This window comes from Vibrio sp. HS-50-1 (assembly GCF_024747315.1).
In the GTDB taxonomy this organism is placed as follows: domain Bacteria; phylum Pseudomonadota; class Gammaproteobacteria; order Enterobacterales; family Vibrionaceae; genus Vibrio; species Vibrio diabolicus.
This window is the reverse complement of the sequence record NZ_JAMPZF010000004.1, coordinates 172,001-229,671: the sequence shown is the minus strand read 5'-3', so window position 1 is coordinate 229,671 and position 57,671 is coordinate 172,001. Positions and strand designations below refer to the sequence as shown.

The 57,671-nt window shown below is 45.8% G+C and carries 38 protein-coding genes (1 of these 38 cut by a window edge); 19 read left to right on the top strand and 19 right to left on the bottom strand.

The features are described 5' to 3' along the window. A protein-coding gene (locus NDJ01_RS04195; protein ID WP_258586295.1) for a pitrilysin family protein crosses the window boundary here: on the top strand, window positions 1-2,026 show its 3' portion. Its footprint begins 725 nt before the window's first position; 2,026 of the gene's 2,751 nt are visible here — the last part of the coding sequence; its start codon lies beyond the left edge, outside the window; its stop codon occupies window positions 2,024-2,026. 88 nt (window positions 2,027-2,114) lie between these two features. Here NDJ01_RS04195 and NDJ01_RS04190 read toward each other — a convergent pair whose 3' ends face one another. Together NDJ01_RS04190 and NDJ01_RS04185 are read right to left on the bottom strand one after the other, a co-directional pair. Then, window positions 2,115-2,567, bottom strand: coding sequence for a polymer-forming cytoskeletal protein (locus tag NDJ01_RS04190; protein ID WP_074190324.1), 453 nt, complete (start codon window positions 2,565-2,567; stop codon window positions 2,115-2,117). Beyond that, the gene (locus NDJ01_RS04185; protein WP_005395595.1) at window positions 2,471-3,424 is read right to left on the bottom strand and encodes a M23 family metallopeptidase; all 954 of its coding nucleotides are present in this window, start codon (window positions 3,422-3,424) and stop codon (window positions 2,471-2,473) included. The genes NDJ01_RS04190 and NDJ01_RS04185 overlap by 97 nt, the downstream gene beginning before the upstream one ends. A gap of 428 nt (window positions 3,425-3,852) precedes the next feature. Here NDJ01_RS04185 and NDJ01_RS04180 point away from each other — a divergent pair, with 428 nt between their 5' ends. Next, complete coding sequence (locus NDJ01_RS04180; protein WP_258586294.1) at window positions 3,853-5,607, top strand: hypothetical protein; 1,755 nt, start codon at window positions 3,853-3,855, stop codon at window positions 5,605-5,607. Window positions 5,608-5,697: 90 nt separating this feature from the next. Here the strand turns inward: NDJ01_RS04180 and NDJ01_RS04175 are convergent, their stop codons facing one another. After that, window positions 5,698-7,944, bottom strand: coding sequence for a CehA/McbA family metallohydrolase (locus NDJ01_RS04175; RefSeq protein WP_258586293.1), 2,247 nt, complete (start codon window positions 7,942-7,944; stop codon window positions 5,698-5,700). Between the two features lie 506 nt (window positions 7,945-8,450). Here NDJ01_RS04175 and NDJ01_RS04170 point away from each other — a divergent pair. Beyond that, complete coding sequence (locus NDJ01_RS04170) at window positions 8,451-8,660, top strand: DUF3955 domain-containing protein (RefSeq protein WP_006740828.1); 210 nt, start codon at window positions 8,451-8,453, stop codon at window positions 8,658-8,660. A gap of 16 nt (window positions 8,661-8,676) precedes the next feature. Here NDJ01_RS04170 and NDJ01_RS04165 read toward each other — a convergent pair whose 3' ends face one another. From NDJ01_RS04165 to NDJ01_RS04135, 7 genes are all read right to left on the bottom strand, one after another. Next, a complete protein-coding gene (locus tag NDJ01_RS04165; protein ID WP_256953183.1) occupies window positions 8,677-9,321 on the bottom strand; it encodes an START domain-containing protein in 645 nt (214 codons plus the stop codon). Between the two features lie 79 nt (window positions 9,322-9,400). Then, window positions 9,401-10,585, bottom strand: a complete 1,185-nt coding sequence (locus NDJ01_RS04160) for a multidrug effflux MFS transporter (protein ID WP_005395605.1) — start codon at window positions 10,583-10,585, stop codon at window positions 9,401-9,403. After that, on the bottom strand, window positions 10,582-11,226 hold the full coding sequence (locus tag NDJ01_RS04155) for a recombinase family protein (RefSeq protein ID WP_258586292.1): 645 nt from the start codon (window positions 11,224-11,226) through the stop codon (window positions 10,582-10,584). Before NDJ01_RS04155 ends, NDJ01_RS04160 begins: the two co-directional genes overlap by 4 nt. A gap of 147 nt (window positions 11,227-11,373) precedes the next feature. Beyond that, complete coding sequence (locus NDJ01_RS04150; RefSeq protein WP_074190328.1) at window positions 11,374-12,381, bottom strand: LacI family DNA-binding transcriptional regulator; 1,008 nt, start codon at window positions 12,379-12,381, stop codon at window positions 11,374-11,376. Window positions 12,382-12,638: 257 nt separating this feature from the next. After that, complete coding sequence (locus NDJ01_RS04145; RefSeq protein WP_258586391.1) at window positions 12,639-13,724, bottom strand: porin; 1,086 nt, start codon at window positions 13,722-13,724, stop codon at window positions 12,639-12,641. 177 nt (window positions 13,725-13,901) lie between these two features. Continuing rightward, window positions 13,902-14,918, bottom strand: coding sequence for a nuclear transport factor 2 family protein (locus NDJ01_RS04140; protein ID WP_005374772.1), 1,017 nt, complete (start codon window positions 14,916-14,918; stop codon window positions 13,902-13,904). A gap of 101 nt (window positions 14,919-15,019) precedes the next feature. Next, entirely contained in the window at window positions 15,020-16,315 is a 1,296-nt protein-coding gene (locus tag NDJ01_RS04135; RefSeq protein ID WP_258586291.1) for an MFS transporter, read from the bottom strand. A 339-nt stretch (window positions 16,316-16,654) separates the two neighbouring features. On the opposite strand from NDJ01_RS04135, the gene NDJ01_RS04130 reads away from it, so the two are divergent. Further along, window positions 16,655-18,196: a sodium:solute symporter gene (locus NDJ01_RS04130; RefSeq protein WP_258586290.1), complete on the top strand. Its 1,542-nt coding sequence runs from the start codon at window positions 16,655-16,657 to the stop codon at window positions 18,194-18,196. 11 nt (window positions 18,197-18,207) lie between these two features. Further along, window positions 18,208-19,578, top strand: a complete 1,371-nt coding sequence (locus NDJ01_RS04125; RefSeq protein ID WP_258586289.1) for an L-serine ammonia-lyase — start codon at window positions 18,208-18,210, stop codon at window positions 19,576-19,578. Window positions 19,579-19,656: 78 nt separating this feature from the next. Here NDJ01_RS04125 and glgX read toward each other — a convergent pair whose 3' ends face one another. After that, on the bottom strand, window positions 19,657-21,648 hold the full coding sequence (gene glgX, locus NDJ01_RS04120) for a glycogen debranching protein GlgX (protein ID WP_258586288.1): 1,992 nt from the start codon (window positions 21,646-21,648) through the stop codon (window positions 19,657-19,659). Between the two features lie 446 nt (window positions 21,649-22,094). On the opposite strand from glgX, the gene NDJ01_RS04115 reads away from it, so the two are divergent. The 5 genes from NDJ01_RS04115 (at window position 22,095) to NDJ01_RS04095 (ending at window position 28,781) form a co-directional block, all read left to right on the top strand. Then, on the top strand, window positions 22,095-23,366 hold the full coding sequence (locus tag NDJ01_RS04115; protein ID WP_006740823.1) for a maltoporin: 1,272 nt from the start codon (window positions 22,095-22,097) through the stop codon (window positions 23,364-23,366). Between the two features lie 100 nt (window positions 23,367-23,466). After that, the gene (locus tag NDJ01_RS04110) at window positions 23,467-24,276 is read left to right on the top strand and encodes a MalM family protein (protein ID WP_005398230.1); all 810 of its coding nucleotides are present in this window, start codon (window positions 23,467-23,469) and stop codon (window positions 24,274-24,276) included. Between the two features lie 316 nt (window positions 24,277-24,592). Further along, the gene (locus NDJ01_RS04105; RefSeq protein ID WP_006740821.1) at window positions 24,593-25,099 is read left to right on the top strand and encodes a hypothetical protein; all 507 of its coding nucleotides are present in this window, start codon (window positions 24,593-24,595) and stop codon (window positions 25,097-25,099) included. Between the two features lie 120 nt (window positions 25,100-25,219). Next, on the top strand, window positions 25,220-26,833 hold the full coding sequence (locus tag NDJ01_RS04100; protein WP_258586287.1) for an alpha-amylase family glycosyl hydrolase: 1,614 nt from the start codon (window positions 25,220-25,222) through the stop codon (window positions 26,831-26,833). Between the two features lie 331 nt (window positions 26,834-27,164). Beyond that, window positions 27,165-28,781, top strand: coding sequence for an endonuclease (locus tag NDJ01_RS04095; protein ID WP_258586286.1), 1,617 nt, complete (start codon window positions 27,165-27,167; stop codon window positions 28,779-28,781). A 105-nt stretch (window positions 28,782-28,886) separates the two neighbouring features. On the opposite strand, the gene pulA is transcribed toward NDJ01_RS04095, so the two are convergent. Beyond that, window positions 28,887-32,876: a pullulanase-type alpha-1,6-glucosidase gene (gene pulA, locus NDJ01_RS04090; RefSeq protein WP_258586285.1), complete on the bottom strand. Its 3,990-nt coding sequence runs from the start codon at window positions 32,874-32,876 to the stop codon at window positions 28,887-28,889. 546 nt (window positions 32,877-33,422) lie between these two features. Between pulA and NDJ01_RS04085 the strand changes: the two genes are divergently transcribed. The 6 genes from NDJ01_RS04085 (at window position 33,423) to pdxY (ending at window position 40,874) form a co-directional block, all read left to right on the top strand. Next, window positions 33,423-34,619, top strand: coding sequence for a tetratricopeptide repeat protein (locus NDJ01_RS04085; RefSeq protein WP_046875696.1), 1,197 nt, complete (start codon window positions 33,423-33,425; stop codon window positions 34,617-34,619). A gap of 540 nt (window positions 34,620-35,159) precedes the next feature. Then, complete coding sequence (locus NDJ01_RS04080; RefSeq protein ID WP_031780583.1) at window positions 35,160-35,606, top strand: helix-turn-helix transcriptional regulator; 447 nt, start codon at window positions 35,160-35,162, stop codon at window positions 35,604-35,606. A gap of 408 nt (window positions 35,607-36,014) precedes the next feature. Continuing rightward, complete coding sequence (gene speF / locus NDJ01_RS04075; RefSeq protein ID WP_258586284.1) at window positions 36,015-38,195, top strand: ornithine decarboxylase SpeF; 2,181 nt, start codon at window positions 36,015-36,017, stop codon at window positions 38,193-38,195. 61 nt (window positions 38,196-38,256) lie between these two features. Further along, window positions 38,257-39,567 (top strand): putrescine-ornithine antiporter, encoded by a 1,311-nt coding sequence (gene potE, locus NDJ01_RS04070; RefSeq protein WP_005396773.1) that lies wholly within the window; start codon window positions 38,257-38,259, stop codon window positions 39,565-39,567. Window positions 39,568-39,714: 147 nt separating this feature from the next. Beyond that, window positions 39,715-39,903, top strand: coding sequence for an AbrB/MazE/SpoVT family DNA-binding domain-containing protein (locus NDJ01_RS04065; protein WP_005396772.1), 189 nt, complete (start codon window positions 39,715-39,717; stop codon window positions 39,901-39,903). Window positions 39,904-40,004: 101 nt separating this feature from the next. Continuing rightward, on the top strand, window positions 40,005-40,874 hold the full coding sequence (gene pdxY / locus NDJ01_RS04060) for a pyridoxal kinase PdxY (protein ID WP_139060926.1): 870 nt from the start codon (window positions 40,005-40,007) through the stop codon (window positions 40,872-40,874). 72 nt (window positions 40,875-40,946) lie between these two features. On the opposite strand, the gene sstT is transcribed toward pdxY, so the two are convergent. The 7 genes from sstT to malT form a co-directional block, all read right to left on the bottom strand. Next, window positions 40,947-42,164 (bottom strand): serine/threonine transporter SstT, encoded by a 1,218-nt coding sequence (gene sstT, locus NDJ01_RS04055; protein WP_005396770.1) that lies wholly within the window; start codon window positions 42,162-42,164, stop codon window positions 40,947-40,949. A 357-nt stretch (window positions 42,165-42,521) separates the two neighbouring features. Then, entirely contained in the window at window positions 42,522-43,598 is a 1,077-nt protein-coding gene (gene rsgA / locus NDJ01_RS04050) for a ribosome small subunit-dependent GTPase A (RefSeq protein ID WP_253644133.1), read from the bottom strand. Between the two features lie 275 nt (window positions 43,599-43,873). Continuing rightward, on the bottom strand, window positions 43,874-44,182 hold the full coding sequence (locus NDJ01_RS04045) for a PTS transporter subunit EIIB (RefSeq protein ID WP_046875700.1): 309 nt from the start codon (window positions 44,180-44,182) through the stop codon (window positions 43,874-43,876). Next, entirely contained in the window at window positions 44,172-44,786 is a 615-nt protein-coding gene (locus tag NDJ01_RS04040; protein WP_006740812.1) for an SCO family protein, read from the bottom strand. The genes NDJ01_RS04045 and NDJ01_RS04040 overlap by 11 nt, the downstream gene beginning before the upstream one ends. Before the next feature lie 9 nt (window positions 44,787-44,795). Then, the gene (locus tag NDJ01_RS04035) at window positions 44,796-45,221 is read right to left on the bottom strand and encodes a hypothetical protein (protein ID WP_257889568.1); all 426 of its coding nucleotides are present in this window, start codon (window positions 45,219-45,221) and stop codon (window positions 44,796-44,798) included. A gap of 251 nt (window positions 45,222-45,472) precedes the next feature. Then, window positions 45,473-46,390, bottom strand: a complete 918-nt coding sequence (locus NDJ01_RS04030; RefSeq protein WP_041853110.1) for a DUF368 domain-containing protein — start codon at window positions 46,388-46,390, stop codon at window positions 45,473-45,475. 580 nt (window positions 46,391-46,970) lie between these two features. Then, window positions 46,971-49,679 (bottom strand): HTH-type transcriptional regulator MalT, encoded by a 2,709-nt coding sequence (malT, locus tag NDJ01_RS04025; protein ID WP_109169259.1) that lies wholly within the window; start codon window positions 49,677-49,679, stop codon window positions 46,971-46,973. A gap of 735 nt (window positions 49,680-50,414) precedes the next feature. Here malT and NDJ01_RS04020 point away from each other — a divergent pair. The 3 genes from NDJ01_RS04020 (at window position 50,415) to glgB (ending at window position 57,644) form a co-directional block, all read left to right on the top strand. Next, window positions 50,415-52,868 (top strand): glycogen/starch/alpha-glucan phosphorylase, encoded by a 2,454-nt coding sequence (locus NDJ01_RS04020; protein ID WP_005396762.1) that lies wholly within the window; start codon window positions 50,415-50,417, stop codon window positions 52,866-52,868. A gap of 117 nt (window positions 52,869-52,985) precedes the next feature. Next, window positions 52,986-55,166, top strand: coding sequence for a 4-alpha-glucanotransferase (gene malQ, locus NDJ01_RS04015; protein WP_005396760.1), 2,181 nt, complete (start codon window positions 52,986-52,988; stop codon window positions 55,164-55,166). Between the two features lie 282 nt (window positions 55,167-55,448). After that, window positions 55,449-57,644, top strand: a complete 2,196-nt coding sequence (gene glgB, locus NDJ01_RS04010) for a 1,4-alpha-glucan branching protein GlgB (RefSeq protein ID WP_258586283.1) — start codon at window positions 55,449-55,451, stop codon at window positions 57,642-57,644. The last annotated feature ends 27 nt before the right edge of the window (window positions 57,645-57,671 follow it).

Here is a 57,671-nt window from a genome sequence, read left to right as displayed (position 1 = left end):
CACCTCGGATACCGTAATAGAGAAGCGCCGCGATATTCGAGTGAACAACCAAAACCGAATCTTGCCAAGTAACACGATGGAATCACCAAGCCTTCATTTAGTGATTGAGCGTGGTCTAAGTGGCAGCACTACGATTGAACAACAGCATCAAGTGTGGCGTGATGAAGTCGCAACACAGCTAATTCAACAACGTCTGATTCGTGTACTTAATGATGCCGCTGAACCTTTTCAGTATGCTTATGCCCAGCCTTACTATTCCAACTACCAGCGCATGATGTCGGCAGGTATTTCGTTTGGGCCTGAGCGTCGTGAACAAATGCATCAAACTTTCATCAGCACGTTGGCGTCACTGAGAGATTATGGTGCGACTCAATCTGAGTTAGAGAGCATCATGTCAAATTGGCAAGGTGAGCTCGCAAATATTGATTCAGACTGGGACCAACGTAAGCCAAACAGTTATGCAGAAGCGCGCGTTTTCCAAATTGACCAAGGCAGTGTGAGTCAATCAAAAGAGAGTTACGCCCAGAGTTTGTCTGAATTCATCAACAACGAGAACCTAGAGAGCATTAACACGCAATTGAATGCCTTGTTGTCTGAGCAACCAATCTTTGTGATTGGGTTAGGGAAAAGTGAAACGTCAGCTCAGTTCAATGATGTATTTACCGATCTATACAGTGCCTACCTCCAAACTGGCGAAAAACCGTTAGAGATGTATGACAAAGTGGATGGATTCTTACAGCCTACTCAAGAAGGTACCATCACCAGCATGCGTCAGGAAGCGGGTGGCTTTCAAGTTTATACGTTATCAAACGGTGTCGAAGTGTGGTTCCAAAAAGATGCCAAAGCGGGTGGTCGAGCTTATATTTACTATGCGAGCCAAGGTGGTAAAGCCGCCGTTGATCCAGCGTTATATGCTGCGTATGAAATCGCTGCAACGACGGCGATACGCAGTGGGTTAGGGGCATTTTCTGGTTCAGAGTTAGACAGTTACTTACGCAAAAATAACATTGCGCTTAGCGCGATTCTCGATGCGACCAGTCACGGTTCACAAATTACCGCGCCAACAACGCATTTAACTTACGCGTTGAATGGGTTGTACAACCTAGCGACGGAGATCAAAGTTGACGAGCGCCAGATGGCGGCAGCAAAGCAAGAGTTTAAACAGCAGAGTGGCGCTTTTTTTGAATCGCCGATGGGAAAACTGATTCAGAAAGCAAACGGTAATTCTTATTTGCCGGGTAGTCGTCATCGTATAGTGTCCAGTGACGATGTGGAGCAAGTGACTTCTGAGCAAATATTGGCGGTGCATGAGCAACTTTTCAAAACCAATGATGGTTTTAAGATGGTCATTGTGGCAAATGTCGAGCCGGAAGAAATTACGCCACTCTTGCGTAAGTATGTGGCCTCTATCGAGATGAAACCGGGTCGTTCGATTGATTACCATGTTGCGTTCAACACCGACGTGCCGGCGCGAACAGTCGTTGCGGATGGTCATGAACCTTCATCGTTGTACGTAATGCGTTTGACTAACACGAACGATTACCAACGTACGGCAAGGGATACGGTTATCGAAGATATTTTGCAACGTATCAGTAATGCGCGTGTCTTGGATATTGTGCGAGAAGAGTCTAGTCTCGATTACAGCCCAAATATTTACACCGTGACGCAAGATCGCGAACCAATCTCTGATTGGCTCTTGGAATCTCAAGTTGAGCCCGAAGACGTGGCAGTTTTAGATAGCAAGTTAGGCAAAATGTTTGATGACTTGGCTTCGAACATCACGCAAAAAGAGGTGGATACGGCAGCGAAGCAATTGGCGGTAGCGATGCAAGGATTAGATGATAACCCTGCTCAGCGCGCATGGTCGTATACTCGCTACTTGGTGCATGATTACGGCGTCGATGTGTTACTTGACGTTGAAAACGCGGCTAAGAGTGTGACATTAGAAGAAGTGAAAGCGCATGCGAGAGCGGCTTTTGGTCCACAAGCAAAGCGCTCGGTGATGATTTTAAACCCGGCCGAATAATCACTGTAGCTTCTGACGAAGCTCGTGTCTCTAGTAATAAAAAAGACGGCGTGAAAGCCGTCTTTTTTATGCACTTTAACCAAAGAGTTTACGCTGATTTACGCGCAGGTCGCTTTTCATTGTTGGTATTGTTTTCTTTCGTGCTGGCGTTCTCTTGAGTCTTCCCTTTCAGTGTCACCACTTCTTTTTCAGGTAATTCGGCCGCTTCACCAAAGAATTTACCACCAGGTTCGATGCTGAGGTTATTACTCCAGATCCTCCCACTTACACGTCCCTTGGCAAGTACTTGAATGTGTTCTGCGTGACAGTTACCATCCATCATGCCATTGATGATCAGTTGCTTAGCGTAGATCTCACCGTTTACTCGGCCGCTTTCTGCAACGACGAGAGTGCCTTCTACATTAATTTGACCATCGACGATGCCATCAATCTGGACATCGTTTTCTACTTTGAGTTCTCCGCTAACAGCACAGCCTTTGGCGATGAGAGTTGAAGCTGCTGAGCTACTCGTTGTTCCACGGTTTTGATTAAAGATTCCCATCGTATTCTTCGCTCCTTAGTAAAAATGTCTTCGAAATCATTGAGGCTCCAATCGACAAATGGCTTCGGATTCAGTGCTCGCCCAACAAAACGCACCTCGTAGTGAAGGTGAGGGCCAGAAGAGAGCCCACTGTTGCCGGAAATTGCAATCAGTTGCCCTTTTTTGACGAACTGACCGCTTTTTACTTTGAACTTTTTCAAGTGCGAATAAGAACTCGAAAAACCGAAAGAATGTTGCAGCCTGAGGAAGTTACCAGAGCCTTTATTGCTGCGGCGGGTGACTTCCACAACCCCATCTGCTGGGGCATAAACCTTAGTACCGGTATTCACGGCAAAATCGAGCCCGCGATGCATCTTAGCGACTTTTGTCACCGGATGAATGCGCTTACCGAAGCGAGAAGAGAGCCGCGCTTTACCGACCGGAGACCCGCTTGGTATTTGGTTTAACAACACCATGCGAACGTTCGACGTAATCGCCGCCGCATCAAGTCGGGCATCCAAATTATCCGTGGTAGTATGTTCTCCAACTCCAAGGACTTTCTCTAACTCTCCCAAACGCTCCGAAACAAGTTGTACTCGTTCTTCTCGCTCTGAGAGATCACTTTCCAGCTCGGATTTTAATGCTTTCAGTGTGCTGAGCTCTTCACCCATAGTGCGCGAATGTTCTGTCAATTCAGCTTGTTTTAACGCGGCATTATCGACGCGAGTGTACAAGTGATGAATTAAGATCGCGGTTGCGGCCAGAGCAATGACAAAAAAGCATAAAAACGTTTTTAGATTGCGTTGCATCCTTTTACTGAAGTACCAATGTCTGGAGCCATTGATGGTTGATATAGAGATCGTCAACTGGTCTTTCATCGTCTTCTACTGCTCGTATCTGGTATACGTCTCGTCACTGAGTTAATGGGAATGTAAGGAAAACGAACGGGGACCGCTAGAGGCAAATTGGAAAGAAGTGTCAGGCCGTGAGGCGTTTTCAGATATTAGATAAAAGACTCAATAAAGATTTAATATCCTAGCGCTTTTGGTCGTAGTTACTCCAAATCGCTTTATTGAACTGAAGATTTTGATTTGTAAGGTGGTTATCCGAGAAATTAGATTGTGAATATTGCCAATAGCATCCTCACGCAATTCAACTTACTTCACGGTTTACCTTATAAATGTTGGATAATTTATCAAACCGACATTCATTATATCGATAACTTGTTTATGATAGCGGTCGATATAAAAGTGCTATTCAAAGGCTTTAAACCTAAGCGTGATATTTCGCTTAGGAACACATAACTATGACAACGGAGTTGGTCGTGAAAAAACTACTATTGGCTACAGCAGTGGTCGCAGCTGCAGGGGGCGCTGGCTACCTGTACCAAAACAATACTACCCCGAGTGATTCAGTATCACTACTTTCGCAAGTTCCTGCGGATTCGCTTATGGTGACGTATCAGACGGAACCTTTTAATCATTATAAATACATGAATGCATTTGGCACGGCTAACCAAGGCTCGATTGCTGAACTTTTTGCCGATGAACCACTTTCTCCACAGCAACAGTTTGCCGTTAACTTGTTTGATGGATATCTGGAGAGCGCTGCATCGTCAGAAACGTTAAAAGCCTACTTAGGTACCGGAGAAAACATTAACCCTGTGTTGTACACAATCGGTATGGTACCAGTGTACAAATTGAAGATTGAAGACCCTGCCGCGTTATGGAAAACATTGGATCACGAAGAGCAGATGAGCGGTGCTAAGCACGAGCTGGTTAAACTTGGTGAAGTGGAGTTTCGTCGTTACGAGATGACAGATTCGGTTGACCCGCAAGATGGCATTGGCTTGGTTGTTGCCGTGGTTGACAACGTACTTACGTTAACGGTTGATATTCCGCAACTGGGTGTTCAAAACCCGCTTAAAATGGCATTGGGACTTGAGTCACCAAGTCAAAACATTGCGGAGAGTGGACGCCTAGCGGCGTTGCAGGCTAAATACGGCGAAAACAATAACTCTTTCGGTTACTTTGATCACCGTGAATTGGTTAAAGGTTTGACGACGAAAGATGGCAATATCTTTGCGCGTCAAGTCAGCATGCTGGATGCCATTGATCCTGAGCCGACTATTCAGGAGATGCGCTCACCAGCTTGTCATACTGAACTTACTCAAGTTGCAGAAAACTGGCCTCAATCCGTCGCATTTGCGGAATACAAGCTGAAAGGCGAGCAGGCATTCATTAAAGGTGCTTTTGTTGTTGAATCGAAAAATAAAGTGATTCTAGATGCGCTTAAGTCGATTCGTGGCGTTTTGGCAGAATCGAACAATGATAAGAGCTTCTTTAGCATGGCGCTTGGTTTAGACATTAATACGCTAGCGCCATCGATTGGTCAGATTTGGAGCGACTTGACTCAGCCTCAGTACCAATGTTCTTTATTGACACAAATGCAGCAAGAGATGGGTGGCCAAAACCCAGCCGCAGCTGTGAGCATGGGCTCCGGCATGGTTAACGGCCTGAAAGGATTAAGCCTGCAAATGTTTGATATCCACGTTGACACTAATGCTCAGCACGGTGAAGTATTTAGCCAGCTAGATGGTATGTTGTCTCTATCTGCCAATGATCCAATGATGCTGATTCAAACCGCGCAAATGTTTGTCCCTGAACTTGCTCAATTACAAATTCAGCCGGATAACCAGCCTGTTAATGTCAGTGACCTGCTAGAAATGCATACAGGCTTGAAGATGGATGTGTTTGCTCGCTTAAACGAAAACCATTTTACGCTCTACAGTGGTGAGAATGCCGAAGACGCGAGCAAAGAAGTGATGGCACAACCACTTTCTCCAAATGGCTTGTTCAGTTTTGACTTCGATTCAGAACGCATTTTGGAAGTGTTGGAAAGTGCGTCAGCCGTGACTGGTGAGCCGTTACCTGATGATGTTATGAAAAGCTTACAAGGTGAGCTTGTTGGTGGTATGACGATGGATGTAACAGATCAAGGTATTGGTTTTGAGTTTGATTACCGTGGTGCGACCAACCCCGTGACGGTTGCACAGCAGTAAAACATCGAGTAGAAAAAGGCGGCGCAGTGCCGCCTTTATTTCATCGTCGAACTCAGGTTTGTTTACCATCGAGTCGGACGTTTATCAAGACTATGACTGCAACCAAACAGGGTTACTCCAGGCCGTGCTGCCGTCTTTATCTTCGACTTCTAAACTTATCCATCCCTCTGCGTCGCTAGGTATAGGTAGCGACAGCTCTATGCGTTGAGTATCAACTTTCGGGTTAATCGTCAGGGTATTCAGCACTTTGCCGCCTTTACCGATCAATCGAATTTCTTTTAGACCATCGGCTGCAACGACGTGGATATTCCACGTATCGCCAGCTGTTGCTGTTTCACCAAACATAATGTTTTGCGGATAAAGAATAGGGCCTTGTGTTGCGTAGCCATGGCCGGCTTTAAGTGCTTGCGCAAACTTCGACGGCGTTAGCTCGCCATCGACTCTCGCAATCATTCGAATCTGCCCCGTGAGTTGGTTCCACGCATCGTGGGTGTCGGTTCCCGCCGTAAAGTACATTGCTTCACCCAGGTCCCAGAGTTTATGTGCTTTCTTCAACGTTGGTTCATTGTCTACGCGCGCATTAAGCTCCATAAGGTCGAAACGATCCGTTTTACCACCAGGAACTGCATTTTTAGCGATGTTCGTAAAGTAGCCATAATCGTTGTATGGATGGTTCATCGGTACGACTTCAGCCCCCATCTCATGCACGGCGTTAAGTAACGTGTGAACGTCAGCAGTGCCAGGATCGACCTTTAGCTCGGCGCCATTATCGATAGGAAATGGGTTCATATGTCCCCATGATGGCGAAACTTCGATCGACGGGATGAAAGGCACGCCACGTTTCGCAGATAGTTCTGCAAACTTCTGGTGGTTAATGGTTGAGTCATGATCGCTAATGAAAGTCAGGTCAAGATCCGTTGCCAATTGAGCACGCACAACAATTTCTGGCGGGGTAACGCCTTCCAACACGTTGCCATGATGGTGTAAATCTGCGCCATACCAATGCTGACGGTTAGGAAACGTCACTTGAGGCACTTCTACTCGTTGCTTCGTCGTTTTACCGGATGTTAGGGTTACGTCTAATGTTTGGGTTTTAGCTGTAAAGCCTCCACCAGAGTTGATACCTAATTTGTATTGACCGGGTGCCAGTTTTAGCTCCGCATGACCTGCAGGCAGCAGATCGGTAAAGAAGGTGCGTTTACCCAAAAATTCAACCGGTGGCGCTTGACCTTCAAGGATGGTGATTCTCGCATCTTTGGCCAGACCTGATGTGGCCTCTTCAACTTGAAGTGAGAGAGTTGCAGGGCGTTTTAGAGACGTAAAATCGAGTGTTTGCTCGCTATTTCTCGCCACTTGAATCGATTGCAGCTTGCTGTTTGCGTGACCAGTCGCTGTGCCGTAGATTTGGTACTTACCCTCAGGCAGCGCCATGCTGTACTGGCCATCTTTGGCCAATGTCCAGGCATAGGGTTGTCCTTCTTTTTCGATCATCACGATAGCATCTTCAGGAACACGACCATTATCTGCGCGTAATTGGCCGTTGATGGTGCCTGTCGCTTGTCCTAGTCGGTCAGCTTCTGCCTTGACAATGGGGGCCATGTCTCCATTTGGAACCACTTGTAATCGGGATTGGAAAGTGCGGCTTTCACCTGCTTTCAAGGTATGCCCTAGGTACATGTCACGACCATTGTATTTGACGCGATCAAAATAAGGAGCATGAAGTGCAAAGGCCCAGTCTCGATCATAAGCGACCATGCGATCGGCGAGAGCATGGTCGGCCATGGATTCTTCTTTCCCTTCCAACCCCGGCACGGCAAATTGGTAGCCAGTGTCTGGCCAAATGGTGTGCCCTGATTCTAACGCGAGATCTTTTTTACCTTGGTTGGTCATGACCGTTTTAAGCGCAATTGAGTCAGATCCAGAAGCGAGCGTATACCACGTTGTGATATCAACGTTATCGAAGTTGCGGCTCACTTTGATGACCGCTTTATTGTCGCTGTCTTCGATAATTTCAATGGACTTGCGATCATTCGGCCACGCGGACCAGCTGTTAGGAATGAAGTCAGCAAAGGCAACCCGGTCAAGGTCTACTTTGCCATTCTTTACTGCTGCCAAATCGACCAATGTTCCTCGCGGTACGCCCCATGGTGGTGCGGATTCAACAGCGAGAGCGAAGGCGACATGTTCGTTTTGAACGGTAATGTCTTGAGCGTGTGTTGCTTCGCCATCGGGGATCGTGGTCTTTCCCTGTGTGATACTCACTCCCGCATGCGCTGAAGTTCCAAGCAAAAGGCCAGAGATTAAAGTTGCCACTGCACTTTTTGAAAAATTATGCATGAAGACACTTCCTTTTTTTCATGATTTATTATGTGAGTTGTCGATGGCATTGTGCGTTAACTTGATTAGACGTTCAATTAAAAAAGCGAAAGAGATGAAGAGGTTAACTCGTTGCTATTATTGTTTTACAATTGACTTTTAAGTATTAAGTTTTGATTTTAAAAGTTTTTTTGTTGTTTGGTTTGTTTTTTCGTAGAGTAATAAAAATATTTAGAACACTAATTATTTTGGGAGAGGTGTGAACGATTTTTGGCAGCATTGAGCAAACAAAATGATAACAATTACACTGTATATGTGAGAAAAAAGGTCAAGATAGTTCTGAGAACGCATATAATATTTTGAGTTAAATTTGACTTTTTATTCTTTATGTTTGGGTTTTTATCTTGTCTCTGGCTAAAAGACCTCTAATAAAGATTGGAGCAAACATAGAGACAATATATTTTTTGAGTGAACTATATACGGTGGCAATATGTCGAAGACATATCAATTGATTGCTTGAGGTTTAGATGGGGTTTATTCGTAAATATAAACTGAGCATAGTTTTGTTTTTGAGTGGTGTGGCATGTTTAATTGCGTACCACGCTCAGGGCTCATACGTAGATGAAAATGGCTTATTAGTAGAGTCATTTGGGTTTATCCCTTTGTTTTGGCTTTTTTTGGGGTTAGCCTTCGCCTCTTTTGTGGGCACTTTTTTCAAACACCGTAATCGTAATTAAAGAGCAAACGTGAAGTTTACTCCTTTATCTGAGGATGGGAGTATTGCTGATATTTTGGTAACTCTTTTCTTAGATTACTAAATGTTGCTCGTGCACTTTGTTTTGATAGTTTGTTGATTAGCCAGATTGGCAAAAGGCCTCCGGGGTCAGCAAACGCTTTGTAATCAATGAGTGTCGTGCCATTAGTGAGCTTCTGTAATTCCCAAGTTGCAGCAACCGAACGAATGCGAACATAGCCCTTTTGTTCAGCAAGATATGAGTCTGGTGCGCTTTTGATTTTTATCGTGAACCCGAGTTCATCGACCCAATATTTAGAGTAGGTGAGCATATCACGATTTTTTGCAGGCCATGGCGCCGTAAATTGGGTATAAACGATGTTTTCGGTGGCTGATATTTGATTTAAAACTCTGCTATGACTGGCATTGTCAATCCAGTTCGGGATATTGTCACTATCTTCCAATAGCGTTAAAAATGCGCCATAGCTGGTGGGTGTGAACATCCGAGCACGAATCTCAACTAAACCGTCGGTATGCTCTCGAGAGTAGATAGTGATTCCGTTATCGTCACTATCAAATTGCCAGTACTCGTTGGCTTTTGCGGCGGTGCCAGCGGATATAAAAGTGGCGAGTAGTAGCGCGCCAATTCGTAAATGCAACATCATGTTAGTACCCGCCAACTTATCCTTAGTTAAAGCTTATACGATGTGTTCTTAATTATAAGGACAATAGTAAGTCTTTTCGTTACTGTTCTGAAGGTTGCTCTGCTCCAAAACCTCGTTGAATATTGGTGAGCGTTATTGCTGCAAACACCACAATAACGATTGATAGATGCCAGGCTTGGCTTAAACCAAGCTGTACCAATGTTAAGCTGACCAATGAGGATACGATCATTTGTCCACCTCCAGACATGGCTGCTGCAGCACCAGCCTGCTTTTTGTAGGGTTGCATTACCATGGCTTGCGCGCAGGGTAGGGCAATGCCGTTACCTAAGATCATTAATAGTTGCCCCAACATTAAATACAGCGGTTCTACCGGGCAGAAGAACAACCATATTGCAGCACTGAGATGCAGGAATGGACTACAAAGTAGCATTCTTTTGTTGCCGATAATTGGCCTTACTCGGTTACAAATCGTGGTGCCGCCTAACATACCTAAAGCGGGAATGAGTGCCCACATTGCGTATTGATCGGATGTCATGCCAATTTGGTCTTGCATGATAAATGGCATCACGGACACGGTCGTTATCATCAGGCTGAAGTTTAACCAACTGATGCTGGCAAAACTCATAAAGTAACGTGACGTCACCAAGTCTCGATACTGGAAAAGCATGTTGCGTGGTGACGGAATAACAGATCGTTTTGCTATGGTTTCTGTAAACTTAAAGGCGATGATTACCCAAGCGAGTGAGACATAACCTAGCAGTGAAATGAACACCATACTCCAACCAAAATGGAAGTTGATAAAACCGCCAATCACAGGTGCAATGAGTGGCGTGATCGAAGCTGCCATAGCGATGTAAGACATGGCGACAGGGAGCTCATCACCGCTAAATCTATCTCGAGTCGATGCTCTCGCGAGTACCGCGCAGCACCCAGTTCCCAAGCCTTGTAGAAAGCGCCCCATCACCATGCCTGTGAAGGTGTCACTGAGGTAAATGATCATTAATAGACCAGACATCGCGATGAGCAAACCCGTCAATAGTACTTTTTTTCGACCCAAAGCATCCGATACCGGACCGTAAATGAACTGAGAGGGACCAAAACCTAGTAAGTAAATACTCACGAGCAGTTGGGCTTGATCAAGGGAGATAGAAAAGTCTTTTGCGATCCATGGCAAAGAGGGCATAACAAGCCCCATGCTCAATTGGCCAACACTGATAATAAGACAGGCGAGTAAGATAGTGCGAAAGTTGATTGGGCGACTCATGATGGATCACCATCAGAATAACCTCTTTGCTTTCGTGTTCTGAGGCAGCCTTCATCATCCACTTCATTTAACTTAGATTTGACGCGTTTTACGGTAGATAGGCTGACATCACACTGCTCCGAAACACTCTTCAACGTATAGCCTTCTAACAGCAACGTTGCGATCTGTTGATGTTTAGTTTTGTCTGCTGGGCGTCCGCGAAATTTCTGTTTCCACAAATCTGGTTGATCTTTAATGGCTTGCCGTCCTTGCTCTGCGGCAAACAGGCGATGTTCAGTCTGCACTTTTCCATATCCAGATAACACGGTGAGTAGCGTTTGAGTTTGAACAGAATCCGGTTCAAATGTGAGTGGCTCACAAACGGTTTTCAGTGTGACCCCTTTTGCTAGTAACACTTTGATTGTATTTAACGCCTGACTAAAATCTTGACCAAATGCCGTTAGCCACCAGAGCACAATCGTATCACCTGCTTTGACGATATTGAGTAGTTGTTGGAAAGCTTCTCGTTCTGCTGGAGGCATGCAACCGCGAACCTTATCCTCAAAATGTTGGGCGTCAGGCACGAACGTTTTTAGGACACCGAGGTGCTCTTGATAAGCTCGACTCTTTGGCGAGTAACGTGTGTAAAGATAAGTAGCCATATGGACTATACGCCTTTTTAATTTGGTTCATATACTGTAATGGCTCATAAATATACAGAGGTTCATTAATGCTTACAACACTAAATGGACCATTGAGGTTGAGCAAAAGCAAATAAAAAAGCCAACCGAATGGTTGGCTTTAGTCATTCAAGCTTTCGTTGTCTGCCGCTCGATTAGTTTCACTGGTACCATCATTTTGACCAAGCTACCGTTTTTAGTATTGATTTGATCAACAATGATCTTCACGCATTCGCGAGCGAGACGACGAAAATCTTGGCGGAATGTGGTTAACTGATAACTCAACCACTCTGTCTGCGGAATATTATCGAAACCAATGACTTGTAAGTCTTGCGGGATACTCAATCCGCATTCGATACGCGCAATATCCATAACAGCCATTGCAAGGTTGTCGGTCGCACAGAACACGGCTTCTGGTCGGTTTTTATCAGCGAGTATTTCGCGGATTTTGTCGAGTGAGCTAGCGTAATCATAAGTGGCTTCAACGATGCGTGGCGTATTACTAGTTAGGTCTTCAAATTCAGAGCAGAAGCCGCTTTGGCGCTCGTCGTTGGTAAAGGTTGGCACTTCACCTGTCAGGTAAACCGCGTTCTTCACGCCACTTTTGTGCAGAAGTTGCGCGGCTTGTTGGCCGGCTTCGTAGTTGTCACTGATAACGTAACTGCTCTTAGTGCCTTCTACGACGCGTGCATACTGAACAATAGGGATATTGAACTCTTCACACTCTTCATACAGTGATTTGTTGAAGGTAGCGGAAGCGGCAATGACACCATCTACGCGGTATTGGAAGATGTTCGGGATCGAGTGGTTGTCTTCATCATCCACTTGCCATGGAATCAACACTGCTGAGTAGCCTTGCTTCTGCAATTCACTTGAAATCAATTGGAGTGTTTTCATGTGGATAGGGTAATCCGCATCGGGGAATACCAAACCGATCAACTTAGATTCGTTGGTGGTCAAGCTACGTGCAAAAGCATTTGGACGGTAGTTTAGGGCTTTCGCAGCTTCAAAGACCTTTTGCTTGGTCTTCTCTGACACTGAGCTGCCCGGAACAAACACACGCGATACAGTAGATTGAGAAACGCCAGCCAGTTTGGCAACGTCCTTCGATGTTACGGTTTGTTTTGCAGGATTCATGTGAGTTGATTCATAAGTCAGTTTAACTGTGACTAGGTTAACACAAACAGGTACGTACTCATAAAGAGAAATAAGCAAGATTTAAGTAAATAAAGGGTTAGATTGCCTTTGGTGGCGCAATTTGGGTAGTACCCAAGTCACATTTCATGTTTTGCATACGAAAAAAGCCTTACCCAAAAAAGGTAAGGCTTGCTCTTATTTCCCATTTCCACTAAATCGAATAAGTTACGTAACCGGAATAACTTATCTCGTGGTTATCAGAAGTAGTAGCGAATACCTGCCGCGAATTGATCATCACGGTTTTCGAATTTGTTGCCATCGTACTGATCTTTACTTAGGTCGAACTGGTATTCAGTCCAAACTAGGAATTTGTTCTTCTGGAAGTGGTATTCAAGACCAGGAATCAGCAAGTTACGCTCGTAACCTTGTGTCTCGTCACCACGATCTTCCATGTAGTTGTAGTTCAACGTTGGGCGTAGGCCGTTGTCGAAGTGGTAGTAAGTGTAGATTTCGCCACCTAGGGTATCGAACATTACGTCCGTACCGCCTTGGCTCACTGCTTCCCAGTTTTCGCCAACGTGGAAAGTCGCACCCGCGTAGAAGCCGCCGTTGCTGTAGTTCGCGCCCAATAGCATGATGCGCATGTTGTCGCCGTTTTCTACGCCAACCACGCTTGCGTCTAGATCAGCAACTTCATTTTGATGGTAAGCCGCACCAAGTGTTACGCCATCTACGGGTTTGTAAGTAATAGATGCACCCATGCCGTTTTTCAGTGAGGCTGTCGCATTGCTTGCTAGAGCAACATCTTCACGCGTGGTTTGGTAAGTAAAGCCGTAGCTCACTTTTTCATTGATTGAATTACGGTACGTAATTGAGTTTTCTGCACGACCAGCACCGGATGCGATACCCCAGTCAGCTAGGTTGTAAACACCTGAGCCACGAGTACCGAATACACGACCTAAATCGGTGTACCATGCTACGTCGTAGAAGGTAGACCACTGCTTAGTACCCGCAGCAATCTTGCCGTATTTTTCGTGATCGACACCTGCGTATAGCAAGCGGTCGTAAATGTTGTCGCCGTTCGCGCCAGAGTTGTAGCCCCATTCCGCGTGACCGAAACCAGTCCAGCCGTTATCCAGACCCATTTGGCCTTTCAAACCGAAACGTGAGCTGCCGCTGTTCCATTCGCCGTTGTCATCACCGCCACGGTCTTGGTAGCGAAGATCGAAACGGCCATCGATGCTTAGGCTGTCGCCAGCGTCATTAACAAAAGTGTGTGCAGCAAAGGCTGAGCTAGAAGTAAGCGCTGCTAAAATCACTGCAGAAAGGGTCGACTTTTTCATCATCAATCTCGTTATTCAGGGCGCAGAAAGCCACCGTGCGTTCATGCCCGTTTTGAATAAGGGTTCTATCTTGAGGTTGTGCCCCATCCTTGAGGCACGAGTTGGGAGCATGTCACCTGAACCGAGAGGGGATTCAGGCAACATAAAGGCGGGTTGACAATCCGCCCCTAGGACTTCTTATAGAGAAGGGTTTAGGATCTGTTGAGTACGCTCGAACACGTCTAAACCTTGCTGTTTTAGCCAGTAAGGAAGGTCGATCAGTACCCAGTTCTCAGATAGCTTGTCGCCGTCACGGTAGTAAACGTCAACTACTTGCATGTCTGCACGTACTTCACCACCTGTCATACCTAGGAAACCACCGATTGGTGTGTTAGATAGGTTTGGCCAACCGAAGAAACAAGAGAAGTTACCTTCTGCGAAACGACATACGTGGCCGTTAAACTTCTTGTCTTTCAGGTTGTTACGGAACGGCAATTGGTGCTGTTGTTGGTAACGAGGAATTGTGTAAGACGCACCGATACCACATGGACCGTACCAGATCATGTCTTTAGACCAGCTCTTCTCAAGAACTTCTGGTGGGCAACCCATAGCGCCGCTGTCGTTTAGTGCAGATAGGTCATCAACCATCTTGTTCACTAGTGCTAGTGTTGCTACGCCTTCTTCTGGTGCTGCGTCTTCGAACAGTAGACCATCGTGGTTACGAGGACCAGGGTATACGAAGTGCTTACCTGTTGATGGTGGTAGTGGGTAACAACCCGCTTGGTCCATCGCACCTAGAAGGTCTAGGAATAGGCCAGTCTTAGTGATCTTGCCGTTTTCAACACAGTTAAATTCTGCGTAACGGATGTTCATGATTTTGCCAGTTGGGCGCATGCCTAGGTATTCAGCGTCGAAGAGACCCATGAAGTGACCCATGCTCATTACCCAGATCTCACCTGATGTTACTTCGTTCTCACCACCGATGAAGATGTCTTGACGACGCTGCATGCGAGTCATTGATTTCATCAAAGGAGCCCAGAAAACGTCAGCCGCTGCTTGAGCGCCTTGTTGCTCACGGAATGGGTAAACACCACGCCATAGGTAATCTTCTGAAGTGTGTGCTTTTAGTACTTCTGCCACGTTCTCGTGAGTTGCGTTTTCCATTGCGCTGAAGTATTCACGTACAACGCGTTTCGCTTCTTGATATTTAGACATAATAAACTCTCTTATTTGCTGTCGAGTCGGCTTTGGGAACAGGACTCGAAATTAAGTTTTTTCATCCGGCCGGGGAGCCAGCCGGAGTTTTTGAAATTCAGTTATGCTTTTGCTGCTTCGGCTTTTTTGCTCTTATCGAGCACGCCGCCTTTTAGTGTCTCTGGCAGTGATAGCCATAGAAGACCAGCAAGGATCCATACGATTGGTGAACCCCACATTGCGGTTTGTAGGTCGGTACGCTCTTGGATGAAGATAAGTACCATTGGTGCCCACATACCGAGGATACGACCGCCGTGGAATAGCGCCGCGCCGTAGCTACGTAGGTGTGCTGGGAACAGTTCTGAGAAGTAACCACCCCATACCGCTGAAGAAGACAGACCGAAGTTGTAAATCAGACCAAGTAGAGCCAGCATGTTTAGGCCGCCAATCACCATGTCGCCAGGTGCAACAAAGAAGATTGAAACCATGATGCCCGCTAGGATGAAGCCGAATGCGTTCACCTTACGACCGAATTTGTCAGCTACCCAACCCCAGAACCACGCACCAAACAGTGAACCAAACGCTGAGATAGAGAAGATGAGGCCGATGGTTGCACCGTCGAACATACGTACATCACGTAGGTAAGTGGTTACGAAGCCACCAAAGAACTGGAAACCGTAGAAGTTAAGGCCAGCTAGCAATAGACACGTTAGTGTGATCTTACGGTAAGGCTTGCTTAGCATTTCGCCCCAAGAGCCAGTTTTCGCTGGTGCGTCTGATTCTTCAGCTTTTGCTTGTTCTTCTTCACCGTAAGCGATCACTTTGCTGTCGCTAGGTAGTACAAAGATCATGACCACAGCGGCTGCCAATGGTGGGATACCACCAACAAGCATTAGGCTTTCCCATGGTGCATCGATGCTTGCAATAAATGCTGCATACGCACCCATTACCATCAGTGCTACAGAGAACATAGAAGACGCGAATGCCGTCAACTTACCACGTACCGTTGGCGTAAATAGGCCGATCATCAGGCTCACTGCCACGGTGAAGTAACCACCCAGTGACAAACCAATGATGAAACGCATTGCTGCCCATGTTGTGTAGTCGGTGAACATCATATTGATGATCGTTGCGCCACCGTTTAGGGCTGTGATGGTAATAAGAGTGGATTTCTTACCAAATTTTGTTGCGAACCAAGCACAGCTCAATGCACCGATAAGTGCACCAACCGACTGCCATGTATAGAACTGGGCAGTGTCTGACAGGCTAATACCATCATACGCTTCAACGATGTATGGGCGTACGTAGTCAATAATTACAAAGTTATAACAATAAAAAAAGTAACCAACCAGTATCGCTAGATAGGCAGCTACCCTTTGAATCATAGGAACTTCGCTCATGTGTCTTTTGGCATTCATGACCGATAAACCTCTATTTCACTTAGGATTTGTTGCTATTCAAACTTAAAGAACACGATCTTATTGGGATCATCTTCGATTTCGTGTCGTGGTGAATCATAGTTTTTTTAAGGCCATTAGATCCGTGATCAATATCAATTTTAAAATGAATGCGTACCCAATTAATGGTTTTTAGTGATGGGAGTCTCATTAAATCGGTCTTTTTGGCATTTTTGAATATATAACCGTCTATATTGGTGATTATAGTCACAGTTATGGCGGGATTATCGTTTAGATATGCTTTTTTAAAGTAATATCCAAGCACAAATAATTAGCACCCAGAATTATGGAAACCCTGAAATGGTTACGTACTCAAGTTTTGTGGTGATTGCGTTATACGTGTTAATCACCATACTAATCAGCTATTTAGTGAATAAGCGCTACAGCAATGGTGGCGACTTTTCCACGGGTGGAAAGCAATTTGGCTGGTTTACGGCGGGTGTTTCGATACTTGCGACTTACATTAGTGCGATGACGTTTGTAGGGATGCCTGGTTGGGTTTATAGCTCTGGCATGGAAGCGATGAGTATTCACCTTAACTATCCCATCGTTATCTTTTTCACTGTCATTTTCTTTGTACCTGTCTTTTATAAGCTGGGTCTGACTTCGATTTATGAGTACCTTGAGCACCGCTTTGGGGTGTATGCAAGAACCATCAACTCGATTGTGTTCATTGTGGTTCAATGTATCTCTGCGGGTGTGATTTTGTATGCCGTGGCGCTGATCTTAGTGCAAGTTCTGCCTATCAGTATTTCTGAAGCCATCATCTACATCAGTATTTTCACCGCTTGCTATACCTATGCGGGCGGGATTTCCACGGTTATCTGGACCGATATGTTGCAATCTGCAGTATTGGTGGCAGGCAGCATCGCTATCTTTGCCATTTTAATGACAGAGATTAATGCGGCAGATTACCTTTCTCGTGATCACCTGAATATCATCAACTTAGACTTTGATTTAGGCGTGGATACCACACTCTGGGCTGGCGTGGTTGCCGTGAGCTTTTTGCATTTGAGTGTGTACGGCACCAACCAATTGATCATCCAACGCACGTTAGCGACGAGATGTGAAAAGACGGCGCAGAAGTCGATGCTGTTGTGTGGTTACGGTGCGTTTTTCGTGTACTTGTTCTTCGCGGTACTCGGTGTTCTTTTGAGTGTTTTCTATCAAGATCAATCATTTGAAAACAGCAACGAAGTGATTTTGGATTTCGTCTTCAACCACACTAACCCAATCGTCGTTGGTTTGATCATTTCCGCATTGGCGGCGGCCGCAATGTCGACGTTGGATTCGACCTACAACTCAATGGCGACCGTCGCGACGTTCGATATCTACAAGCGTTTCGTTCGCAAGAGTGCCGATGATGAGCACTACGAAAAAGTCGCAAGAAAGATGAGTTTGCTTGCGGCGGCCATGGTGGTAGTGCCAGCTCTTCTAGCGGTATCGAATGAATCGGTACTCAAAACCATCGCTAGTCTGACTTCTATCTTTGTTGGTATCCGTTTGGGTTCATTCGTGCTTGGTTTATTCTGGGCGAAAGCCAATGAGAAAGGTGTGATCGTCGGCAGTATCATGAGTGTGATTGCGGTGTTTACTGCAATGTATCTCGACGTGGCTTGGCCGTGGTTCGCGCCAATTGGTACGTTCGTCTTCCTTTTGTTTGGTGTGTTAGTGAGCCGTCGTTGGGGCGCTGTGACTGCCGAGCAACAAGTCTTTATCAATAATCAAAAACATCTTTTTGCAAAGCCAACCGTAAGCCATTACGGGCTATTGGTGTTCGCTGTGGCGACCATCGCTGCTTGTATGGTTCTCCCAGATTGGCTTTATGCTGCATTGTCGTAATAGGTAAGTTTATGCTGTCCATCTTTGATATTTACAAGATTGGTGTGGGCCCTTCTAGCTCTCACACCAATGGTCCAATGATCGCGGGTTACCACTTCACTCGTTTGATTGAATCGAACTTGGCAAAAGTGGTTCGTATTCAAGTCGATTTATACGGTTCACTCTCGTTAACGGGGATTGGCCACCATACTGACCGTGCAACCATTTTGGGTCTGTTGGGTCACAAACCAGATACCATCAAAATCGCTTCTGCGAACAAAGCGATGCGCAAGGCGATTGAAGAGGGCATGATGTCTGTCGATGGCCGTCATGAAATCGAATTCAACTACAAAACGGACATGTTGTTCCACGAAGAGAACCTTCCTCTGCATGAGAATGGCATGACGATTACTGCGTTAGATGCGCATGGCAATCAGGTTGGGTTTGAAACTTACTACTCTATCGGTGGTGGTTTCATCGCAACGGCGGATGAATTGCAAAATGGCAGAGCGACTGCACCCGTAGAAGTTGAGTTTCCATTCTCCAGCGCGGACGAAATGTTGGCACAGGCTGAGAAGAACGGCATGAGCCTCGGCGGCATGATTCTGAAAAACGAACAAGCGTTTCAGGATATGGAAGCCATTAATCAACGCGCAGAACAAATCTGGCGTGTGATGACGCGTTGCATGGAGCGCGGTTTCGAGACAGAAGGTATCTTGGATGGTGGCTTGAACGTGACCCGCCGTGCGCCAAACTTGTTGAAGAAGCTTGAAGCAAATGCAGCAATCGAAAACGATCCAATGGAAATTTTGGATTGGATTAACCTGTTTGCTTTTGCTGTGAGTGAAGAAAACGCGGCTGGTGGACAAGTCGTAACGTCACCAACCAATGGCGCGGCGGGTGTAATTCCGGCGGTATTGATGTACTACCATCGCTTCATCAAAGAGCTCGATACCAAACAGCTTAAAGACTTTCTTGCTGTATCCGGTGCGATTGGCATTTTGTACAAAACTAATGCGTCTATCTCGGGTGCCGAAGTGGGTTGTCAGGGCGAAGTTGGCGTGTCTTCTTCCATGGCGGCAGCTGGCTTGACGGCGCTGCGTGGTGGTAGCAATGAACAAATTTGTATTGCGGCCGAGATTGCCATGGAGCACTCACTAGGCATGACTTGTGACCCAATTGGGGGCTTAGTGCAAGTTCCGTGTATTGAGCGTAATGCGATGGGTGCAATGAAAGCGATCAATGCTTCTCGCATGGCATTAAAGCGTAATAGTAAATGTTTGATCTCGTTGGATAAGGTGATTGAAACCATGTATCAAACGGGCAAAGACATGAACAAGAAATACCGCGAGACGTCACTGGGTGGATTGGCTTTGATTCACCTAGCGCCACCTTGCGAATAATGAGTTAGGCAAATCTAACCAACAAAAAAGCCGAAGCACTGAGATGCATCGGCTTTGCTTTTTTGGAACGTTTATAACTTAGCTATGCGTTTGCTCACCTTTTGGTGTGCGTTGGTTTGGTTGATAGTGCAAAATCACCATCGAGGTGGGTGACAGCAAGACTTCGCCTTCAGCATGTCCTGGGTTGAGGTTACGTACGTTTGTATCACAGATCGTCACCCATTCTTGCTTTCGCTCATTGGGGAGCTTAAAGCGCGCTGTGGCGTTAGTTTGGTTGATGAGGTAGACCAGCTCTTGTCCTTCTTTACCGATACCAAGGTGAAGTGCGACAGAGCTTAAACGGTTCCAATCATCGTGCTCCATTAAGCGACCGTCTGTACGGCGCCAGAAAATACGGTTGTTATTGCGATTCTCGCCACTGAAAGCTCGGATAAATGGCACCATGTATTGATTTCGGTTGGCGACCATTTGTGACATCCATGCTTTGAAATGTTGCTTACGTTCTGTCTCTTCCCAGTTCAGCCAACTGGTTTCGTTATCTTGGCAATAGGCATTATTGTTACCGCCTTGGGTGTGAGACAGCACGTCAGCAGTGAGGATGTGTGGGATTCCAAAAGCAAACAGCAAGCTGGCAATAAGGTTGCGTTTTTGCTTCTCACGCGTGGAGATGATCATCAGATTTTCGGTCTCGCCTTCAACACCGTAGTTTTCTGAACGATTGTCGCCGTGACCGTCGCGATTTTCTTCGCCATTGGCTTCGTTATGTTTGTGCTTGTAAGACACTAAATCTTGCAGTGTGAAGCCATCGTGATACGTGATGTAATTCACCGTGAGTTTGTATGGCCAGTTCGCTGCACTGTAAATGTCACGAGAGCCCATTAATCGAGTGGCAAACTCTTTTAAATAGCCTTGATCACCGCGCCAAAAACTGCGGGAAATATCACGCAGTTTGTCATTACATTCGTTCCAACCAAATGGAAAGTTACCCACTTGGTAGCCATTTGGACCAATATCCCAAGGTTCGGCAATCAATTTGGTTTCACGCAAAATTGGGTCTTGCGCAACGGCTTTAAAGAAAGCTGCTTCTGGGTTGTAATCATCGCCCTGTCGACCTAACGTTGCAGCCAAGTCAAAACGGAAGCCATCGACTTTAAATTCGCTAACCCAGTAGCGCAATGTATCCATCACAAGGTTTAAGGCTGGTTGGTAGGTGAGATCCACTGTATTTCCGCAGCCAGTGTAATTGGCGAAGTGGTTGCCATGTTTGATGTAAAAACAGGAGTCGAGGGCTTTCAGGTTGAAAATTGTAGGCCCTTCACCACCTTCAGCAGTGTGGTTGTAAACCACGTCGAGAATCACTTCGATGCCGTTTTTATGCAATTCGCGAATCGTTGTTTTTAATTCCGTAACGGCGTCTTGTTCTGCGTAGCGCGGATCGGGCACCATAAAGAGATAAGGGTTGTATCCCCAATAATTGACCTTTTCCATCTCTAGTAGGTGAGGCTCATGCATGCATGCTGCGACAGGTAGCAATTGCAGCGTGTTGATGTTTTGCTGTTTGTAAAAGGCCAGCATTTCAGGTGATGCAAGACCTAAATAGCGCCCCTTCAGCTTGTCCTCAACCTCAGGGTGGCGTTGGGTAAGCCCTTTGACGTGCGTCTCAAACAACACCATCTCTTCTCTGGGTATACGCGGGTGATCCGTGTTTTGCCAGTCAAAATCATCTTCGATAACGACGCACTTCGGCATATCGAAACTTTTGGCTGGAGAGTAGGGAGGATGATAGTGGAGGGCTTTATCTATTGATTTTGCGTACGGATCAGAAATTAACAGTGGCTCGTCCTTGTGGGAGACAAGGTAACCGTATTTTTGCCCCGGCTTAATATCTGGAATAAAAGTATGACGTATGCCAGCGTATTCATTCGGTAAACCGTGAAGCTCGTAGCTGCCATCGTCTGCAAACAATGCCAGTTGAATGTCTTTTACGCCCGGAGCATGAATAGAGAAGTTGCAGCCTTCTTTATTCAATGTTGCGCCCAGCGGGTAGGGGCGAGAGAGAAGTCGTGTCATCGGAGATACTTTATTTAATATTTATTGCTACCTTTAGGAAACTATAAGTTAAAAACTTTGTCTTACTAAGGTCAACCACCCTAAATATAAAAATATTCATGTAATTTAATTACTTTATGTGACGGCTTAGAGTCAAAAATATGAAATGGCTATCACTTTGTAGCGGCTCAAAACCGAATAAACTTACTAATTCCTCCCTAGATTGGTGATCTGACTCGAAAAAACACCATTCGGTAAATTTTCTACTCCCTTCTCATCCCCCCTAAATTAGTTTGGGGCGGAGGAAGTCATCCTTGTACGCCTCGGGTAATCTCATAACTGTTGAAACAAACGGGGATTCGTTCCCATCTTACCTCTCTTTCTTTAGGTGTGTTTTTACTGCCTATATTCACCTAAAAGAGTGAGCAGGGAAGACAGAATTATAAATACCCTTAATGGAGTTAAGAATGAAAAAAGTAAGTGCAATTGCTGCTGCTGTGGCTGCAACTTTAGCTGCTGGTTCTGCGTTCGCAGTGGATTTCCACGGTTACATGCGTGCTGGCGTTGGCGTGAACGCTGACGGTGGTCAACAATTAACATTCGAAAAGAACAAGATCGGTCGTCTAGGTAATGAAAGCGATATCTACGGCGAGATTCAACTAGGTAAAGAAGTTTACAACAACAACGGCAAAACGTTCTACGTAGACTCTATGGTTGCAATGACTTCTAATGGTTCAAACGACTGGGAAAGCACTTCTGCTAACTGTGGTTTGGATAACGGCGAAGTGAAATGTGTTGACGATGCACAATTCGCACTACGTCAATTCAACGTTCAAGCTAAAGGCCTACTAAACTTTGCTCCAGAAGCAACACTTTGGGCTGGTAAGCGCTACTACCAACGTCACGACATTCATATCTCTGACTTCTACTACTGGAACATCTCTGGCGCGGGCGCTGGTGTTGAAGGTATCGAAGCTGGTCCAGGTAAAGTTTCTTTCGCTTGGGTTCGTAACGACCGTGGCGATATCGCAGATCCAGGTAACGATGGCGGCGATACAAACGTTAACACTCTAGACGTACGTTATGCAGGTCTTCCTCTATGGGACAACGGTTCTCTAGAAATGGGCTTGAACTACGCAATCCTTAACGAAACTGACGCTGCGCCAAACGGCACTAAAGATGCGAAAAACGGCGTAATGTTCACAGCAGAATTGACTCAAGGTCTAGACGCTGGTTTCAACAAAACAGTGCTTCAGTACGGTACTGAAGGCTACTCAAAAACAATGGCATTCTACGGCGACGGTAGCTGGTACGGCGCAGAAGCTGATAACGGTGCATCTGGTTACCGCCTAATCAACTGGGGTGTAATCGGCATGGGTGACAGCTGGGAAATGGGTCACCAGTTAGTTTACGGTGTTGGTGAAGACATGTGGGCTGGCCAAGACAAGTGGGAAACAATGTCTGTTGTAGTTCGTCCAATGTACAAATGGGATGACAACCACAAAACTATCTTCGAAGCTGGTTACGCTATCGACGATAACGACGGCGACGAAAACAAATACGGTAAGCTAACTGTTGCTCAAGCATGGTCTGCTGGTTCTAGCTTCTGGGCTCGTCCTGAAATCCGTGTTTACGCTTCTTACCTAACGGCTGACAAAGAAGACAACTCTAACACATTTGACAACGGTCGTTCAGACGATACGTTCCAATTCGGTGTACAAGCTGAAGCTTGGTGGTAATCATCTAACCACTAAGTCCTAAATTGTCCTAGAATGATACAGCCAGAACTTATCTGGCTGTATTTATTTAAAAAACAATAAAGAGTCGAGGTAGACAGTAATGAAAAAATGGCTTGCTCCCGTACTGCTGGGCATGTTGGCTACTGGTTGTGCGTCCGTAGAACAAGTAGAGATGAGTCCAAAAGGTCAGCAACAAGTGATCACTCAATCGGGTGATATTCAATGGGTAACGGTTGATGTACCTGTGGTTACTGAATTCGCTTTGACTGATAAAAGCCAAATGCTGTTGGATGGTAACAGTGCTGGCGCTATTGCAGCGTTTGCTCTTCCGGGCAACCGTGGCAGTCTCGATATCAAATTAGAGACATTCGTAAGTAAAGAACTTCAATTTTATGCTCCTAATGTCGCAGTGATGAACTCGGCAGGAGAAACCATTTACCAAGCAGATTTCTCAAAGTTTAAGTACGAACCAGCAAAACTGTTGGACAATGATAAATTCGTACTTGATCTCAATGTGATTCCAGACATGACAGGTAACGATCTGCATGTATTGGTGTACACGACTTCCGCTGATCTAAAAGGCAGTACGCAAGTTCTGCATCCTGCAAAAGCCTTCGCCATGGCGCGCCACACTCAGCCGCCAGATATTGCAGACCCTTTAGCGAAACACAGCCCACTGGGTCAGTTCCGTTTGTCGGTATCCGCAAATGATATCGTGAATACCAAGATTGTTGCGAAAAACGACAACATTCCGCAAGGTACGGATCTCACTAGCTACTACCACAGCTCAATTGAAGCGGCAGTTGCAGCGAACGATATTCCGAAAGCACTCACCTTGCTCGATGAAGCAAAAGAGCTGGGTATTGAAGGTGCGCAACAAGTGTTTGTGAAAGCCGTAAATAAAAAATAATCGAATATAAAAGGCCAGCAAAATGCTGGCCTTTTTTCATAGAAAATAAACCAATAAAAATACCCCTACATAGAGTTATCTTATTCACATTATTATTTTTATTGTTTTGTTTTTTATATTGGTTAGATCAATAATTATTGACAGTTCCTAACTTATTTTTGTACTTAGGGAATAGATAAACTTCTCGAAGTGATTTAAATTCGCAAGCCGGCGATATTTATTTAGTATTTGATATTTCCATTTTAATAACGATTAATATTTCTTTTAAACGTTGAGTTTATTTTGCTTTGGATATACTAAAAAGGAATTACGTAAAATGAACATGATGAAGACCTCTCTTGCTGCTGCTCTACTTGTTGCCTTAGTGGGTTGTCAATCGACTGCAGAACCAGAAGCGGCCGCAGAGCCTGTTGTTAATATGTCTCAAGACGAAGTGGTTGCTTTCATGAAAGCGTGTGACAACCCAGATAGCACGGCGAAAGGACCAATTTCTAAACCACTGTTTGTGGTGGGTACGTTTGCGGATTCCGACTGGAAACACGTGCCTCAACGTCAATACACCTACAAAGGAAATAACTTCTACCAAGCTGTGGTTCAGGAAAAAGTAGGCTCCTACAAAATGCAGTATGCGACCGAGTTGTGGTTCCCACAATTTACCGCTAAAGGGAATCGAATGAACGTTGGTGAATTAACACCATTAACATTTGGTGGTTACGGTACAGATACTTCAGTTGATATTAAAGAAGACGGGAAATATGTCTGGAGCCTTCAATTTGAAGGAAAAGGCAAACCGCTTCATGTTATGGTAAATAAGTGCCAATAATATTCCATTTAGTTATTTAAAATCTATTTTTATTTATTAACCCCTGCATGGGAAGCATGTTGGGGTTAATTTTATTACTCAAATGTTTTTACTTAATTTGAGTAAGTTAGGGAGAGTAAAATGCGTAACGTCCGACGTAACCATCGCTTGTATCGATCGCTGCTTGCGTTAAGTGTGATTGGTGCTTTATCTGCGTGTAATTCTTCTGGTGGTGGCGATACTAATAGCAGCACTCCGCTACCGGATACCAGTTATGCTTGCCAAGCCAATGTCATGGCGCAAAGTAACCAACTTCGTACTTATCAAATCATGGTCGAGAGTTTTGTGGATGGTGATGCAAGCATTGGTCACGGTACGGGCTATGGCACCAGTCACCATAATGGCGATTTGCAAGGGGTGATTGATTCACTTGATTACATCCAAGATTTAGGGATGAACGCGATTTGGTTGACGCCTATTTTTGAGTCTGAAGCGATCGCAGGACAAGATCACTGGGCCGATCGTTTGGATGCCACGGGCTATTTTGCGACAGATTACTTTAAGATCGATCCAAAATTTGGTGATTTAGCGACCGCGAAAACTCTAGTCGAAGAAGCACACAAACGCGGCTTATACGTATTTTTTGATGGCGTATTTGGTCATCACAAAGATGGCTTGATCAAACCCTCACCTTCCGGTTTGCTGCCATCTGGATCAAGCAACCCGGTTGATTATCCGGCCAGTATCGATTTCTACAAAGAAGTGGCGACGTATTGGATCAAAGAGCTCAAGATTGACGGCTGGCGTTTAGATCAAGCCTATCAAGTTCCGACAGACGCTTGGACACAACTTCGTAAAGCCGTCGATGAAGCCTCGCAAGGTGTCACGTACACCAATAGCAAAGGCGAACAAGTGAATCCGTTGGGTTACATGGTGGCAGAGATTTGGAAAGGGGAGTCTGAGATCGCGAATGAGGCGTATGGTTCGAACAGCGATCCAGCATTGTGCTCTGCATTTGACTTCCCGATGCGCTATCGCATCGTAGAAACTTTGGCCGTGAATGAGAGCGGCGTGGGTGGTCGCGGTGTGGATTGGCTAGACAACGGCTACAGCACACACAACCAATATCCAACGCATGCGCAGCCGAACTTGATGATCGGCAACCATGATTTAGTACGCTTTGGTGACTTGTTGCAACGCGGAAACTTAGCGGATGTAAATGATGCAGAATATTGGTTACGCCATAAAGCCGCGTTTGCTTTCCAAGCTGCGTACACCGGACCAATCACGCTGTACTACGGCGATGAAATCGGGGATCAAGTGGATGGTTTTGCCGCAAAAGAAGACAACAACACCTGCGCCATTCAAGGTTTGTGCGATGATCACGTTGCGCGCAGCAGTGCAAAAATTGAAGGTGTGACGGCGACGCTTGATGCAAACCAAGCCGATCTCAAAGCTTATGTGACATCGCTGATGACAATGCGCGATGCGCATCCTGCACTTTATCAGGGGTCACGCACGAATTTAGTTGCGAGTAACGGCAGTTATGTGGACTTGAAACAATCTGGTACAGACAAAGTCTTGTTTGCGCTAAATACCTTAGAGAGCGCTAGAAGCGTCACTCTTACTCAGGAGAGTGTTGGTACTGGTGAGTTGGTGGATTTGCTCACGAATGAAAAAATTACTCCGAGCAATGGTCAATATCAGATTCTGATGTCGCCACTACAAGGACGATTCTTTGCGGTAAAACCTTAAGGAATTATCCAGAATTGATGCTCACCAGTTGAGCTGACCACAAGCTTTCTTATAAACAAGCCAAGTGTTGTTGCTGACCCCCATAGGCGCACACTTGGCTTTTTTCTGTCTGTTTTACTTTTCCCTTAATGGTTTTACGACGATGTAGCCAACAAGTTGCTTCGCTTTTTGTATTGGCATTTGTTTTCAGCAGATGGATATTTGTGAGATAAGCTGCACATTAAAAAGTAAATTAACACTTGTGCAACGTAAAAATGTGACTGAAGGATTACTTATGCCTTACTAATATGTTTATCGTGTTTGGGATTTACATAACTAATGGAAAAGTATAATGAAATCCATAACGAAACCCCTCTGTCTTCTTGCTGTTATTAGCTCTCCGCTTGCATATAGCCAAATTCTCAATGGTGACTTTGAACAGTGGAATGGCAGTGCGCCTACGCAGTGGTCAGTGATTGACGCTGGCATCGCGGTGTCGCCAAGCAGCGAACAAATCAAATCGGGCGGCCTGGCTGCTCAAGTCGTCGTGAATACAGGTACCCAAAGCAACACTGACCTTTTGCAAACCATTAATGTGGAGCAAGGGAAAACCTATCCGTTTTCTGTCTCGGTTTATCACACCGAAGGAAATGTAAAAGCACGTCTGGTGGTTGATGGTTATCACAATTACTCAGATCCGCAGCAGGTAAACCAGTGGCAAGAGCTGGCGCATAACTATACTGCGAGTTCGAACAAGACCATCAATGTCGGGTTGCGTTTTTATGATGAGGCCGGTTTTGATGGCTCAGAAGTTGTCTACGTCGATAATTTTCAACCGACTGAGACAAGTACACAACCTCCTGTAGAAAGCTGTAGTGATCATGAAGTGCTTCTTACACTCACGACGGACAACTATGGCTCAGAAACTAGCTGGGAGTTGAAAAATAGCCAAGCACAAGTGCTTTTCTCTGGTCAGGGGTATGAGTCGTCAACCACTGTTGAAAAGACCATGTGTTTAGCCGATGGTAACTACCAATTTACGATTCAAGACAGCTATGGCGACGGCATTTGCTGTGGCAATGGTTCGGGGTCTTACTCGTTGAAGGTGGGGGATAATACGCTTGCTTCTGGCGCTGAATTCTCGAAAAGCGAAACCACCGACTTTACGTTAGGTGACTCAACCACGACCCCACCAGTGGTTGATGGTTACTACCAAGCGGCGTCTGGCAAGACGGGCTACGCTCTAAAAACGGCGCTGTTTAACATCATCAACAACCACACTAGCCGAGGTTATTCTGCGGTGTGGACCTTGGTAAAAGATGCTGATATTGATCGCTATTACGAAAATGATGGCTCTATTCTCGATATGTATTCAGAGAAACCTGCGGGCAGTGATGCTATCAGCTTCACGAAAGTGACAGACCAATGTGGTCAATATAGCCAAGAAGGGGATTGCTACAACCGTGAACACTCGTTCCCGAAAAGCTGGTTTGGCGGTAAAGTTGAACCGATGAACTCAGATGGTCACCATTTGTTTGCGACCGATGGCTATGTGAATGCGAAGCGCAGTAACTGGCCATTTGGTGAAGTTGCCACCGCGACGTACGTGTCTAGTAATGGTTCTAAACTTGGTCAAGCAAGTACTAGCCTAGGTTATTCCGGTACGGTGTTTGAGCCGATCGATGAGTTCAAAGGCGACTTTGCTCGTGCCTATTTCTACATAGCAACCCGCTATGAAAATGTTGTAGGTAACTGGGAAGGCAATTCAAGCAATGCGGATGCTGTCCTTGATGGTTCAAGTTCAACAGTTTTTGAACCTTGGATGTTAAACATGCTGAAGCGTTGGCACAAAAATGATCCCGTTAGTGAAAAAGAACAAAACCGCAATCAACAAGTGTTTGAGTTTCAGGGCAATCGCAATCCATTCGTTGATCACCCAGAGTTTGTTGAACAGATTTGGGGAAACTAACACCTTCTTGATTTTGGTATCCACCATTTAGTGATAGTGACACCAACAAAACAAAGGGGAAGCGCGATGCTTCCCCTTTTTCATTACGGATGTTTTTAAATGAAACTAGTTTTTCGTTACCGTCACGATTGGCGCCGACTTGTCAGCCGCGTTGAAGTGGAAGTTGTAATTTCCCGCTTCTGCAATCGCAATTTTGAGGTTTGCACTACCGCCACCGACTTCCATCGTTAGCGCTTTACCAAGCTCAACACTGCCTTCGCCACCGAAGTTGGTGTCTGCTGCCCAGTCTGCGCTCGCAACTTTCATCTCGTAGTTGCCCGCCGCTAGGTCAATGTCTAGCGAGTAAACGTCATTTGCTACATAGCTGAACTTCGCAGTTGAGTCTTGCGCTGGAGTATCCCATGTGGTGATAGTGCCACGTAGGTAAAGTGCTGTTTCACCGAACGTTGGTGCATCTGCTGACTTCGTCACTGAAACGACAGGTTTTTCTACGCTTTCATCTTGAACATGTAACGCGTTCAGAGTGAAGTTGTACTTACCAGTTTCAGCGACAGACAACGTACAGTTTCCCGCAGAGCCTAAGTCTAGTGAGCCAGAAGCCAAATCCGCAGCATCACAACCGATGTTTGGATTTGCCCATCCTGAATCCGCAAATTTGAACTCGTGTTCACCAGCTTCAAGAACGCCAGTTACAGAGTACATGCCATTGCCAATAAAGGTCATCGCCCAGTCACTGCTATCTGACCACTCGTTCATGGTGCCTTTGACGTAAACCACAGTTTCGCCGTAAGGAGGAATGCTCGATACGTCTTTATTGTCCGTGTTTACTGGTAGGCCTGCACCTTGCGCGCCGTCTTGTGGCTGTACGAATACCGCTGTTGTCAGTGCTGGTACTGTGAACGTTTCATTGGCGAAGCTTGCACCTTTCACGATGTCATCCGCAGAGTTTTGTTGAACTTCATGCAGCTCGAAACCAGTTGCGCCAGCAACTTTGAAAGATTTCTCAGTTGATGTTGAGTTCACAACGGCCACGATCGCATCGTAGTTCGAATCCAAATCGGCACCTGCTGATGTGCCATCGTCGATAGACATCACAATCAAGCCTTCTACTTGGTCTTGGCCCACGTTGCGGAAATCAACGCGATTCATCACTTCTTGCGCGGTGTCTAAGCGGAACAGTTCGCTTGTACTGCGGATTTTTAGTAGCTCTAGGAATTGTTGCTTCGTCAGCTCGATGTCCGTTGAGTCTGGTTTCGCCGTGCTGTCACCGACGATGGTTTTGATCAACTCCCAGTTTGCGCCGTCTTTGTCTTCACGTGGTAGACCAACGTTCCAGTTATTGTCGCTTCCATCGAAGAATACACGGTTGAACCAGTCACCAGAATCGTACGAGTCACGCTGCATTGACTTAGAGCGCAATAGCTCAGAACCCATGTGAATGAACGGAATACCTTGACCTAACATCACCGTTGATAGTGATACAGACTGCATACGTGCACGCTCGGCAGATGAAGTGCCTGTCGCAATCTTGTAGGCGTTGTTATCCCACAATGTTTGGTTGTCGTGCTTAGACACGTAAGAGATGTTCTCTGATGGCACTTTTGTGTAGCCTGCAGGCGCACCATTGTAATCAACGTTCTTACCCAGTTTGGTTTCGCCTTTGTAATCAAGAAGGATGTAGTCAGCTAAGTTACCAGCCATACCTAGACGAACCAGATCTTGGTTGTGTAAACGACCATTCACCGATTCTGCGTCAGTTTCGGTTTCTTCGTTAGGATAAGCGGCGTTACCAAAGCCTTGGTTGAAGCGAAGTGGGTGCTTACCTTCAGAATCTACACCGCCATCAAACGGGCTTCCGCCACGAACTGCGTCACGCAGACGATCAGAGAAAGTACCGATTTCTGTCCCCGCCATGTTGGCTTGTGTCGCTTGATCGAAGCGAGCGTTTTGCGCAACTTCACCGAAGTCCCAGCCTTCGCCGTAGAACAAAGTATTCGGATCAATTTCACGGACTTTTTCAAGTGCGTAGACCATGACATCTTTCGGCTGGTGGCCCATAAGGTCAAAACGGAAACCATCGACTTTATAGTCATCCGCCCACACCATCAATGAGTCAACCATCAGTTTACCCATCATTAGGTTCTCGGTTGCGGTGTTATCACAACAGGTTGAGTTTTCTACGCCGCCAGTGTTGACGTTTAGGCGGTGGTAGTACCCAGGGACAATTTTATCCAGTACTGATTTTTCGTTCACACCAGATGCATTTGTGTGGTTGTACACGACGTCCATGACCAGTTTTAGATCCATTTTATGCGTTGCTTGAACCATTTCGCGGAACTCAAGAATACGCTTAGACCCGTTAGGATCGGTCGCATAACTGCCTTCTGGCACGGTGTAGTGGTACGGGTCGTAACCCCAGTTGAAGCTGTCTAGCATGCGAAGATCGTTCATCAACGTTTGTGCTTTGCCCGTTGTTGGGTCGTAGCTGTTTAATACCTCTTCAATCACTTTGCCGTCGTCTTCGGTCTCACAGATGGACGCTTCTGGCTTGATGCCACAAAGTTTACCCACGGTGTCGGTGATATCGACTCGTTTGTCAGCGTCTTCATCCACTGTTGCAATATCAAATGCTGGCAGGATATGTAGCGTTGTTAGGCCAGCATCTTTTAAAGTTTGTAAGTGAGATACAGACTCACGCTCAGGTTCTGTAAGCGCCAGATATTTGCCATCAAGACTTGGTGTGCCTTTGCTGTCGTTAAAGCTGAAATCACGAATGTGTGACTCGTAAAGGACGTGGTCTTCGTCTTTTTTAACCGTTGGGCGTGCGTAGTTTTTCCAATCTTGAGGCATTAAGCTTGGATCATCTAAATCAACCACTTGCGAGTATCGTGAGTTCTTAGACAAGCTCATTGAATATGGGTCTGTTACCAAACGCGTTTCAACGACGCCAGTTGTTGGGTGGTATACCTTAACTTGGTAGCGATAGTATTTGTTGACAACGTTGCTTTGTGCCTCAGAAACCCAGATACCTGTTGCTGGGTCTTCCGTCATGGCAACGGTCGCTTCTTCTGCTAAGTTTTCATCGTAGATTATCAGATCAACATCTTGGGCAGTTGGTGCCCATAGTTTGAAGGTTGCAGCACCGCCTTCCACAATTGCGCCGAGTTCTTGACCAATCGCGTTACCTGCCTTGGAATCGGCAAATACTGCATCGAGAACGCCCGGCTTTTGCACTTCAGTTGCAGAAATGACGTCACCATTTGCGTTGTAAGCTACCATAACGATTTGTGATTTCAGGATCGTGCGTAGAGTCGCGTCATCGACATCAATGCCTGCAGCTTGGAGGCTAGCAAGGTGACGGAAGCGTGATTTCAGACCATCAGATAAATCACCTGCTTTCGTCAACTCAACCGCCGTGCCACCGGAGATTTGCTTGTCTTCATCCATTTTAATGTCGTTGCTGAGGCTGTAGAACAGCTTCATGGAATCCGCATTGGCCGCCGCTTCCCACGCGATGGTGTTGGCATCTAGCCAATGCGCTTTTTGACCATCAATATCAACAGGGCGTTCTTCGATTGGCTCGTAGTAAAGCTCACTGCTGCCGTGGAAGCCAAACAACCCTTTAGATTCGCCGATTTTCGTCAGCTCCACTTTTGAGTTTGCACTGCCGAATGCTTTCTCATCACCTTTGTGCAGAATGAAGTTCATGCATTCGTGTGGGTCAGAGGCATCTGGGTTCACTTTCAGTACGTAATAAGCACCGTAGGTGTCGTTGATGCCATCGAATGGATGCGGTGCCGACCAATCCGTTCCTGTGCCAGGAATGCCCATTGCGTCTAAATCTGTGCTGGTACAGCCTTCACCGTTCCACAGGTGCAAGCCCCAACCTTCGTAGTCGCTGGCCGTTGAAGCGGACGCCACGTCGCGTTTGTAATAAATGACGACCTCGTTCTCTCCCGCAGGGTACAAGCCTGAGCCTGGGTTCGTCGTATCTTCGTTCGTGCTATCACTACCACAACCGCTGATTACCGCGACGGAAATCAAAGGCAGTACGGTTTTGGCAATTGTTGATAATTTAAATGTCTTATTGTCCACGTTTACAAATCCATTGTTATTGAATTGATATTGAGCTGCGCGCTGCCTTCGCTGACTCAGTCATCAAGAAGGTTTCGCACACGCTAGAAAGGCAGATGCCGAAAAAGGAAATGTTCAACTAGATGCTAATACACTGAATCATCAGCAAAATGTGAGAGCAGGCAGTTAAGTTTTTTACAAGTGAAAATTTTCTGTCACAGTCGATTTTGTTCACAAATTAAATAATAAAACAGACGCATAGTGAGAGCTTCTGCACATCATTAAAATGTAAATTTTTATAGGAGGAGTAAGGGGGGATGATAGGGGAGGAGAATATCTCAGCCCCAAAACCGTGACTAAGTTCTATAAAAATCACAGTGATATTTTTCAATTAAAAATAAGTTGCAGTGATATTGCATAAAATACCGCCATTAAGTCTTGGCAAGCTTCAGATTTTCGCTAAGTGGTCGTTATATAATGAAGGTAGTCGGCGTTATGTCGGCGCGTAATCTTAAGATTTCCCTGAGAGGGAGATGAATTGGGCCCTGAAACCAAAAGAGGCTATTTATGAGTAGTATGGGCATTGCCATTGCGGCAACTGGCCTTTCACTCGTCCTGATATTTGTGTGGATGATCTCGTTGTCGATGCGGAAACAGAGACTCGAGGCAGAGAGGAAAGCTCGCGAAGCCGCTTATCGAAAGGCGATGCAAAAAGCGCGAGAGCAAGAGCGTAAAGAGCGTGAGTTCAAAGCAGAAACCGGACATATCCCCACCATTTTATTTCTAGCGAAAGAAGCTGAGAAGGACAACATTCGTCAAGCGCTGTATTGGTATGATAAAGCCGCTAAGTTGGACAATGTGACGGGAATGTACGGTATTGTTCGCTTGAGTGAGCGCATGCGTGAAGATGTGATTTTAAAAGAGCAGGCAAACTTTTGGCGTACCGCCATTGCCGGAATGGAAGGGGATACCGAAGCGAAATTTGCGACAGGCAAAGCGTTGGTTTTTGGTCGCGGAACGGAAAAAAATATTCCCAAAGGTAACCAACTGATTGAAACCGCAGCCGAGGAAGGCTGCATTGATGCCATGCTTTATATGGGTGAGTGGCAACTTTCACCAGACAATAGTGCAGGACGCAGTGCAGATGCGCTTTATTGGTTTATGAAAGCGGCTGAAAAAGACAGTGCGGACGGAAAGATCCAAGTTGGCTTATGTTACCTAAATGGTGTTGGTACAGAAAAAAGCATGGTCAAAGGCTGCTATTGGCTTGAAAGGGCCGCAGAAGGTGGCAGCGCCGAGGCGATGTATCATGCTGGCGAAGCGTGGAAGGACAAAGGTAAAACAGGCAATGCGATTGCTTATGTTTGGCTGTTTCTTGCTGCCAATATGGGGTACCAGCCAGCGCGCACGTTGCGTGACGAAGTGGCAACCAATATTGGTGTTGACGTCGTCGTTGGATTGCAATCTATAGCGAAACCGTTGCAAAGAAAGCTGGCGTCAGGGATGGTAAGAAAGCATTCCATTATTCGGGCGCTGAACAAGGTGTACAAACGCGAAGCGTACTTTCCTGCAGAGGAGGAGCTTAACGCGGTGCTGAGTGACGAAAATAAAGACGATGCTAACGCATGGGATGAAGCATCGGCGCCGAACTTCCAGCCAGACATGACCACAGCAACGACGGAAGGACAGACAACCACATCGTCTACCGAAAAAAAGCTCTCTAAAGAGGCGCTCGATTTCACGCAGAATTTCCTTCAACCATAATTTATCTTATCCATAAGCCTCATAATTGAGGCTTTTCTTTTGCCTTTCTGTCTCAGTATCTCTGTCGATCACAATTACAGACTGTAAACTTATCTAAGCGATTTATTTACTTGATTGCATACTATTTATTCGATTTTTCAACACATTTTTAGTACTTCGCTAAGGCGGGATATGTTTATCTTCAAATAGAGGGATTTCCCTCTTTATCTACTTCTCCTGTTGGGCTCACATCAAGTCTCTTCAATTGATAGTAATAATGATTGAAGAGCAATACTTGATGCCCAGAGTAATAGGTGAATAGTATTCATTACTTTATCTAATAATGTAAATTAAAAATTGTATTATAAATCTTAAATTGTGTTTTTATATTTAGGCATGGATTATTGATTTTATAATTAATTAGGCGCAAGATGACGTACAAAATAAAATAGCATAGATAATATGCAGAATTACACTAGGAAGTAACTTTTTCATTACATGTTTCAGCAGAAATGGAGCGAATTAGTTTGCTCTGTTTTTATTTCTATTAGAGATTTGTGTATGTTGAGAATCATTAGTGCAGATAAATTCATCTCTTCAAGATTTATCTTAGAGTACAGTAAGGCTGAGTTCGCTTCTTTATTAGGCGTTTCCGTTGCTAAGATAAGTAATATTGAAAGTGGAAAATCTTCAATCCCCCCGGTGTACGATTACGCCATTAATTATTTACTTAGTGAGCATCCTTTTAAAGATAGTGCTGTTGACGCTTTATGCTCTCACGAAACGTTAAACTTTGCTCGGCGTATTGACGTCAACACCAAAGTAAAGCGCCTGTCCTGCAAGCGCTGCGATAGCCGAAGGCTGCACGTTATGGCAGGAATGAGTGGGTTGTATTTTGTTGAGTGTATGGATTGTAAACATACCATGTACTCGTCAGGCATGTCTGTAAAGCGTTATCAGCAATGGTCGAATGGTGGAGTCAAGCTAGATAGTCATTTATTCAATTAAGTTGTTTTTTCTTTATATCCAAAGTAAAGAGCCATCAATACATGTGTTGATGGCTCTTTTATTATGTGTTTAAATTTGGTTAAAAGTGGAGTGTTTTAAACTGCAATAATATAATTTAACTTATTATATAGTGATGGAAATCTCAAAACTTTATTTTCTTATAATAACCTTCTTTTTAATAATGGGCGTTGTCACATAATTATTGAAGGTTCTTTCCTTTTAGGTGCGTTTCAATATCATTGAGATAGAAGTTGGAAAGTGATGAAAGTCTCTAAATTTTAATTCGATAAAATAAGTCTTTTAAATATGAAAATTTAATCACGAAATTTGTAATTTGAATTTTAAATAAATATTTCGTTTGTAATATCTGTCCTTGTCATTTTTAAAGAACAAAAAGAGATATTTCAAATGAAACGTTTAATTATAGGTGTTAGTAATTACATGCCTGAAGACTTTAGCTTATTAGCTGAATCTTTAGATGAACAATTTAATCGTCACTTACTGCCTTTAGAACAAGTTGAATTAACCGACGTTGGTGCGGCTATTATTACGTCAGCAGACATTAAAGCGGGTCTGCACAGAATGATTTCGGAAACAGGGTACGGAATTCCTGTTTTCTTAGTGACCGATGAAACTCCAGTTTCGGCAGAAGATTACGTTTGGTTAACGGGGGTTATTGATTTAGAAAGACAATCTATCGATTACTACTGCCGTCAAATTAATGAAGCTGTGACTAAATATGAGTGTCGTCTGCTCCCTCCTTTCTTCAAGCAATTAACGCACTACGTTGAGATGGGTAACTCGGCGTTTGACTGTCCAGGGCACCAAGGTGGTCAGTTCTTCAAAAAACACCCTGCTGGTAAACAATTCTACGATTTCTTTGGCGAAAACCTATTCCGTAGCGACTTGTGTAACGCGGACGTGGACTTAGGTGACTTACTGATCCACGAAGGTTCTGCACACCAAGCGCAAGCACACGCTGCAAAAGTATTTAACGCTGACAAAACTTACTTCGTACTTAACGGTACTTCTGCTTCAAATAAAGTGGTGTGTAATGCGCTAGTAACTGAAGGTGATTTGGTATTGTTCGACCGCAATAACCACAAGTCGAATCACCACGGCGCGTTAATCCAAGCGGGTGGTATGCCAGTTTATCTAGAAACGGCGCGTAACCCTTGGGGCTTCATTGGTGGTATGGATGAGCACTGTTTCGATGAAGAGTATATTCGTGCTCAAATCGCGAAAGTATCTCCAGAGCGTGCACGAGATGAACGTCCGTTCCGCCTGGCCATCATCCAGTTGGGGACTTACGACGGTACAATTTATAATGCTCGTTACGTCATGGATAAGATTGGCCACCTTTGTGACTACATCTTGTTTGACTCGGCATGGGTAGGCTACGAGCAGTTCATCCCTATGATGAAAGATTGTTCGCCACTGCTACTGGATCTGAAACCAGAAGATGCGGGTGTGATCGTGACTCAGTCAGTTCACAAGCAACAAGCTGGCTTCTCTCAAACGTCGCAAATCCACAAAAAAGACCGCCATATCAAAGGCCAAGCTCGTTACTGCAATCACAAACGCTTTAACAACGCGTTTATGATGCACGCATCGACATCTCCTTTCTATGCGTTGTTTGCTGCATTGGATGTGAACGCGAAGATCCACGATGGTGAAGCAGGCTTACGTTTATGGAGCGACGCAGTTAAGACAGGTATCGAAGCGCGTAAAGAAATTCTCAAAAGTTGTGAGTTAATTCGTCCGTTCATTCCAAATGAAATTGAAGGTCAACCTTGGGGCAGTTACGACACTGATGTGATCGCGACCAACAAGAAGTTCTTCATGTTCGAGCCAGATGCAAACTGGCACAAGTTTGAAGGTTATGGCGAAGGTCAATACTTTGTTGACCCATGTAAATTGTTGCTAACCACGGCAGGTATTGCCGAAGACGGCAGCTACGCAGATTTCGGTATTCCGGCAACGCTATTGGCGAACTTCCTTCGCGAAAACGGCATCATCCCTGAGAAGTGTGACTTGAATTCCATCTTGTTCCTACTCACTCCAGCGGAAGATATGGGTAAGATCCGTCACCTTGTCGCGCAAATCAACCGATTTGAAAAATTCATTCGTGATGATGCACCTCTCAGTATCGTGCTACCAGGCGTCTACGAAGCGAACAAAGAGCGCTACCGTGGTTACACCATCCGTCAGCTATGTCAGGAAATGCATGACATGTACAAAGAGCTGAACGTGAAACAGCTACAAAAAGCGATGTTCCGCAGTGAATACTTCCCACAAATGGTTCACAAACCAGACGTGGCAACACGTAAATACTTCCGCGGTGAATGCGATTACCTACAACTTAAAGAGGCCGTCGGCCGCGTAGCCGCCGAAGGTGCACTGCCTTACCCTCCAGGCATTATCTGTGTGATCACTGGTGAAATCTGGACTCAACAGGTGGTGGATTACTTCTTATCTCTAGAAGAAGGCATCAACCGATTCCCAGGCTTCGCGCCAGAAATTCAAGGTGTGTACCTTGAAGATGTCGACGGTCGCACTACCGCACATTGCTATGTCCTAAAAGATTAATCTACCCGTTCGCACCACGCTCCGGCGTCGGTGCGAACCGCTTATTCGTGGAGAATAATTTATGAGTACTGAAACTAAAAAAATGTCGGTGGTGCAGTTAACCATTCTGACGTTCATCAATATGGCTGGCTCCGGTATTATCATGCTGCCAAGTAAACTGGCGCAAGTGGGCACCATTTCTGTGTTGTCTTGGCTGATCACGGCAGCGGGCTCTTTGGCGTTGGCTTATGTGTTTGCAAAATGTGGTCGCTTTAGTAAACGTGACGGCGGTATGAACGGTTACGCGTCTTACGCATTCGGTAAATCGGGTGCGTTTATGGCGGGCTGGACTTACGGTTTGTCGCTCCTTATTGCGAATATTGCGATCGCGATTACCTGTGTGGGTTACGGCTCCGCATTTTTTGAAGTGACCCTATCTCCGGTCGAAACCTGTTTGTACACCATCGCCATTCTTTGGATTTGTACTTTCGCTAACTTCGGTGGTGCGAAAATCACAGGTCAAATCGGTACCTTCACGGTATGGGGTGTGATCCTACCGGTATGTTCGCTAGGTATTGTTGGTTGGTTCTGGTTTAACCCAACCATGTACATAGAAGCTTGGAACCCACACCACCTACCATTTGGTGAAGCTGTGAGTGCTTCTATTGCCATGACACTATGGGCGTTTCTTGGTCTTGAATCGGCATGTGCGAACTCAGAAGCGGTAGAAAACCCAGAGAAGAACGTACCAATCGCAGTATTGGGCGGTACGTTGATTGCTGCGGTGGTTTACATTGTATCGACAAACATCTGTTCTGGTATCGTTGCAAACTCTGAGCTTGCCGCTTCTACCGCACCATTCTCAACCGTATGGTCTGTGATGCTTGGCTCAGCAGCAGGTAAAGCGGTTGCTGGTATGGCGGTATTGGCTTGTGCGGGTTCTCTATTAGGTTGGCAGTTCACTATCGCGTCAGTGTTCAAATCATCTTCTGATGCGGGCTTCTTCCCTAAATTGTTCTCTCAAGTGGACAAACGTGGTACGCCAATCAAAGGTATGGTGGCCATCACGGTTATCCAATCGGTGCTGTCTTTAATGACTATTTCTCCAACGCTGAACGAGCAGTTCGAAGCGCTGGTTAACCTAGCGGTAGTAACGAACGTTATTCCTTACATCCTATGTATGGGCGCAATTTTCATCATGCAGCAAGTGGCGCACGTGCCAGAGCGCGAGATGAAAACCACCAACATTATCGCTCTGATTGGTTCCCTATACAGCTTCTACGCGCTATATGGTTCTGGCTACGAAGCGATGATGTGGGGCTCAATCGTCACTTTCCTAGGCTGGAGTGCTTACGGTCTGATTGCTGCCAAGCATGAGCCTTTAGCAAATTAAAAAATAATAATGAAAGAGCCTTCCCAAACGCGGTGTGGAAGGCTCTTTGTTTTTAGGCGCTTATGCCAAGCCCAAGTCAGAACAAGGCTCTTGGGAATAAATATCCAATGATGTGAAAACTCATTTTCGACATTTGGAGGACGAAAGATGATAAGTCAACCTGTTAAAATCGGTGACGATACCGCCGTAGTCATTCCAAGCGTAATCCTGACTCAACTCGGGATAAGGGAAGGAGATACCCTAGAAATCGCACTGAATAAAGACAAAATGGAAATCAAGAAGATGGTGTTGAAAACCAGCGCTCCAACTTACTCTGAAGAAGTTAACGAGAATTGAGTTAGAGAATCTTGGTTTGTCGGATACACTACTGGTTTCGCAAAACTGGCGCTTGCCGCTGTCTTTGAACTATCGATAACAACAATAAGAGGTAAGGTACTATGCAAGGTATCCTCTCTATACAATCTCATGTTTCTTTTGGTCATGCTGGTAACAGCAGTGCCGTTTTCCCAATGCAACGCATGGGCTTCGAAGTGTGGCCGATTCATACCGTTCAATTTTCTAACCACACGCAGTATCAAGAAGGCTGGACTGGGCGAGCGTTTGCGGCTGAAGACATCAGCGAGTTAGTTCGTGGTCTTGGAAACATCGGTGCATTGGAAAAATGCCAAGCGGTGTTGACGGGCTACCAAGGCAGCGCAGAGCAGTGCCTTGCTGTTGAAGAAACCGTGACGAAGGTGAAGCAAGCGAACCCGAACGCACTTTATGTTTGCGACCCTGTGATGGGCGCGCCAGACAAAGGCTGTATTGTGGCGCCGGGTATTGCAGAAAACTTGTTAAACCGTCTGATGCCAATGGCAGATGTGATCGTTCCTAACCAGTTCGAGCTAAGCCAATTTGCAGAGATGGAAATCCACTCGTTAGACGATGCGATCACGGCATGCCAACGTGCACTAGCGAAAGGTCCAAAAATAGTGCTAGTGAAGCACCTTTACTGCCTAGAGAATGGCAGCTTCAACATGTTACTGGCAACGCAAGAAGGCATTTACTTAGCGAAGCGCCCTCAGTTTGAGTTTGTCAAACAACCTGTGGGTGTAGGCGATCTTATTTCGGCTATCTTCACCGCTGGATTATTGAAGGGTTGGTCTCCTAAACAAGCTTTCCAACACTGCCATGACGCGTGTTACGGGGTATTAAGCGCCACTTACCATGCAGGGGAGTGGGAGCTGCAAACTATCGCGGCACAGCAAGAGTTTGTTGAGCCAAGTAAGCATTTCTCAATTGAAGAGGTGGCTCTGGTCACCGCGTAATTGAGCGCAAATAATTAGTATATAAAAAAGGGGAGCCATCATCGGCTCCCCTTTCTATTTGTTCTGTCAGTCTTACTGAGCTTTTTGCTGTTCTGATTTACAAACTGCTGCTGTGAAGACAACGTCTGTTGAACTGTTTAGTGCAGTTTCAGCAGAGTCTTGAATCACGCCGATGATGAAGCCAACCGCTACAACCTGCATTGCTACGTCGTTTGAGATACCAAACAGACCACACGCAAGTGGGATAAGTAGTAGCGAGCCACCTGCAACACCTGATGCGCCACATGCAGAAACCGCAGCCACAATACTGAGCAGTAGCGCAGTCAGTAGATCAACTTCGATACCCATAGTGTGCACAGCTGCAAGCGTTAGCGTTGTGATAGTGATTGCAGCACCAGCCATGTTAATGGTCGCACCTAGTGGGATAGATACTGAGTACGTATCTTCGTCCAGTTTTAGCTTCTCACATAGTGCCATGTTTACTGGGATATTCGCCGCACTTGAACGAGTGAAGAACGCGGTTACACCACTTTCACGTAGGCAACGGAATACAAGTGGGTAAGGGTTTTGCTTAGTTTTAACGAACACGATCGCCGGGTTTACAACGAGTGCGATGATCATCATAGCGCCAAGAAGAACCGCCAGAAGGTGTGCGTAGCTTGCTAGTGCGCTAAAGCCTGTTGTTGCGAACGTTGAAGCAACTAGGCCAAAGATACCAAATGGTGCAAGACGAATGATAAAGCGAACAATGTGAGACACGCTGTGGCTGAGATCTTCAAACACGGCTTTCGTTGTTGCAGATGCGTGGTGTAGCGCAAGACCCAGACCCACACCCCAAGCAAGAATGCCGATGTAGTTTGCTTCTACTAGTGCATTTACTGGGTTGTCGACCAGTTTAAACAACAGTGTGCGTAGAATTTCAGCAATACCTTGAGGCGGCGTTGCACCTTCAGCGCCGGTGACAAGCGTTAAATTGGTCGGGAAAAGGAAGCTTAGAACCACTGCTGATAGCGCCGCGAAGAACGTACCCATCAGGTACAGTACAACGATTGGACGCATGTACGTGTGCTGGTTTTTCTTTTGGTTCGCAATTGAAGCGGCAACCAAAATAAACACAAGGATTGGCGCGATCGCTTTAAGAGCACCAACAAAAAGGCTACCAATTAATCCTGCACTTTCGGCATGGCTTGGGGAAATTGTGGCGAGCAAAATACCAAAGACAATACCGACAAGGATCTGGACGACGAGGTTACCACGAGCAAATCGGGCAACGAGGCTGTTGTGTTGCATACATCATTCCTGCAATTTTATGCCAGAGCGAGCAGGGCAATAGTCCATCATTACACGGCGATAATGCCCTTGTATTGCAAGGGGTGAGCATTGCTTCTGGTCACTAAGACACATGATTATCAATTATCCTGTTTTTATAAATTCAGCCATTTTCTTGCTGAATATCACATATCTTAGCTTGGTAATATTTTGTGTCTAGTTTTAGTTTGTTTTTGGATTAAATGTTTGCTCAATGTTATTTAAATAGGATTTTTATGTTGAAAATTATCATTAGTTATGAGTAATGGTTTTTAATAAAGTTGTTAAAAAGGAGACTTTCGTCTCCTTTGATTTTATTGACAACTCAAACGTAACAAATCAATAACTTTGTTGGCGCCTGCGCTTATCACTCATGGCATTTCGAGTGAGTTTCCCGAACTGTCGACTTTGAGCTCGTTGTTCTGCCAAAGTCGCGCCGTTAAAGGCTTGTTCTCGCAATAGTTTTTGATAGTTATTGAAACGACGAACCTCCAGTTTGCCATTTTCAATCGCAGCTTGAACTGCGCAACCCGGCTCAGTTTGATGCTGGCAATCACCAAAGCGACAACGCTGAGCGAGAACCTCAATGTCAGAAAATGCCTCACTGACGCCCACTTCGCAGTCTGCTAGTTGAAGCTCGCGCATTCCCGGAGTATCAATCAAGATGCCGCCATCAGGTAATAGATGGATAGAGCGCGATGTGGTTGTATGTCGCCCTTTGCTATCGTCTTCACGAATATGCCCAGTCGCCTGTTCTTGCTGCCCGAGTAATGCATTCACAAGAGTTGATTTGCCAACGCCTGAAGAACCGATAAAAGCGACGGTTTGCCCCTCATTACACCAACTCATGAGCTTAGAAGTACTTTCTGCATCTAAGCCGTTGACCGTCTCAATGACTAGCAGAGGGTCTAGCTTCTGTACTTGGCTTTTGAGTTCATTGACGTCGTCACACAAATCGGCTTTGGAAAGGACGATGACGGGTTCGACTTCGGCTTCATGAGCCAAGGCGAGATAGCGTTCAATACGACTTAAATTGAAGTCGTCGTTAAGGGAACAGACGATAAAAACGGTATCCACATTTGCGGCGATGAGTTGCTCTGCCACTTTGCTGCCCGCTGCTTTGCGGCTAAAGAGGCTCAAGCGATCCAGTAAGCGAACAAATTGCTGATCGTCATTTAAGATAACCCAGTCTCCGACGGTCATATTGGGTAGAGAGTGGTGGGCATTGAGGTGGACTTGCCCCGTTTCTGTCGCCAATAGGTAACCACTTCGGTGATGCGCAATCACACGTGCAAAGATAGTGTCGTCGTAATCGTCTAGTGTCAGTTGTTGCTGAAAAAATGGTTTCCAACCCAATCGTTTTAGTGGGTTTGAAGTTGAAATTAATGTGTCACAAAAAGTATGTGTTTGATTCATTGTTGAATTATCCCAGACGCAAAAAAGCGCCTTAATACAAATCGCATTAGGGTCTAATTCGGATAGAGTTGACCCCGGTGAAGACCGGGCAGAGAAGGGGAATTGTGGCTATGCCACGTAATTGGTGCGGTTAGGGTTACCCTTGCGATGCCCAGTTAGTGTTATTCAATACAATCATCATGTGTCCTCTTCGTTGGTTAATAAATAAGTGAATTAATTAAGCCAAGAGAGTATAGCCGCCCTTTTTCTTAGAGGGTAGCTATACTGCGAAAATATTAGCTTTGTTTGTTGATGCGCTCTTCCATTATCTGCGAATACGTGTTGGCTTTTAAGCCGTATATGATTTGGACATGACGCTCATCCAGTATCACGACGCCATGTGCGCCATGATTTTTGAGTGCATTTTTATCTATGATGGACGTCGTTCTGAGGGTAAGACGCAGCCGAGTCGCGCATGCTCCGGTTTCTAGCAGGTTTTCTATCCCCCCAATGGCGTCAATGATCGTATCGACGTCTTGTTCGACATTGGGGTTGGTTTGAGTTAGGAAACTGAAAAACTGTTTCAGCACTGACTTAACTGTCATTTGAGGAGCCTTCAGTCGTCAGTTTTGAAATGGCTTCAACAATCGGTGCCGGCGAGAGTGTATGCGGTACCTTGGTGATTAACGTGCCATCCGGCTTCAAGAAGTAAAAGTAAGAGCTGTGATCAAGCGTGTATTTGAGCTCCGAGCCTTCCAATTCGGTTTTGCGGAAAATAACACCATAGTTGTGTGCCAAAGGTGTGGTTACATCAAGCGGTGCCGATAGGCCTTCAATCATTGGATGGAAGTAATGGGCATATTTCGCCGAGGCATCGGCCTCATCACGCTCTGGATCTAAAGAAATGAACATTGGGCGCAGTTGCGCTTTTTGCGCTTCATCGATCTGATTTAGGGCTCCTGCTAGCATAGCAAGCGAAGTTGGGCAAACATCCGGGCAGCGAGTAAAACCAAAATAGACGACTCGAATGCGAGGGTCATTCACATCGAAGATATTGACGGCTTGGTTATTTTCCCCAAACAATACCGTTTGTTGAGACGTGGAACTATCCACTTGCTCTGGCTTCGTTTTCTGATTATCTAAATAGCTTTTTACGCCAAACCCGAGGGCGAAAGCAACTACGAGAAATAGGGACCAATTGCGGCTCATAACGATTCCTTATCTTTGCATTTTTATAGCAGGGTAAACGGTACTCTCTCCATCACTGAGTTCACCAACCCAGGTCATGGCGTCTTGAGTGCAAACCGGCAGAATGATGTCACCTTGATATTGACCGGGAGTGACTTGCTTCAGTAAAAACTTGGGTTCTCCCATCTCCATTTCTCTTCCTGAAAGGCTTAGGACGAGTTGCTCAGCATCGCTTGTGTGCCACTCAACATTCAGAGTAGTAGGGACCAAGGGTTGAGCAGTATCTGCGTTGAGCGTCATCGTAACATTCTCTTGAACGCAAGAGGCAGTAGAGAGAAAGCAATACTCATCTATCGGTTTGATCGGAGTGGATGAAGAAAAGCTTTTTAGTAAAGTTGGGGCATAAAATCCCGCAACCAGTGCGACTGAAACAGCGGCGATTTGTAACACTTTCATTAAGGTTCAGCATTTATCACTTAACATTACCTGCATCGTAGCACAGAAGCGTCATTCGCCAACTCGTGGCCTAGATAAATTGTGCGTTGTGCCTCGATGACAGAGTTCAAAATAACCGCGCGGTGTAGGGGCTGTTGAATCAAGCCCATAAAGATTTTCAATTGCGATGATTTTCTCTTAGCCAACAAACAAAAACGAAGCCAATTGGCTCCGTTCTTGTTTGTTGATTCCGTATTGATTTGATACCGCAGTTACTTGTCTGAATCTGCGAATTTTTCGAGACTCAAAACCAGCGCAATGGCAGCAAGCATCATCACAACGGCAAGCACTAACTGAGAAGGTTGTGATGTCACGTGTTCAAATTCAAACGGTGATAGGTTGTGCTGTAGCAAGGGCACTTGCTCACCCTTTGAATTGGTGCGCCAAGTGATGGTTTCTTTCCAAGGCCAAATCTTTGGTAACGTACCGATCATTAAGCCTGTCAAAAACATCAGAGTGAAATCGCGGAACTTGCGTAGTAACCACGACAATAGATGCGAAAAGGACAGCAAACCAATCACACAACCTGACAAAAACAGCGCCAATGTATCGACTTGGAAACCTTTCACGGCGGCTAATACTGGCGCATACATCCCAATCAATAACAAGATAAAGCTGCCAGAGATGCCCGGTAAGATCATCGCGCAAATCGCGATAGCACCAGCGAACAATGTGTTAATAGCCGTTGGTTCCATGTGCAGAGGTTTAAGCACGGTGATGCTGTAAGCAAACCCGACACCAACAAGTAAAGTCACGAAGCGGATAAGATCACGTTGTTCAACCTGACGAATAATGTGATAGACCGATACCAAAATCAGACCAAAGAAAAATGACCAAAGTGGGATCGGGTGTGTGTCAAGAAGCCAAGTGATCAACTTTGCTAGCGTAGCAATGCTGGTGAAAATACCGGCAAACAGAGCGATAAGGAAGAAACCGTTGATGTGATTAAAGGCGGCTTTAACCCCTTTTTTTCGCCAAATAGAGAAAAGTGATGGGTTAATGCGTCGAATGCTCTCAAGCAGCGTATCGTAAATGCCGGTGATAAACGCGATGGTGCCGCCTGATACGCCAGGAACAACATCTGCTGCGCCCATGGCGATTCCTTTGAAGAAAGTAATTAAGTAGTTCATTGCTCTAATGCTAAGTCGTTTCGATGGCACAGAGTATACAAACATTGCGACGAAAAAAGTATGAAATAGTGCTGTAGCTACTGGGTTTTATATCCAAGTAATTGCTTATTTTTGTTACAGGTTATGAGGTGATTCAAATACAACGATATCTTAATATTTGGTTTACATTATTGAGATGATTAACTGTACTATCAATGGCTACGTTTATTGCATTATGCAAATGCAATTTGATAATTTAATTTGCGTTTTGCTATATTTTATATAGACAAATTCACTTTATATGAGATCCTGTGCCCAAAAATAAGTCTTTGCATTTTGGCATGATTAATGCATAATACTGCTCGACCCTTCTTAAGCCGAGGGTCACCTAGCCAACTGACGTTGTTAGTGAATACAATTTGTTCACACTAAATATAAGCCAATCGCGATTATTGCGGTTGGCTATTTTTTTATATGAACAACGTTACTTACGTGCTTTGCAAATTGCACTTCCCTCGTTCTAGACTCATAAAAAAGGGCTGACGCATCACGCCAACCCCTTGTATTTCACTTTAGGTTTTAATCTGTTTTCTTGAGCTGATCAGTACCCCATCAACTGGAGTAAATTTTCAGCTGTCACAATGGCCTCTTTACGATTGGCGATATTGAGCTTTTGGTACAAGTTACGAATGTGGGTTTTAATCGTGGTACCTGCCACATCAAGCTCTTGCGCGATTTGCTCATTACTGAAACCAGAATAAATCAAACCAAGCACCTGCCACTCACGTTGAGTCAGTGGGCTTGTGCGAACCAGTTCCGGTACGTTAGGGTGGTTTACCAGCTTCTCAATGAAGTCTTCATCAAAGTGAATAGAGCGGCTGCGCTGATTGGACGAAATATCCTTCATCAATTGTTGAGCGCGGTGACGTTCTAGATCGCCTAGCTCATGGCGGAGGCTTAACTTCTCCAGTAGCCCGCCAATGGTGGCGCCATCAATGAGGAAATTACCTACCATCCCCGTCTGGTTTGTCATCACTAACGCTTCTTTTAGCAAAGCTTTTGCTTGCTCTTCGTCTTTTTGGCGAGCAGCAAACACCGCTTCGACCACTAAGTTGCGATTAGTATCTGTGATTAGGTTGGTTCGACGAGCTTCACTTTGGAGGAAATCCAATGCTGCGCGAGCTTCGGTATATTGACCTAAGTTGATGTGTGCGCGTGCAATGTTACGCCATTGCAATTGTGAAAAGTGGTTGCATGCCGATTCAGGACGAACCGCAGTGTTGAGCCATTCTTGCATTGCATCGGTGTTACCGCGCGCTTGCCAAAATAGGATCAACGATAGTGAAGCGTTTGCTGTCCAATCTACGTGGTAAGTCGACTGCTTCATCAAATGTTGAATGTGCTCAATGAATTTACCGGCTTTGTCTAGCTCGCCACGGCCAACCGCAATACGCGCCAGCATCGAGTAGCTGTGTAAGTGCTTACTTGGCGAATGGTTTTCGAGAATTTGTAGACCTCGGTAGGCACATTCTTCTGCTTCATCAAGTCGGTTCCAGCACCAAAGCACTTGCGCTCGAATACGCAGCAAAAACTCGTGCAGAGGAACATGTTGAAGTTGCTGATCTTCAATCAAACGGAATGCGGAATCTTGCAGCTCAAAGGCGGCTTGTACGTAACCTTGCGCAATCAAAATCTCGCTTTGTTGTAAAATCGCCCATAACGCTTGGTGGTAAACTTGGTACTGACGAGCCAGCTTCTCGGTTTGTTGCATCATCGGTAACGCGCGGTCGAGTTTACCTAGCACGTGGTTAACTTCGCCAACAACCGAAGTTGCCACAATGCGGCTACGGTAAATCGTGTTATCAAGTTGGCTAAGTGCTAGCTCCGCTAATTCGAGTGCTTTCTCTGGCTGGTTGCTGTTGATAGCCACTTGAGCAAGCAGCGCGTTTGCTTGACCTTGATAATGAATATCTAACTCAATGTTACGCTTTTTATGCTCTTCTTCCGCTTCTTCAAGCAGGTGGCCTACTTGGTTATAACGGTGCTGACTTTGAGCCAACCAAGCTCGGAGCATCGTAAGTTTTGGGTGGCTGAACAGAAGCTCAGCATCCAACTTATTAATTGAGCTTTCCAGTGTGCTGAGCTCGCCTTGGTTAAACATCTTCCAGCCGAATTCGTTTAGAATTTCTACCACCAAGTCTTTATCGTTCGACTTTTGTGCATGGTGAATCGCTTGGTGCGGTGCTTTTTGTTGTAACCAGGCAACAGCTGCATTGCGGTGGAGATCTTTTTCTTGCTGAGGAATACGCGCTTGGCGCTCATGAGACAAAAACTCGCCAAATAAGTTATGGAATCGGAACCAGTTTTGCTCCCCTTCGAGTGGGTAGATGAATAAGCCGTAGCGGTTTAATGATTCGATCAAACCAAGCGCATCTTCGCGTTGGGTGAGGGCAAACACCAACTCATCATTGAAGTGGTCAAGCACGGAAACTTGCATCAAGAAATGACGAGTTTCGTGATCGAGTAGGTCAAATACTTCTTCGACCAGGTAATCCCACAAATGCGCGTGATTGAACTGTGATACTGACTCTACGGTTTGCGCCAATGTGCGGTTTTGATGCTGCGCTTGTAACGCGATCAACTGCATCGCCGATGGCCAACCTTCCACATAGGTTCTGAGGTTGTTTGCCATGTCTTCGTCGATGCCATCGGCAATACGCTGATTAAAGAAGCGAGTCGTTTCTTCGGTATCGAACGCCAACATCTCGTTGCCTATTTCGATCATTAAATCACGAACACGTAAGTTTGCAGTACCCAGAGGCGGCGCTGCACGACTTGTTACCACAACGGTGAGGTTGTCTGGCATGTGTTTTAAAAAGAAACGCATGGATTCATGAATTTCATCGTTGGTGATCAAGTGATAGTCATCTAGCACCACGTAGCACTCTTGATGAAAATCAGCCATTTCCGCGAACACTTCGCTGAATAAAGAACGTAGAGAAGAGATTTGGCGTTTTTCCGCCAGTTTTTGTGCGTTAGAGCAACTGAAGTTGGTGGCTTTGTTTAATGCTTGAAGCAGGTAGTTCACAAAACGAAAGCCGTCGTTATCGCTGTCATCAATGCTGTACCAACCGACGTTTGGTTTATCGGATAGCCACTGCGCTGCCATGGTGGTTTTTCCGTAACCTGCTGGGGAGCGGAATAAAACCAATTTGTAGTAAGGCGCTTGCTGTAGTAAGTCCAACACTCGTGGGCGCACGATGGCATTGTGCAGGCGTCCTGGTCGAGTAAGCTTAGATGGAATCCACATTAGTAATTATGTCCTTATTTATGTATACCCAAGTGATTGCGACGTGATCATTTCAGTAAGGCCCCCTCGAAAGCTTCGTCTTACTGAATGATTTCACCGGCATCAAAAACTGCTTGAATGCCGGTTGATGTCGCCTCTTGTTGGGGCTTGCATCCGTCTGAAAAACCATTCCATACGGTCACTTAGATATAAAAGCTAGCGAAAACTAGAAATAACTCACACCGCCTAATTCTAGTTTGTATAAAAAGCGTACAATCCTGTGAGCCGTGTGGGATGGTACGACATCAGAAATGTCCGTTACTTTGATCCACTTCCTAATTCTCAAGGGTTGATGGATTTACCATCAACTACGCCCTTTATTTGTGATTCTTGTCACTTAAATATCTTTTGTGTCGAACGTATTAAGATCTCGTTGCACATCGATTATGAAAAATCTTTCCATGTTAACCAAGTTAATGTGACCAATATTACAATTTTCACATCATCAGATGAGTGGGCTATAAAAAGCGTCATGAACGGGTTTTAACCTTTCTCATATTCCATTGTGATCAAAATCACTAAGAACTGGAGCAAAGCTCACTTTGTTGAGATTTGGATCACTAACCTAGCAATGGTACCCCCTCTACGCCCTCAGCCCTCCTCCTTCAAAGGAGGAGAATTAGGAGGATGTTTATTCACAGAGGTAAATGCACGATGTATGGCAGATGAATTACCAAAAGACGTGAGAATTTCGTAATGAAACCTACTCAACAAAAACAATTTGACAAGAAGTCGTTCCAAGAAAGCGTAAAGAAACACCTATCTGTAACTTACGCTCACACGATTGAAAACGCAGACAGCCGAGCTTGGTACCTAGCAATGGGTCATGCACTGGCTGAGTTCACTACTTTAGATTTGCTTGCTACTGAAGAAGATCCACGCATTAAAAGTGCGAAGAGCGTTAACTACCTTTCGCTAGAGTTCCTTATCGGTCGTTTGACGGGTAACAACCTAATCAGCATGGGTCTGTACGAACAAGTAACAGAAGCAATGGCTGAACTGGGTTACAACCTAACTGACCTGCTAGAAGAAGAACGTGACCCATCATTGGGTAATGGTGGTCTTGGTCGTCTAGCGGCATGTTTCATGGATTCATGTGCGGCACAAGAATTCCCAACCGTCGGTTACGGCTTGCACTACGAATACGGTTTGTTCAAACAGTCTTTCAAAGATGGTCGCCAGCAAGAAGCACCTGACGCATGGCGTGGTGTAGAAGGCTACCCTTGGGAAATTGCTCGTCCAGAACTTGCACAAGAGATCGGTTTCTACGGTCACGTTGAAGTGGTTAACGAGAACGGTAAAGAAGTTCGAAAATGGGTTCCTGGCATGTCTGTAAGAGCAATGCCTTGGGATCTGCCAATTGTGGGTTACGAATCAGACACGGTTTACCCGCTACGTCTTTGGGAATGTCAGGCAATTGCACCATTCTCGCTAGCAAGTTTTAACAACGGTGACTACTTCGAAGCGCAGCACGCACTGATCGACGCAGGCAACATCACTAAAGTGCTTTACCCGAATGACAACCACGAGAAAGGTAAAACACTGCGTCTAATGCAACAGTACTTCCACTCTGCTGCGTCTGTACGTGACATCCTACGTCGCCACGAAGCAGCTGGCTACTCGCTAGCGGATCTACCGAAGCAAGAGACTATTCAGCTTAACGATACGCACCCAACGATTGCGATTCCTGAGCTAATGCGCATCCTGATGGACGAAAAAGGTCTAACTTGGGAAGCGGCTTGGGAAATCAGCTCTCAAACATTCGCGTACACAAACCACACGCTACTTCCAGAAGCACTAGAGACATGGCCAGAGTCGCTAATTCAGCACCTACTACCACGTCACATGGAGATCATTTACGAGATCAACCACCGCTTCCTACAAGACGTACGTGCAATGTGGCCGGGTGATGTCGCGAAACAACAGAAGCTTTCTATCATCGAAGAAGGTTTCCACCGCATGGTTCGTATGGCAAACCTATGTGTAATTGGCTCTTACGCAGTAAACGGTGTAGCGGCACTTCACTCTGAATTGGTTAAGAAAGACCTATTCCCAGAGTTCCACGAAATGTACCCAACACGTCTACACAACGTAACGAACGGTATTACGCCACGTCGTTGGTTGAAGTTCTGTAACCCAGGTCTTTCTAAGCTAATCACAGAGAAAGTCGGCCCAGAATGGCCAGCAAAACTAGAGCAACTAGAAGGCATCGCTAAGTACGCCACTGACGAGAAATTCCAGAAAGAATTCATGGCAGTGAAGAAAGAGAATAAAGAACGCCTAGCTAACTGGGTGAAAGAGAACATGGGTATCGAACTCGATACTAATGCGATCTTCGATGTTCAAATCAAGCGTCTGCACGAGTACAAGCGCCAGCACTTAGACCTTCTACACGTACTGTCTCTGTACCATCGCATTATTAACGAACCAGGCTTCGAATGTGTGCCTCGCGTTGTGTTCTTCGCAGCGAAAGCGGCACCGGGGTACCACCTAGCGAAAGAAATCATTTTCGCTATTAACAAGATTGCTGAGAAAGTGAACAACGACCCTCGCATCGGCAACAAGCTGAAAGTGGTCTTCATTCCTGATTACCGTGTGAGCATGGCTGAAATTATTATTCCTGCGGCGGACGTATCACAACAAATTTCACTTGCGGGTAAAGAAGCATCAGGTACTGGTAACATGAAGATGGCGCTTAACGGTGCCCTAACCATCGGTACGATGGATGGTGCTAACGTTGAGATTCGTGAAGAAGTAGGCGATGAGAACATCTACATCTTCGGTCTAGACGTTGAAGGTGTGAAAGCGCTGAAAGCTCAAGGTTACAACCCATTTGATTACTACAATGCGGATCATCTACTCAAAGCGTCTATGGACCTACTACTGGGTGAAGAATTCACTCCAGGTCAACCAGGCTTACTGCGTGCAACGTACGACAGCCTACTAGATGGTGGTGACCCGTACTTATGTCTTGCGGACTTCGCATCTTACGTGAAAGCGCACGAAGACATGAGCGAACAATACAAAGACCAAGCTGGCTGGGCGAAGAAAGCCATTCTTAATACCGCCCTTGTCGGCAAGTTCACCTCAGATCGCTCAATTCGCGACTATGTGAACAACATCTGGAAACTAAAAGCGGTTCACCGTTAATAGAACAGAGTTAAGACCAAGGTAGCCAAGCGCTACCTTTGGTCATTTTCCAAAAGAAGTTATTGATAACAATAAAACCCTACATGGAAGGTGTTGGTATTACCTTCGGAGAAAGCGATGAAAGAACAAACAGCATTAAAGAAAGTCGCGGAAATGGCGAGATTGGCTGATAGCTATGTCAGTGCTTGGGGAGATGAGGCAAAAGTGTCTGAGGAGACGCTACGCCGCTTGCTCGCTTCGCTTGGCTACGATACTAGCAGCGATGAAAAACTATTGGCTTCTGCTGAAAAGAAACATAAAAAAGACGTACTAGCCCCTGTTCTTGTTTTACGCGACGGCGAACCAGTCGAAGTGGAACTAAACCTAGGTACGAGTGCTCGTGAGAGTGAATTCAGCTGGCGTTTAGAAACAGAACAAGGAGAGGTACTTGAAGGCTATCTTCAGTCCCAAATTGTTCGTGATGAGCGTGCTGAGGGTGGCCCTCTAGTGTTTGCATTGCCAAAGAACTTGGCTTGGGGTTATCACAAATTGATTGTCAGCCGTAAGCGTCGTAAAACGCCTTACGAGATGTCATTGATCATCACGCCGAAAGCGTGTTTCAAACAAGACGATCTAAACCAACATAAAAAGCTATGGGGTCCTAGTATCCAGCTTTACACACTGCGTACTCAGCACAACTGGGGTATCGGTGATTTTGGTGACCTAAAACAGTTGGTGAGCGATATCGCTTCTCGTGGCGGTGACTTCATTGGTTTGAACCCGATTCACTCACTGTTCCCAGCGAACCCAGAAGGCGCGAGCCCATACAGCCCGTCTTCTCGTCGTTGGTTGAATATCATGTACATCGACGTAAGTTCTGTACCTGAATTCGCACTGAGTGCTGAAGCTCAGCAACGTGTTGGCAGTGCAGAGTTTCAACAGCGTCTACAAAAAGCACGTGACTCTCATTGGGTGAACTACACAGAAGTTTCGCAACTGAAAATGAGCGTTCTTCCGCTGCTGTTTAGTGAGTTTAAAGCTCGCCATTTAGACAAAAACACCGACCGCGCTCGTGCATTCTTGGACTTTGTAGAAAAAGGTGGCGACAGCTTGTTACACCAAGCTGCATTCGATGCGCTTCATGCGGATTTACACGCAGAAGATTCAAACATGTGGGGTTGGCCTGTATTCCCTGAGAAGTACCGCACATTCGACGCTGCCGGTACTCAGAAATACATCAAAGACAACCAAGACCGCGTTCACTTGTACATGTACCTACAGTGGATCGCAGACGATCAAATCAAAGAAGCGCAGTCACTGGCAGAAGAAAAAGGCATGGCTGTGGGCTTGTACCGTGACCTTGCTGTCGGTGTTGCCGACTCAGGTAGTGAAACTTGGGCCGACGACGGTAACTTAGTGTTGGACGCCAGCATCGGTGCGCCGCCGGATGTACTTGGTCCACTAGGCCAAAACTGGGGTTTGCCTCCGCTTAACCCTCAGGTTCTAGAAGCGACGGGCTACGACGCTTACATCAAATTGCTACGTGCTAACATGAAGCATTGTGGTGCATTGCGTATCGACCACGTACTTGGCCTGCTTCGCCTTTGGTGGATTCCAAAAGGCGAGAAAGCGACAGAAGGCGCTTACTTGTACTACCCAGTGGAAGATATGCTCGCAATCCTAGCGCTTGAGTCACACCGTCATCAGTGTTCAGTGATTGGTGAAGACTTGGGTACTGTGCCAGATGAAATCGTCGATATCCTACGCGATGCAGGTGTGCACTCATACAAAGTATTCTTCTTCGAAACTTCGAAAGAAGACGGTGGGTTCATTTCTCCGAAGCACTACGCAGAGCAATCGATGGCGGCACTGTGTACGCATGACATGCCAACCCTGCGTGGTTTCTGGCACTGCGATGATTTGAAAATGGGTCGTGAGATTGGCCTGTACCCAGATGAAAAACAGTTGGAAGGCTTATTTGCTGATCGCTTGAAGTGCAAGCAAGGCATCTTAGACAGCGTTCGCTGGCACGGCTATTTGCCAGAAGGCATTGGTCATGATGCTCAGTACGTACCGATGGACTCGTACCTAAGCGAAGCGCTGCAACTGCACGTAGCAGCGGGTGACTCTGCACTGCTTAGCGTTCAGCTTGAAGACTGGCTAGAAATGGATCAACCGGTCAACATTCCTGGCACGGTGGATGAGTATCCAAACTGGCGTCGTAAATTGTCGATGAACCTAGATGAAATCTTCAGCCGTGAAGATGTGAATCGCATTTCTAAACGCCTCACTGAAGTTCGCGCACAGGCGAGCAAATAAGATGCTTAGAGTGACGTAGATGAATGAGCGGATTACCAATTTTGTTAGCTCAGAGGTACGAAAGTTCCGTCTAGGTCACTCATTCCGAAAACACAATCCGTTAGGATGAAGTACCGTTATTATGCCCGCGACAATAGCGGGCATTTTTTGTTTTTGACATCGCTTGATGCATACATGTTTTAAGCGAAGTCTTTTGTGAGTTCACAACGTTGGCTGTGGAGAAACCGATGTTTGATTCAGATTTCTGGTCTTGAAAAGGATATTGGCTCTAGGGAGAAAGATTTGAAAACCACCAAAACCAAGAAAATAAAGAAACAACACGAACGCGCATACGAACTGCTTGCTGAGGCGGCTTACTCAGACCCATTTTCGGCGTTGGGGCCATTCATTGATGATGGCGAAGGATCGCTGCGAGTGTGGATGCCGGGCGCAAACAAGGTTGAACTGCTTGTTAATGGCGAACCTCGCGTGGCGCTTGAGCGTGATGGCGACAGCGGTTTCATCTTAAAAGAGCAACGCGATTTACACCTGACCCACTACCGTTTGGCGGTCGATTGGAATGGTGTTGAACAAATTATTGATGACCCGTACCAGTACCACAATATTTACCAAGAGTACGAGCATCTGCATACGCCCAAAGACATGTATCACTATATGGGCGCACACTTTGTCACGCTAGAACGTGGCGGTGAAAACATCTCCGGTGTTCGCTTCCTTGTCTACGCACCGCATGCATCGGCTGTTAGCCTTGTGGGTTGCTTCAACCAATGGGACGGTCGTCGTCACCCAATGCAACGTTTAGATTATGGCATTTGGGGCTTGTTCATTCCTGGCTTAGAAGAAGGCGTTCAGTACAAATTTGAGCTCAAAGGGCCAAATGGGGAAGGGCTGCCACACAAACAAGACCCTTGGGGTTTTTACTCTGAGCAGTACCCATCGTTCGCATCCATTACTTACGATCACAAGCGTTACCAATGGCAAGATGCGAAATGGCAAAATCGCGCAGTGACACAAAAGCGTGATGAAGCGTTATCGTTTTATGAGCTGCATGCTGGGTCATGGAAGCGCAACGAGAAAGGTGATTTCCTCAACTACCGCGAACTCGCGGAGCAGTTGGTGCCATACCTTGTGGATATGGGCTACACCCACGTTGAGCTGATGCCTGTTTCTGAGCATCCATTCTACGGTTCATGGGGCTATCAACCCGTTGGCTTATTTGCGCCAACTAGCCGTTACGGCTCTCCTGATGATTTCAAATTCTTCGTGGATGCATGTCACCAAGCTGGTATCGGTGTGGTGCTGGATTGGGTTCCGGCGCATTTCCCATCGGATGACCACGGTTTAGCAAACTTTGACGGCACACCGCTGTTCCACGACCCGGACCCACGTCGCGGTTGGCACCAAGATTGGAACTCATACATCTACGATCTCGGTCGTGAACATGTGCGTCGCTTCCTTGTATCGAATGCGCTGTACTGGTTTGAACAATTCCATATTGATGGCATTCGCGTGGACGCAGTCGCGTCGATGCTCTATCTCGATTATTCACGTAGCCACGATCAGTGGGTACCGAACGTCGACGGTGGCAACGAAAACTACGACGCAATCGCAACCTTAAAATGGATGAACGAAGAAGTGTACAAGCACTTCCCGAATGCGATGACGATTGCGGAAGAGTCAACGGCGTTTCCGGGGGTGTCTGCGCCAACCTTTATGGGTGGTTTAGGTTTTGGCTTCAAGTGGAATATGGGGTGGATGCACGACAGTCTTTCATACATCAAAGAAGATCCTGTTCACCGCAAATACCACCACAATACCATCACATTCCCGTTGGTTTATGCGCACAGCGAAAACTACGTCTTGTCTCTCTCTCACGATGAGGTGGTGTACGGCAAAGGCTCTATCCATAACAAGATGCCGGGCGATGAATGGCAGCAAACCGCAAACCTACGTGCATACTACGGTTACATGTATGGTCAACCGGGCAAAAAGCTGAACTTCATGGGCGCGGAAATCGGCCAAACGGCGGAGTGGAACCACGATGATCAGTTGCAATGGTTCTTGCTGGAATATGAGCGTCATCAAGGCGTTCAAAAGCTGATGCGAGATTTGAACCACTTGTACCGAAATGAAGCGGCGATGCACGATCAAGATTGTGTTCCTGCTGGTTTTGAGTGGCGTCTACAAGACGAAGCGGATGCGAGTATCCTAGCGCACGAGCGTATCAGTAAAGAGGGGGAGCGTATTCTCATCATCACCAACTTTACGCCCGTACCACACGAGCGTTTCCGTTTAGGTGTTCCAAATGCAGGTCAATACGAACTACTGCTGAACACGGACGACAGCAAATACGGCGGCAGCGATTTTAAAGTGCAGACCAGTGTGAAAACGGAAAAAGTCGAAAGTGAATCACTGCCTCAATCACTTGAGCTTCGTTTACCACCTCTTTCAACCGTGTTCTACAAGCTGAACAAATAATTCAACCTAATCAAATTCTAAGCCCGT

Coding starts and splice junctions, on each gene's coding strand:
- malQ (WP_005396760.1), top strand. CDS start 52,986: ATGAAAGAACAAACAGCATTAAAGAAAGTCGCGGAAATGGCGAGATTG.
- NDJ01_RS04170 (WP_006740828.1), top strand. CDS start 8,451: ATGGGGTTTATTCGTAAATATAAACTGAGCATAGTTTTGTTTTTGAGT.
- NDJ01_RS04095 (WP_258586286.1), top strand. CDS start 27,165: ATGAAATCCATAACGAAACCCCTCTGTCTTCTTGCTGTTATTAGCTCT.
- NDJ01_RS04035 (WP_257889568.1), bottom strand. CDS start 45,221: ATGAAAGTGTTACAAATCGCCGCTGTTTCAGTCGCACTGGTTGCGGGA.
- NDJ01_RS04020 (WP_005396762.1), top strand. CDS start 50,415: ATGAAACCTACTCAACAAAAACAATTTGACAAGAAGTCGTTCCAAGAA.
- NDJ01_RS04030 (WP_041853110.1), bottom strand. CDS start 46,390: ATGAACTACTTAATTACTTTCTTCAAAGGAATCGCCATGGGCGCAGCA.
- NDJ01_RS04190 (WP_074190324.1), bottom strand. CDS start 2,567: ATGGGAATCTTTAATCAAAACCGTGGAACAACGAGTAGCTCAGCAGCT.
- NDJ01_RS04175 (WP_258586293.1), bottom strand. CDS start 7,944: ATGCATAATTTTTCAAAAAGTGCAGTGGCAACTTTAATCTCTGGCCTT.
- NDJ01_RS04150 (WP_074190328.1), bottom strand. CDS start 12,381: ATGAATCCTGCAAAACAAACCGTAACATCGAAGGACGTTGCCAAACTG.
- NDJ01_RS04045 (WP_046875700.1), bottom strand. CDS start 44,182: ATGACAGTTAAGTCAGTGCTGAAACAGTTTTTCAGTTTCCTAACTCAA.
- NDJ01_RS04130 (WP_258586290.1), top strand. CDS start 16,655: ATGGTTACGTACTCAAGTTTTGTGGTGATTGCGTTATACGTGTTAATC.
- NDJ01_RS04065 (WP_005396772.1), top strand. CDS start 39,715: ATGATAAGTCAACCTGTTAAAATCGGTGACGATACCGCCGTAGTCATT.
- malT (WP_109169259.1), bottom strand. CDS start 49,679: ATGTGGATTCCATCTAAGCTTACTCGACCAGGACGCCTGCACAATGCC.
- glgX (WP_258586288.1), bottom strand. CDS start 21,648: ATGACACGACTTCTCTCTCGCCCCTACCCGCTGGGCGCAACATTGAAT.
- NDJ01_RS04100 (WP_258586287.1), top strand. CDS start 25,220: ATGCGTAACGTCCGACGTAACCATCGCTTGTATCGATCGCTGCTTGCG.
- NDJ01_RS04085 (WP_046875696.1), top strand. CDS start 33,423: ATGAGTAGTATGGGCATTGCCATTGCGGCAACTGGCCTTTCACTCGTC.
- NDJ01_RS04155 (WP_258586292.1), bottom strand. CDS start 11,226: ATGGCTACTTATCTTTACACACGTTACTCGCCAAAGAGTCGAGCTTAT.
- NDJ01_RS04140 (WP_005374772.1), bottom strand. CDS start 14,918: ATGTCTAAATATCAAGAAGCGAAACGCGTTGTACGTGAATACTTCAGC.
- NDJ01_RS04145 (WP_258586391.1), bottom strand. CDS start 13,724: ATGAAAAAGTCGACCCTTTCTGCAGTGATTTTAGCAGCGCTTACTTCT.
- NDJ01_RS04160 (WP_005395605.1), bottom strand. CDS start 10,585: ATGAGTCGCCCAATCAACTTTCGCACTATCTTACTCGCCTGTCTTATT.
- NDJ01_RS04180 (WP_258586294.1), top strand. CDS start 3,853: ATGACAACGGAGTTGGTCGTGAAAAAACTACTATTGGCTACAGCAGTG.
- NDJ01_RS04135 (WP_258586291.1), bottom strand. CDS start 16,315: ATGAATGCCAAAAGACACATGAGCGAAGTTCCTATGATTCAAAGGGTA.
- speF (WP_258586284.1), top strand. CDS start 36,015: ATGAAACGTTTAATTATAGGTGTTAGTAATTACATGCCTGAAGACTTT.
- NDJ01_RS04115 (WP_006740823.1), top strand. CDS start 22,095: ATGAAAAAAGTAAGTGCAATTGCTGCTGCTGTGGCTGCAACTTTAGCT.
- NDJ01_RS04110 (WP_005398230.1), top strand. CDS start 23,467: ATGAAAAAATGGCTTGCTCCCGTACTGCTGGGCATGTTGGCTACTGGT.
- NDJ01_RS04040 (WP_006740812.1), bottom strand. CDS start 44,786: ATGAGCCGCAATTGGTCCCTATTTCTCGTAGTTGCTTTCGCCCTCGGG.
- NDJ01_RS04080 (WP_031780583.1), top strand. CDS start 35,160: ATGTTGAGAATCATTAGTGCAGATAAATTCATCTCTTCAAGATTTATC.
- rsgA (WP_253644133.1), bottom strand. CDS start 43,598: ATGAATCAAACACATACTTTTTGTGACACATTAATTTCAACTTCAAAC.
- potE (WP_005396773.1), top strand. CDS start 38,257: ATGAGTACTGAAACTAAAAAAATGTCGGTGGTGCAGTTAACCATTCTG.
- NDJ01_RS04105 (WP_006740821.1), top strand. CDS start 24,593: ATGAACATGATGAAGACCTCTCTTGCTGCTGCTCTACTTGTTGCCTTA.
- NDJ01_RS04165 (WP_256953183.1), bottom strand. CDS start 9,321: ATGATGTTGCATTTACGAATTGGCGCGCTACTACTCGCCACTTTTATA.
- sstT (WP_005396770.1), bottom strand. CDS start 42,164: ATGCAACACAACAGCCTCGTTGCCCGATTTGCTCGTGGTAACCTCGTC.
- NDJ01_RS04125 (WP_258586289.1), top strand. CDS start 18,208: ATGCTGTCCATCTTTGATATTTACAAGATTGGTGTGGGCCCTTCTAGC.
- NDJ01_RS04185 (WP_005395595.1), bottom strand. CDS start 3,424: ATGAAAGACCAGTTGACGATCTCTATATCAACCATCAATGGCTCCAGA.
- pdxY (WP_139060926.1), top strand. CDS start 40,005: ATGCAAGGTATCCTCTCTATACAATCTCATGTTTCTTTTGGTCATGCT.